This is a genomic window from Enterobacter nematophilus, from assembly GCF_026344075.1.
GTDB lineage: Bacteria > Pseudomonadota > Gammaproteobacteria > Enterobacterales > Enterobacteriaceae > Enterobacter > Enterobacter nematophilus.
On record NZ_JAPKNE010000003.1, the window covers coordinates 339,932 to 397,602 of the forward strand.

The 57,671-nt window shown below is 56.6% G+C and carries 49 protein-coding genes and 1 other RNA gene (2 of these 50 running past the window's edge); 31 read left to right on the forward strand and 19 right to left on the reverse strand.

Annotated features, from left to right (window positions below):
* The 6 genes from gshB to metK form a co-directional block, all read right to left on the reverse strand.
* A protein-coding gene (gshB, locus tag OSH03_RS11345) for a glutathione synthase (RefSeq protein ID WP_266179080.1) crosses the window boundary here: on the reverse strand, positions 1–484 show its 5' portion. The gene continues 464 nt to the left of window position 1, outside the view; 484 of the gene's 948 nt are visible here — the first part of the coding sequence; the start codon lies at positions 482–484; its stop codon lies beyond the left edge, outside the window.
* A 19-nt stretch (positions 485–503) separates the two neighbouring features.
* On the reverse strand, positions 504–1,235 hold the full coding sequence (gene rsmE, locus OSH03_RS11350) for a 16S rRNA (uracil(1498)-N(3))-methyltransferase (protein ID WP_266179081.1): 732 nt from the start codon (positions 1,233–1,235) through the stop codon (positions 504–506).
* 51 nt (positions 1,236–1,286) lie between these two features.
* Positions 1,287–1,994, reverse strand: a complete 708-nt coding sequence (gene endA, locus OSH03_RS11355; protein ID WP_061097109.1) for a deoxyribonuclease I — start codon at positions 1,992–1,994, stop codon at positions 1,287–1,289.
* Positions 1,995–2,088: 94 nt separating this feature from the next.
* Positions 2,089–2,586, reverse strand: coding sequence for a SprT family zinc-dependent metalloprotease (locus tag OSH03_RS11360; protein WP_061097110.1), 498 nt, complete (start codon positions 2,584–2,586; stop codon positions 2,089–2,091).
* Positions 2,587–2,644: 58 nt separating this feature from the next.
* Positions 2,645–4,042: a galactose/proton symporter gene (gene galP / locus OSH03_RS11365; protein ID WP_041908328.1), complete on the reverse strand. Its 1,398-nt coding sequence runs from the start codon at positions 4,040–4,042 to the stop codon at positions 2,645–2,647.
* A 358-nt stretch (positions 4,043–4,400) separates the two neighbouring features.
* Positions 4,401–5,555, reverse strand: a complete 1,155-nt coding sequence (metK, locus tag OSH03_RS11370) for a methionine adenosyltransferase (protein ID WP_061097111.1) — start codon at positions 5,553–5,555, stop codon at positions 4,401–4,403.
* A 138-nt stretch (positions 5,556–5,693) separates the two neighbouring features.
* On the opposite strand from metK, the gene OSH03_RS11375 reads away from it, so the two are divergent.
* The 4 genes from OSH03_RS11375 (at position 5,694) to speA (ending at position 8,335) form a co-directional block, all read left to right on the forward strand.
* Positions 5,694–5,912, forward strand: a complete 219-nt coding sequence (locus OSH03_RS11375; RefSeq protein WP_266179082.1) for a hypothetical protein — start codon at positions 5,694–5,696, stop codon at positions 5,910–5,912.
* Between the two features lie 68 nt (positions 5,913–5,980).
* Positions 5,981–6,124 (forward strand): hypothetical protein, encoded by a 144-nt coding sequence (locus tag OSH03_RS22190; RefSeq protein WP_420909757.1) that lies wholly within the window; start codon positions 5,981–5,983, stop codon positions 6,122–6,124.
* 94 nt (positions 6,125–6,218) lie between these two features.
* Positions 6,219–6,350 carry an acid stress response protein YqgB gene (gene yqgB / locus OSH03_RS11380; RefSeq protein WP_127312443.1) on the forward strand — a complete coding sequence of 44 codons (132 nt, stop codon included), beginning with the start codon at positions 6,219–6,221 and terminating at the stop codon, positions 6,348–6,350.
* A gap of 8 nt (positions 6,351–6,358) precedes the next feature.
* Positions 6,359–8,335 carry a biosynthetic arginine decarboxylase gene (gene speA, locus OSH03_RS11385; RefSeq protein ID WP_253543270.1) on the forward strand — a complete coding sequence of 659 codons (1,977 nt, stop codon included), beginning with the start codon at positions 6,359–6,361 and terminating at the stop codon, positions 8,333–8,335.
* A gap of 54 nt (positions 8,336–8,389) precedes the next feature.
* Here speA and OSH03_RS11390 read toward each other — a convergent pair whose 3' ends face one another.
* The 6 genes from OSH03_RS11390 to OSH03_RS11415 all read right to left on the reverse strand — a co-directional run bounded on the left by OSH03_RS11390 (position 8,390) and on the right by OSH03_RS11415 (position 23,265).
* On the reverse strand, positions 8,390–16,510 hold the full coding sequence (locus OSH03_RS11390) for a two-partner secretion domain-containing protein (RefSeq protein ID WP_266179083.1): 8,121 nt from the start codon (positions 16,508–16,510) through the stop codon (positions 8,390–8,392).
* A gap of 14 nt (positions 16,511–16,524) precedes the next feature.
* On the reverse strand, positions 16,525–18,258 hold the full coding sequence (locus tag OSH03_RS11395; protein ID WP_266179084.1) for a ShlB/FhaC/HecB family hemolysin secretion/activation protein: 1,734 nt from the start codon (positions 18,256–18,258) through the stop codon (positions 16,525–16,527).
* A 17-nt stretch (positions 18,259–18,275) separates the two neighbouring features.
* Positions 18,276–19,286 carry a fimbrial protein gene (locus OSH03_RS11400; protein ID WP_266179085.1) on the reverse strand — a complete coding sequence of 337 codons (1,011 nt, stop codon included), beginning with the start codon at positions 19,284–19,286 and terminating at the stop codon, positions 18,276–18,278.
* A gap of 6 nt (positions 19,287–19,292) precedes the next feature.
* Entirely contained in the window at positions 19,293–21,875 is a 2,583-nt protein-coding gene (locus tag OSH03_RS11405; protein ID WP_266179086.1) for a fimbria/pilus outer membrane usher protein, read from the reverse strand.
* A gap of 32 nt (positions 21,876–21,907) precedes the next feature.
* Positions 21,908–22,612, reverse strand: coding sequence for a fimbrial biogenesis chaperone (locus OSH03_RS11410; RefSeq protein WP_266179087.1), 705 nt, complete (start codon positions 22,610–22,612; stop codon positions 21,908–21,910).
* 92 nt (positions 22,613–22,704) lie between these two features.
* Positions 22,705–23,265, reverse strand: a complete 561-nt coding sequence (locus tag OSH03_RS11415) for a fimbrial protein (protein WP_151412630.1) — start codon at positions 23,263–23,265, stop codon at positions 22,705–22,707.
* Positions 23,266–23,704: 439 nt separating this feature from the next.
* On the opposite strand from OSH03_RS11415, the gene speB reads away from it, so the two are divergent.
* A complete protein-coding gene (speB, locus tag OSH03_RS11420; RefSeq protein WP_006811917.1) occupies positions 23,705–24,625 on the forward strand; it encodes an agmatinase in 921 nt (306 codons plus the stop codon).
* Between the two features lie 3 nt (positions 24,626–24,628).
* Here speB and OSH03_RS11425 read toward each other — a convergent pair whose 3' ends face one another.
* Positions 24,629–25,840, reverse strand: coding sequence for an MFS transporter (locus OSH03_RS11425; protein ID WP_266179088.1), 1,212 nt, complete (start codon positions 25,838–25,840; stop codon positions 24,629–24,631).
* 414 nt (positions 25,841–26,254) lie between these two features.
* Between OSH03_RS11425 and OSH03_RS11430 the strand changes: the two genes are divergently transcribed.
* The 14 genes from OSH03_RS11430 to OSH03_RS11495 all read left to right on the forward strand — a co-directional run bounded on the left by OSH03_RS11430 (position 26,255) and on the right by OSH03_RS11495 (position 38,945).
* Positions 26,255–26,578 carry a Rieske (2Fe-2S) protein gene (locus OSH03_RS11430; RefSeq protein ID WP_061097121.1) on the forward strand — a complete coding sequence of 108 codons (324 nt, stop codon included), beginning with the start codon at positions 26,255–26,257 and terminating at the stop codon, positions 26,576–26,578.
* A complete protein-coding gene (locus OSH03_RS11435) occupies positions 26,575–26,883 on the forward strand; it encodes a recombinase-like helix-turn-helix domain-containing protein (RefSeq protein ID WP_061097122.1) in 309 nt (102 codons plus the stop codon). The genes OSH03_RS11430 and OSH03_RS11435 overlap by 4 nt, the downstream gene beginning before the upstream one ends.
* 10 nt (positions 26,884–26,893) lie before the next feature.
* Complete coding sequence (locus OSH03_RS11440; RefSeq protein ID WP_061097123.1) at positions 26,894–27,916, forward strand: aromatic ring-hydroxylating oxygenase subunit alpha; 1,023 nt, start codon at positions 26,894–26,896, stop codon at positions 27,914–27,916.
* Positions 27,916–28,665: an SDR family oxidoreductase gene (locus OSH03_RS11445; protein ID WP_266179089.1), complete on the forward strand. Its 750-nt coding sequence runs from the start codon at positions 27,916–27,918 to the stop codon at positions 28,663–28,665. The genes OSH03_RS11440 and OSH03_RS11445 overlap by 1 nt, the downstream gene beginning before the upstream one ends.
* Before the next feature lie 12 nt (positions 28,666–28,677).
* Positions 28,678–29,466, forward strand: coding sequence for an IclR family transcriptional regulator (locus OSH03_RS11450; protein ID WP_151412657.1), 789 nt, complete (start codon positions 28,678–28,680; stop codon positions 29,464–29,466).
* 78 nt (positions 29,467–29,544) lie between these two features.
* Complete coding sequence (locus OSH03_RS11455; protein WP_266179090.1) at positions 29,545–30,471, forward strand: VOC family protein; 927 nt, start codon at positions 29,545–29,547, stop codon at positions 30,469–30,471.
* A complete protein-coding gene (locus OSH03_RS11460) occupies positions 30,468–31,655 on the forward strand; it encodes an NAD(P)/FAD-dependent oxidoreductase (protein ID WP_266179091.1) in 1,188 nt (395 codons plus the stop codon). The genes OSH03_RS11455 and OSH03_RS11460 overlap by 4 nt, the downstream gene beginning before the upstream one ends.
* A gap of 21 nt (positions 31,656–31,676) precedes the next feature.
* Entirely contained in the window at positions 31,677–32,933 is a 1,257-nt protein-coding gene (locus OSH03_RS11465) for an MFS transporter (protein WP_266179092.1), read from the forward strand.
* Positions 32,934–32,943: 10 nt separating this feature from the next.
* The gene (locus OSH03_RS11470) at positions 32,944–33,474 is read left to right on the forward strand and encodes a cupin domain-containing protein (RefSeq protein WP_266179093.1); all 531 of its coding nucleotides are present in this window, start codon (positions 32,944–32,946) and stop codon (positions 33,472–33,474) included.
* 9 nt (positions 33,475–33,483) lie between these two features.
* Positions 33,484–34,254 carry an alpha/beta fold hydrolase gene (locus tag OSH03_RS11475; RefSeq protein ID WP_266179094.1) on the forward strand — a complete coding sequence of 257 codons (771 nt, stop codon included), beginning with the start codon at positions 33,484–33,486 and terminating at the stop codon, positions 34,252–34,254.
* Positions 34,238–35,032 (forward strand): SDR family oxidoreductase, encoded by a 795-nt coding sequence (locus tag OSH03_RS11480; RefSeq protein ID WP_266179095.1) that lies wholly within the window; start codon positions 34,238–34,240, stop codon positions 35,030–35,032. The genes OSH03_RS11475 and OSH03_RS11480 overlap by 17 nt, the downstream gene beginning before the upstream one ends.
* A gap of 9 nt (positions 35,033–35,041) precedes the next feature.
* Positions 35,042–35,812, forward strand: coding sequence for an aspartate dehydrogenase (locus OSH03_RS11485; protein WP_266179096.1), 771 nt, complete (start codon positions 35,042–35,044; stop codon positions 35,810–35,812).
* A 9-nt stretch (positions 35,813–35,821) separates the two neighbouring features.
* Positions 35,822–37,291 (forward strand): aldehyde dehydrogenase, encoded by a 1,470-nt coding sequence (locus tag OSH03_RS11490; RefSeq protein WP_266179097.1) that lies wholly within the window; start codon positions 35,822–35,824, stop codon positions 37,289–37,291.
* 13 nt (positions 37,292–37,304) lie between these two features.
* A complete protein-coding gene (locus OSH03_RS11495) occupies positions 37,305–38,945 on the forward strand; it encodes a thiamine pyrophosphate-binding protein (protein ID WP_266179098.1) in 1,641 nt (546 codons plus the stop codon).
* Positions 38,946–39,045: 100 nt separating this feature from the next.
* On the opposite strand, the gene OSH03_RS11500 is transcribed toward OSH03_RS11495, so the two are convergent.
* The gene (locus OSH03_RS11500; protein ID WP_266179099.1) at positions 39,046–40,314 is read right to left on the reverse strand and encodes an OprD family outer membrane porin; all 1,269 of its coding nucleotides are present in this window, start codon (positions 40,312–40,314) and stop codon (positions 39,046–39,048) included.
* Between the two features lie 210 nt (positions 40,315–40,524).
* Positions 40,525–41,283, reverse strand: a complete 759-nt coding sequence (loiP, locus tag OSH03_RS11505) for a metalloprotease LoiP (RefSeq protein ID WP_028014340.1) — start codon at positions 41,281–41,283, stop codon at positions 40,525–40,527.
* A 271-nt stretch (positions 41,284–41,554) separates the two neighbouring features.
* On the opposite strand from loiP, the gene tkt reads away from it, so the two are divergent.
* From tkt to OSH03_RS11540, 7 genes are all read left to right on the forward strand, one after another.
* Positions 41,555–43,546, forward strand: coding sequence for a transketolase (gene tkt / locus OSH03_RS11510; protein ID WP_266179100.1), 1,992 nt, complete (start codon positions 41,555–41,557; stop codon positions 43,544–43,546).
* 337 nt (positions 43,547–43,883) lie between these two features.
* Positions 43,884–44,903 (forward strand): erythrose-4-phosphate dehydrogenase, encoded by a 1,020-nt coding sequence (gene epd / locus OSH03_RS11515; RefSeq protein WP_061097136.1) that lies wholly within the window; start codon positions 43,884–43,886, stop codon positions 44,901–44,903.
* A 49-nt stretch (positions 44,904–44,952) separates the two neighbouring features.
* Positions 44,953–46,116 carry a phosphoglycerate kinase gene (gene pgk / locus OSH03_RS11520; RefSeq protein WP_048957304.1) on the forward strand — a complete coding sequence of 388 codons (1,164 nt, stop codon included), beginning with the start codon at positions 44,953–44,955 and terminating at the stop codon, positions 46,114–46,116.
* Positions 46,117–46,208: 92 nt separating this feature from the next.
* The gene (gene fbaA / locus OSH03_RS11525) at positions 46,209–47,288 is read left to right on the forward strand and encodes a class II fructose-bisphosphate aldolase (RefSeq protein WP_061097137.1); all 1,080 of its coding nucleotides are present in this window, start codon (positions 46,209–46,211) and stop codon (positions 47,286–47,288) included.
* A 187-nt stretch (positions 47,289–47,475) separates the two neighbouring features.
* Entirely contained in the window at positions 47,476–48,330 is an 855-nt protein-coding gene (mscS, locus tag OSH03_RS11530) for a small-conductance mechanosensitive channel MscS (RefSeq protein ID WP_266179101.1), read from the forward strand.
* A gap of 145 nt (positions 48,331–48,475) precedes the next feature.
* Positions 48,476–49,111, forward strand: coding sequence for an arginine exporter ArgO (gene argO / locus OSH03_RS11535; protein ID WP_151412620.1), 636 nt, complete (start codon positions 48,476–48,478; stop codon positions 49,109–49,111).
* A 92-nt stretch (positions 49,112–49,203) separates the two neighbouring features.
* Positions 49,204–49,944: an oxidative stress defense protein gene (locus OSH03_RS11540; protein WP_061097140.1), complete on the forward strand. Its 741-nt coding sequence runs from the start codon at positions 49,204–49,206 to the stop codon at positions 49,942–49,944.
* A gap of 48 nt (positions 49,945–49,992) precedes the next feature.
* Here OSH03_RS11540 and argP read toward each other — a convergent pair whose 3' ends face one another.
* Positions 49,993–50,886 (reverse strand): DNA-binding transcriptional regulator ArgP, encoded by an 894-nt coding sequence (argP, locus tag OSH03_RS11545; protein WP_003860089.1) that lies wholly within the window; start codon positions 50,884–50,886, stop codon positions 49,993–49,995.
* Positions 50,887–51,013: 127 nt separating this feature from the next.
* Between argP and rpiA the strand changes: the two genes are divergently transcribed.
* Positions 51,014–51,673: a ribose-5-phosphate isomerase RpiA gene (gene rpiA, locus OSH03_RS11550; protein ID WP_022649322.1), complete on the forward strand. Its 660-nt coding sequence runs from the start codon at positions 51,014–51,016 to the stop codon at positions 51,671–51,673.
* Between the two features lie 266 nt (positions 51,674–51,939).
* Positions 51,940–53,172: a phosphoglycerate dehydrogenase gene (serA, locus tag OSH03_RS11555; RefSeq protein WP_041908347.1), complete on the forward strand. Its 1,233-nt coding sequence runs from the start codon at positions 51,940–51,942 to the stop codon at positions 53,170–53,172.
* Between the two features lie 97 nt (positions 53,173–53,269).
* On the opposite strand, the gene OSH03_RS11560 is transcribed toward serA, so the two are convergent.
* The 3 genes from OSH03_RS11560 to zapA form a co-directional block, all read right to left on the reverse strand.
* Positions 53,270–53,866 carry a 5-formyltetrahydrofolate cyclo-ligase gene (locus tag OSH03_RS11560; protein WP_061097141.1) on the reverse strand — a complete coding sequence of 199 codons (597 nt, stop codon included), beginning with the start codon at positions 53,864–53,866 and terminating at the stop codon, positions 53,270–53,272.
* Positions 53,867–53,890: 24 nt separating this feature from the next.
* A non-coding RNA gene (ssrS, locus tag OSH03_RS11565) (6S RNA) lies at positions 53,891–54,074 on the reverse strand.
* Positions 54,075–54,115: 41 nt separating this feature from the next.
* Positions 54,116–54,445: a cell division protein ZapA gene (zapA, locus tag OSH03_RS11570; RefSeq protein WP_006811891.1), complete on the reverse strand. Its 330-nt coding sequence runs from the start codon at positions 54,443–54,445 to the stop codon at positions 54,116–54,118.
* Positions 54,446–54,612: 167 nt separating this feature from the next.
* On the opposite strand from zapA, the gene OSH03_RS11575 reads away from it, so the two are divergent.
* The 3 genes in view from OSH03_RS11575 to ubiH are tightly spaced (at most 31 nt apart) and all read left to right on the forward strand, a layout consistent with a single transcriptional unit that may run on beyond the window.
* Positions 54,613–55,191 (forward strand): YecA/YgfB family protein, encoded by a 579-nt coding sequence (locus OSH03_RS11575; RefSeq protein ID WP_028014333.1) that lies wholly within the window; start codon positions 54,613–54,615, stop codon positions 55,189–55,191.
* Between the two features lie 31 nt (positions 55,192–55,222).
* On the forward strand, positions 55,223–56,536 hold the full coding sequence (gene pepP, locus OSH03_RS11580; protein WP_151412656.1) for a Xaa-Pro aminopeptidase: 1,314 nt from the start codon (positions 55,223–55,225) through the stop codon (positions 56,534–56,536).
* Positions 56,533–57,671 carry the 5' portion of a 2-octaprenyl-6-methoxyphenyl hydroxylase gene (gene ubiH, locus OSH03_RS11585; protein ID WP_266179102.1) on the forward strand. It continues 40 nt past the right edge of the window, so the window shows 1,139 of its 1,179 coding nt (coding positions 1–1,139); the start codon lies at positions 56,533–56,535; its stop codon lies off the right edge, out of view. Before pepP ends, ubiH begins: the two co-directional genes overlap by 4 nt.

Sequence of the window (57,671 nt, forward strand, 5' to 3'; positions counted from 1 at the left end):
GCGGCTTCATGATGATGTCGCCATGCTTCTGCCAGAACTCCTTCAGCTGCGCTTTGCTGCGGGTCACCAGCGTTTCCGGCGTCAGGTCAGAGAACCAGGCGGTGTAAAGCTTCTCGTTGCAGTCGCGCAGGCTCTGCGGCTTGTTGACGATCAGCGTCCCTTTCTCTTCGGCACGCTCAAGGATGTAGGTGCTATAGATATATTCGGTGTCGAACGGCGGGTCTTTACGCATCAGGATAACGTTGAGGTCGGCCAGGGCAATGTCCTGCTCGGTGCCGAATTCGTACCATTTGTCGTAGTTCTGCTCGACGTTAACGATGCGGGTGCACGCGCGGGCTTCACCGTTGATCAGATAAAGATCGTTCATCTCCATATAATGGAGTTCATAGCCGCGACGCTGCGCTTCCAGCAGCATAGCGAAGCTGGAATCTTTCTTGATGTTAATGTTTGCGATGGGATCCATCACGATGCCGAGCTTTATCATGTTCTTCTCCGTTAATACTTCAACCCAGATCGCCAAACCGCACCTGTAGCGCGGTTATGGCCGTGAGTGCCGTTGTCTCAGTGCGCAGAACGCGAGGTCCCAACAGAATATCAGTAAACTGGTAGCGCGCCGTCATCGCAATTTCGTCCGCCGACAGGCCGCCTTCGGGGCCAATCAGCAGGCGTACGCGCTCGACGGGCAGCGGCAGCGTATTGATGCTGGCGCTGGCGCGCGGATGAAGATTGAGCTTCAGCCCGCTATCCTCTTCCGCACACCAGTCCTCCAGATCCATCGCCGGGCGGATCTCCGGAATACGGTTGCGGCCGCTCTGTTCGCAGGCAGCAATGGCGATTTTCTGCCACTGCTGGATCTTTTTGTTCAGACGTTCAGCATCCAGTTTAACGCCACAGCGCTCGGAAAAAAGTGGCGTAATGAGGCTTACACCCAGCTCAATGGATTTTTGAATAGTGAACTCCATCTTTTCCCCGCGCGACATCACCTGCCCAAGGTGGATGTGCAGCGGCGATTCACGGTCGTCCACTTCGCCGCGCAGCACATTAACATGCACGCTTTTTTTATCCGCCCGCGTGATTTCCGCGTCGAAAACCTGATTAGAGCCGTCGAACAGCTGTATTGCCTGGCCAGCTCCCATGCGCAGCACGCGGCCAACGTGGTTAGCTGCGTCGTCAGACAGGGCGATCTCACGGCCTGTGGTAATCAGTTCAGGGTGGTAAATGCGGGGAATGCGCATAGTCAAAAATTCCATATGTCATGCGGTATAAGCGAATTGCCGTAGTGTAGGTTAGCTCTTTTGCGCCTGGCAAGCCCGCTGGACGTACGGGTTATGATTCCCCTGGACTCTGGCAATGCGTTCGTCGCGCTGGCACTCCCATTCCGTCACCGGATACTGCTTATCCCAGGCATTGAACAGCTGCGTCTGCTGGCGCGAAAGGTTGAGGTCATAACGGTCACGCATGTAGAAGTAGGTGCGGGCGATGCTGCCTCGCGCGCGGGCAGGGGGCTCGGCGACTTTCTCCTTAAAATCCACCTTCATGCCGCACTGGCCGTACTGGCCTTCGCCACCGTTCCACTGGCTGTACATGAAATTGCCGCGGTCGCCGTTCACTTCACCAACCGCAGGCTGCAGGTTGTGCATATCGCTTTCCATCTGGCGATATACCGGATCTTTGGCGCAGTTTTTACGTCCGCCGTCCTGCCAGCACTGGCGCTGGTGGCCAAACTGCCAGGCCGGAACGACATGCTCCCATTCGATGCGGCTGGCGCGGTTTTCGTTTTTACGCACCTTATAGCCGCAGGATTCGAGGTCAACGACCCCTTTTTTGCCCTGCCAGTTAATTTTGCAGCCGCAGTAGAAATCGCCCGGCACATCGGCGTTCACCTTCACGCCTGCTGCCTTGGCCTGGGAAAAACTGTTGATACCGTCGGCCAGGGCCTGGCCGGAAAGCGCCGTCGTCAGAAAAGCGACCGCGAGAGAGAAATTACGGGACATCTTACACTCCGTGTCAAAACGAGCCCGCAACGTAACGAATGTTGTTCCCGTATGCAATCAGTGAGATCAGGAAAGTTCCTGAAAGTTCAGGATATTACTCGGCGACCAGCGGTTCGCCGCATTTGACGCAGCGGTAGGTTGCCTCGCCGCGCACCACGCGGTTATGGCGGCGGACGGTAAGCTGGTGCTGCTGGCACCGGCAGCGGTAGGGGAAGGTATTGCGGCGCACCGATTCCAGCTCGAACTGATGGGTGCGGCGCGCCGGAACGCCGAGCACCGCCTCCATCATCCACTTCCACTCTTTTCCGTGCGGCGCGACGCGGCCAAAGTGCTTCCACACCAGCAGATGCGCCAGCTCGTGCGGCACCACTTCTTCAATAAACGCCTGCTGGTTTTCCATCATCAGCACCGGATTAAGGCGGATCTCGTATGATTCCAGCCAGGCGGTGCCGGCCGCGGTGCCGCGCTGCTGATAGACCAGCTTCGGTTCAGGGTAGTTGCGGCCGAGCTTCAGGTTGGCCTGGGCGAGTTTTTCCCGCAGGCTGCGCATAACGGCTTGCTGAATGGCAATGGGGAGACGGGGAGCTTTCATAGGGGCAGAGCATAAAGCGGGAAGCGGGGAGGCGCAAGAGGCGCCTCCCGCAAGAGGATTAGTCGTGTGCGCCGATTTCGCGCAGCGGACGACCTTTCATCAGGTTACGTTCAATGTGTTCCAGTGAAACGTGTTTGGTTTCTGGAACCAGCCAGACGGTCAGCACAATAAAGAAGATATTCAGACCGGCGTAGACCCAGAAGGTGTTGGCATTGCCCAGGGTGTTGAGCATGGTCAGGAACGTTGCGCCGACGATCATGTTGGCAATCCAGTTGGTTGCGGTAGAGCAGGTGATACCAAAATCACGCCCTTTCAGCGGCTGGATCTCAGAGCACAGTACCCAAATCAGCGGGCCGGCGCTCATCGCAAACCCGACGATAAACATCAGCAGCATGCCCACCGCGAAGTACTGGGCGGTTGGGGAGTGGATGCCCACATGCATCATCGTACCGAGAACGCCCATACCCGTCGCCATCACCAGGAAGCCCAGCGTCAGGGTTGGCTTACGTCCCCAGCGGTCCACCAGGCCGATGGCGATAAAGGTCGCCAGCACGTTGGTCAGGCCCACGATAACGGTGCCCCACATCTGCTCGGTGGTGTTGGTGTAGCCCGCCAGCTCAAAGATTTTTGGCGCGTAGTACATGATGACGTTCATCCCCGTGAACTGCTGCATCACCTGCAGCAGCACGCCGAGGAACACCGCCCGACGGAAGTTGCTGTTCTCTTTAAACAGCGCCCAGCCGGACTGCTTTACCTTCAGGCTTTCGCGGATCTCTTCCAGCTCGTTTTTCGCCTCGGCGCTGGTATCGCGCAGGCGAAGCAGCACGCGTTCGGCATCAACGAAGCGGCGCTTTGCGGCAAACCAGCGCGGGCTGTCCGGCAGGAAGAAGACGCCAATCAGCAGGAGAATGGCCGGGATAATGATCACGCCGAGCATCCAGCGCCATGCGCCGCTGTAGCTGAACGCGGTATCGGACAGGTAAGCGCCGAGAATACCGATGGTGATCATCAGCTGGTACATTGAAATCATGCTGCCGCGGATTTTCTCCGGTGCAATTTCAGAGAGGTACAGCGGAGCGGTATAAGACGCCACGCCCACCGCAAGGCCCAGCAGCACGCGGGAGAGGATCAGCACTTCAACGTTAGGGGCGGCAGCGGAGAAGAGGGAACCGGCGACGAAGAGGATCGCACCGATCATCAGGCTCTTTTTGCGTCCGAGCTTGAAGGAGAGCCAGCCGCTGCCGACGGCCCCAACGGCCGCACCGAACATCATGGAGCTGACCACCCATTCCTGGGTGTGCGCGTTAATCTGGAATTCGTCTGCGATGAAGGGAAGAGCGCCGGCAATGACGCCGATATCCAGGCCAAAGAGTAATCCTGCCAGGGCGGCGAGGAAGCAGACGAAGAAAGTCATCGCCTTGTTGGACGTACGCCCCTGTTTTTTATTGTCAGGCATTATGCCCTCCAGTTGGGTTATCAGTTTTATTGATGTTAAGGGTAGGTGAGCGACCCATAAAAATATGTGAGATTAATCACAATGGTGTAATCGGTTACACTAGCGTATAACCGTAAAAAATATTAAAGCTTTGAAAATATAGAGGTAAACGAGGTGATGTGCATCGCGTTTGTCTGAATTTCAGACTTAACTGAAAGGAAATGTAACAGCAGAAGAAAGGCGATCATGCAAAGAGAATATTCTGAAAGCGGGATATATCCGGTGCGGTGTAATCGCTTCCAGTTGTGCGGCTTTTTGGCCGCCACCCGGCACAAAAAAGGCCAGCACAAAGGCTGGCCTGTTTAGCGCGGTCAGTCGATTACTTCAGACCGGCAGCCTCACGCAGCAGGGCGGCTTTGTCGGTTTTTTCCCATGGGAAATGTTCACGACCAAAGTGACCGTATGCAGCGGTTTCCTGGTAGATTGGGTGCAGCAGATCCAGCATCTGAATCAGGCCGTATGGACGCAGGTCGAAGAACTCGCGCACCAGCAGGGTCAGCTGTTCTGAAGGCACTTTCTCGGTACCGAAGGTTTCCACCATGATGGAGGTTGGCTCAGCCACGCCGATAGCGTAGGAAACCTGGATCTCACAGCGGTCGGCCAGGCCGGCAGCAACGATGTTTTTCGCCACATAACGTGCAGCGTACGCGGCAGAACGGTCAACTTTAGACGGATCTTTACCGGAGAACGCGCCGCCACCGTGACGCGCCATGCCGCCGTAGGTATCAACGATGATTTTACGACCGGTCAGGCCGCAGTCGCCCATTGGGCCGCCGATAACGAAGCGTCCGGTTGGGTTGATGAAGAATTTGGTCGCAGAGCTCAGCCATTCGGTCGGCAGAACCGGCTTGATGATCTCTTCCATCACTGCTTCCTGCAGGGATTTCTGATCGATATCTTCGGCATGCTGGGTAGAGAGCACCACCGCATCAATACCGACGATTTTACCGTCGTCGTACTGGAAGGTGACCTGGCTTTTCGCATCCGGGCGCAGCCACGGCAGGGTGCCGTTTTTACGCACTTCAGCCTGACGCTGCACCAGACGGTGTGCGTAGGTCACAGGCGCTGGCATCAGCACGTCGGTTTCGTTGGTTGCATAACCGAACATCAGGCCCTGGTCGCCCGCGCCCTGTTCCAGCGGATCGGCACGGTCAACGCCCTGGTTAATGTCTGGAGACTGTTTGCCAATCGCGCTCAGCACCGCGCAGGAGTTGGCATCAAAGCCCATATCAGAATGCACATAACCGATCTCACGCACCGTGTTACGGGTGATCTCTTCGATATCAACCCATGCGCTGGTGGTGATCTCACCGCCAACCAGAACCATGCCGGTTTTGACATAGGTTTCGCACGCTACGCGCGCTTTAGGATCCTGCGCCAGGATCGCATCCAGCACCGCATCGGAGATTTGGTCAGCAATTTTATCAGGATGTCCTTCTGATACGGACTCGGACGTAAACAGGTGTTTTGCCATGTTTTATTTCACCTAAGAGGAATTTGGTTAGCTCAAGCTGCTGTGTGGAATAGCCAAAGGAGATAATTCTACCAAGGCCTGCAGGTTTTTGACACTGGCAGTATGAGTGTTAATCAGTATAGATGGATTAACATCTGGATGGCTATTTTAGGTCACTTCTTCGCCCGATTTCCAGTTTTTTTTGATTCATCTCTCACTGCGTTGAAATGGCTGCTGGAAATTTTTCCTGACGCTGCTGGCAACGCGCGCATTTTTGTTTTGCTTTTTAGCCCCCTTCTCGGTATAAAACGCGGCGCGCGGCTCATACAAAAAAAGCGCTCGATGAACTCATCGTGTCGCCACTTCCAGCCGGGTTGAGCAGTGAACTTTTAGCTTTGGCTTGGGGTCCGTTTCAGCAGAGGCGGCCGTGGAGGTGATACGAGATAATGAACCATCGTTTTCCGCTAACTCAGCGCTGCCGTTCTGGCGCGCCATTGATTCCCGCAACCCGCATTTCTAGTCTGCAAACCTGCCGATGTTATACCCATCTCGGCGCTTCTCAGGATTCAAGGGCCGGTTACGCTCTGTGAAAACTGAACAAGGGCGCTCTTGTTAATACAAGAGTTTTCTCGTGGTTTCGCCGAACCTTGTCATACAGAGTTCGGATACGTGTTTTACAATGATATGAATAAGAAACCGGTCGCACGGTCTGGATTTCAGCATACTCTGCTGGGAAACGGAGCCGTTTATGGGTTGTTATCGCCGTATAACGCTGCGATAGTAGTCAACTGTTTTACACTTAATACAAAGAGTTGAGGTTCGCTATGTCTGACGACATGTCTTCTTTTTCGCCTTCGTCAGCGGGCGAACAGGGTGTACTACGTTCTATGCAGGAGGTTGCGATGAGCTCCCAGGAAGCCAGCAAGATGCTGCGCACTTACAATATTGCCTGGTGGGGCAATAACTACTACGACGTCAATGAACTGGGCCATATCAGCGTCTGCCCGGATCCGGACGTCCCTGAAGCGCGCGTGGACCTCGCCAAGCTGGTGAAAGCCCGCGAAGCACAGGGCCAGCGTTTGCCTGCACTGTTCTGCTTCCCGCAGATCCTGCAACATCGCCTGCGTTCTATTAACGCCGCGTTCAAGCGCGCGCGTGAATCCTACGGCTATAAAGGCGACTACTTCCTGGTTTACCCGATCAAGGTGAACCAGCACCGCCGCGTGATTGAATCCCTGATCCACTCCGGCGAACCGCTGGGGCTGGAAGCGGGCTCCAAAGCGGAGCTGATGGCGGTCCTGGCCCATGCGGGCATGACCCGCTCGGTGATCGTTTGTAACGGCTATAAAGACCGCGAATACATTCGTCTGGCGCTGATTGGCGAGAAGATGGGCCACAAGGTCTATCTGGTTATCGAGAAGATGACCGAAATTGCCATCGTGCTGGAAGAGGCCGAGCGTCTGAACGTCATCCCGCGCCTTGGGGTGCGTGCGCGTCTGGCGTCGCAGGGTTCCGGTAAATGGCAGTCCTCCGGCGGGGAAAAATCCAAGTTCGGCCTCGCGGCAAACCAGGTGCTGCAGCTGGTGGAGATTTTGCGCGAGCGCGGTCGTCTGGACAGCATTCAGCTGCTGCACTTCCACCTCGGCTCGCAGATGGCGAATATTCGCGACATCGCCACCGGCGTGCGTGAATCCGCGCGTTTCTACGTTGAGCTGCACAAGCTTGGCGTGAATATTCAGTGCTTCGACGTGGGCGGCGGCCTGGGCGTGGACTACGAAGGGACCCGCTCGCAGTCCGACTGCTCGGTGAACTACGGCCTGAACGAGTACGCCAACAATATCATCTGGGCGATTGGCGATGCCTGCGAAGAGCACGGCCTGCCGCACCCGACGGTGATTACCGAATCTGGCCGCGCGGTTACCGCTCACCATACGGTGCTGGTGTCTAACATCATTGGCGTTGAGCGTAGCGAAATCAGCGAAGCGACGCCTCCGCAAGATGATGCCCCTCGCTCCCTGCAAAGCATGTGGGAAACCTGGCAGGAGATGCACGAGCCGGGCACGCGCCGTTCCCTGCGCGAGTGGCTGCACGACAGCCAGATGGATCTGCACGATATTCACGTCGGCTACTCGTCAGGCACCTTCAGCCTGCAGGAGCGCGCGTGGGCGGAGCAGCTCTATCTGAACATGTGCCATGAGGTGCAGAAGCAGCTCGATCCGAGCAACCGCGCGCACCGTCCGATTATCGACGAGCTGCAGGAGCGTATGGCGGATAAGATTTACGTCAACTTCTCGCTGTTCCAGTCTATGCCGGATGCCTGGGGTATCGATCAGCTGTTCCCGGTTCTGCCGCTGGAAGGGCTGAACCACGCGCCTGAACGTCGTGCCGTGCTGCTGGACATCACCTGTGACTCCGACGGCGCCATCGACCACTACGTTGACGGCGACGGTATCGCCACCACCATGCCAATGCCGGAGTACGACCCGGAGAACCCGCCAATGCTGGGCTTCTTTATGGTCGGGGCGTATCAGGAGATCCTCGGCAACATGCATAACCTGTTCGGCGATACCGAAGCGGTTGACGTGTTCGTGTTCCCTGACGGCAGCGTGGAAGTGGAGCTGTCTGACGAAGGGGACACCGTGGCGGACATGCTGGAATACGTGCAGCTGGATCCGAAAACGCTGCTCACCCAGTTCCGCGATCAGGTGAAAAACACCGGTCTGGACGATGCGCTGCAGCAGCAGTTCCTGGAAGAGTTCGAAGCGGGTCTGTACGGATATACCTATCTGGAAGATGAATAATCCCTGGAATGGCCGCTAAAAAAAGGGTCTGACGAAAGTCAGACCCTTTTGTTTTTAGCTGTACTGCTGGTCGGTGAAGGTAATGGTCACGGATGCGTAGATGTCGATCGGCCGATCAACCTGCAGCGGTTTCCATTGCGGGCGCGCGTTCATTGCGCCCTTGCTCATATCGCCGTTCCACTTTTTGTGTTCAGGCGTTTTTGGCATATCCATGCCGGTCTGCCCGGTGGAAGAGCCCGGAGAGAGCTTAACGTCACTGCCCTTAGCATCGCTGGACGGCGCAACGCCGTTGGTCATGTCGCCATTCCACTGCTTATGTTCCGGTGTTTTAGGCATGTCTTTACCGGTTTTCGCGGTAGAGGAGCCAGGAGAGAGCACTGGATAGTGGGTATCCGGTACCGCCCATTTTTTCACCGGCGTGGTGGTTGCAGGCGTTTTCTTCGCGGCTGACGTGCTCTCTTTCGGCGTAAGCGGCTGCGCCTGGGAAGGCGTGACGGCAGGAACGGCCTCGCTGCGCACCGTGTTCGTTGCCACGCTATCTGCGCGCAAGGAAGATGATGCCGCCGTTGCGTTGATCGTCTCTGTTGTTTTCACCGTTGTTGACGTGGTCGCATGCTGCGAATTATTCGTCGTATTTTTGATGGTGGTCTGCGACGAACTGCCCGGTTTTACCGGAATGCAGGTATGCGGGCAACCGCCACCGGACGGAACCTCATCCGGAACAGAAGGCGTGTCGGTATCAATATCCGCGTCCGCTTTCTTCTTCTTACGAATGCCTGGATCGGCAAGCGTGTAGGAGATATTGTTTCCGGCCTCTTTTTCGTCGCGCGTGACCACGGACATTTCGTCTTTGTTGCTATTCACGTCGCCGTTAACGCCAGCGCTGGTGGTTTCACCCACTGCAATGGTCGATTTCTGCGTTTCGTTATAGTGAATTTCATCCACGGTATCGACATACAGGTTGGCAGACGGAATACCGGCACTTTGACCCGGTGTGCCACCAAAGCCAAGGCCGGCACCGCCGTAAATACCATCCTGTTCAACGCGATCTTCCAGCGTTTTCGCGTTGATATCACCCGCCACGGCAACCGAACCGGTACCATCCTGAGACACCAGGTTAGCACCGGTCATGTTGAGATCGCCGCCGGTTTTCACGTTCATCTCGCCGGTGGTATTGATGCCCGACTGGGTGGTGGTTTTCGCTGAGTCGTAGCTTTCGGAGCCGCCGCCACCGTTTCCTGCAACGGTAGGGACTACACCTGCACCAGAAACGGCAATACCCACAGATGCGCCCCAGTTTGTACGGCTGCTTCCCGTGTGCTCGGTATCCTGCTGAGAGACGACATTCATGTCACCCGCCACGTTAACATCAGCGGTGTGAGCAGCAACGTTCGCACCGTTCATGTTCAGATCGCCACCCGCGTTCACGTTGACATTGTCACCGTTGATGATGGTATTGCGATGAGACGTGGACGAGCTGGAGCCGTGTTCCTTATTGCCGCTGTAATCAACCGAAACGCCGCTGCTGCCGCCTGAAAGCGAGACGCCCGCGCCCACGGTGACGCCGCCCTTATGCTGAGTGCTGGAGGTGGTGGTTTCCGTGGTTGTCTTCGCTGCGTTCATTGAGACATCGCCGCCAGCATTGATCGTCGTTGTGCTGGAGTTGATGTTAACGCCGTTAAGCGTGGTGTCTTCGCTTGAGTTGATGCTGACGTTACCGGCATTAATACTGGAGATATTTTCTGCCGTTTTCGTCGTGGTCTCGGTGGTCTTTGTCGACGTACCGCCGACGGTGATGGAAGCACCTGCCAGATCGTTAAGCAGCACGTTAGAGACATCGCCCAGCACTTCCGCGGTAGTCGTACCCGCGTTGATCGCCTGACCATTTTGCGCTTTCTCGATCAGGTTGCCGGTTTTATCAATGGCGTCAGCAATGGTGCTGTGCACTTCGCCAGAAATACCGACAAATCTCTCTTTATGCGCCGTGCTGGATTTGGTTTCATCCAGACGTTTGGTGCTGGCGACATCCTGTGCATTGATGCTTAGCGTTCCACCTGCATTCAAATCAGCGCCGCCGATATCAGCCGTTTTACCCGCGCCGATCGTGCCGCTATCACCGAAGTTAACCGAAGCGTTAGCGTTCTTTTTCGTCTGGGTTGTGACGGTATCGGTCACGTCTACCATGCCGACCCGGAAGGCGGCTGTGTCGGTAACCGGTGCGCGACCCGGTTTAGCGCCTATCGCCGAGGTTTCGGAGTCGTTTCCTGCGCTGTCGTAATCGCCGGAGTTGGCTTCCTTAACCAGACCCTTGTTTTTACCGTACGAGCTTGAGGCAGTATGACCGGCTGCACTGGCTCTGGCTTCGGCAACAAACTCGCGAGACTGGGTGGTTTCCTCCGTCAGAGAGACGTTCTCCGAGGTTTTGAACTCAACGTTAGTCGCGCCGGTGATGCCCCCCGTGCTGGCCGTGTAGCTGCCGCCTTCCATCACCACATTGTTGCTGGCGTCGATGTTCATCGCCCCGCCCGCCGTGATGGTTGCGCCAACCGCTTCACCGGTTACCGTTGTTTTATCGGTTGTGGTGTAGCTGGAGAGACCGTTGATCGTTGTATCAATGGTGCGGCTGGATTCGATCTGATGCAGATCGTTGAAGGTGACGTCACCCTCGGTGGCCTTCATGTTCACATCCTGGCCTGCGGTGATATCCGCCGCATTGGAGGTGATGGTTTTGGCCTGCATGTTAACCGTGCCGCCAGCGGTTACGCCGTCGTCATGCGCATGGATAACCTGCTTGCCGTCTTCGCCGTGTCCTACGGAAGCGGTCAGGGTGATATCCCCATTTTCGGCTGCCATATCAACGTTGCCGCCGGCATTGATCGCCGCCCCGTTAGAGGCAATGTTGCCGCTGAAGGTCGTCATGCTGATATTGCCACCCGCATTGATACCGGCGTCAGTCGCGTTACTGATATTCTTGATATCGCCTTGCGCCACCAGAGACATATCTCCCTGCGTGGTCAGGGTGCCGTTGACGTTATTGATTGCTGTCGCATCAACGGAAAGCGAATTTCCGGCCGCAATGGCCGCCGTGCCTTTGGTCACATCGCCGGATTCAATCTGATGAAGCGTTTCCTGACACAGGTATACAACTGGCACCAGCACTTCTGTCCCTTTGATATTCTGGCTGACGAACCAGACGATATCCTGGGTTAAACCCTCGCGCTGTTCTTCGCTAAGCGGCTGCCCGACCACCAGATTCAGATTGCTGTCTTTGGCGGCTACACCGGCGTTATCCATCAGGTTTTGTACCAGCGCATCGCCTTCGAGCCCATCACGCACGGCGAAGATACTGCCGACGGAATGGCTGATTTCACGACGGATCAGCTCGGAGATAAAGTAGTTGTCGCCAATAACGTTAACCGGCTCCGTTGCGGTGTAATCCACCTGATCGAAATAGTAGTCAGAACCGCTGTACTGGCTCTGGTCGATCATCTCCGGACGGGTTTCGAAAATCGGGATGATGTTATTGCTCGGGCCGTGATATTCCGTGCCGTTTTTCTCTGCCGCCGACGCTTTTTTAAATTCGTTCGTGACTTCGAACATCCCTGGCAGCGAAACCAGATCTTTTATGGTTGGCAGCGGACTGATACCCATCGCCAGTTCTTCAACGGTTTTGGTGTTCATGTCAACATCATAGCCCGCAATCACCGTATCCACGCTGTAGTCACCCACGTCGATATTCTGAATGGTTGCGTTTTCCTTGATGATGCCAGCGTAGGCCAGACCGTTATCCAGCGTGCCGCCGTTATGAATAAAGTCGCGACCCGCCGTGATTTCACCTTTCTCTGCAGGCACAAAATAGATCATATTTTGTCTTAACGGATTGTATGAGCTCTCTGTGAGGCTGCGCCAGGCGGTGCTAAGCGTGCTGAATTCCTGAGCGTTCCAGGTTTCGCCAAACACTTTACTCATCACATAGCTTAGCTGGGTTGACGAATTGGAGGCGTCGAGCAGCGATTTATAGCTACGCTCACGGTTTGGGTCTTCTTTCCCGGTTTTGGTTTCAGGCTGACCGTCACCGAAGATAAAGTTAAAGTACTGATATAACGAAGTAAAGGTCAGCGTAGTGTAGTGGTCAATGGCAACTTTCCAGAAGTCCGTCAGAACAATAGGATCTTCGAGCGTGAGGTTAAGATAATCATACATAGACTCCGCGGTATATTTCGGGGAGTTCAGGAGATTGCCGGTAATGGTAATATCGCGACCAGCCTGAATCAGACCGCCAGTATTTTTGATCTCTTTCTCAGTAAAAATGCCGCGCTGGTTGATATTAATATCTTTTCCGGCGCTGATTTCACCAAGCTTATCCATGGCAATATCGGACGACAGCACTGGAATATGCAGTACCGTCGTAATGCTGGCTTTAGTCATAACATTATCAATGCCCGACCACTGACCGACGGCATCCTGGGTTTGGGTCTGGGAAATCTCACCCCCTGTCCAGGTGCTCTGGTTCTCCAGATATGCCGCATCAATATTAATATTTTGCTCGGAGCGAATGATCCCCGCGTAGTTGAGGATCGTATTGGCAATCAGGGACATGTCGCCCATGCTCATCACGTTGCCGGTATAGTCGTTCACGAACGCGCCTTCGCGGGCATCGATCTCCAGATTACCCAGCGACCAGAGCAGAGTATTACTGTTATTGGCAACGTCCTTCGCGCGGATATGCAGATCCCCGCCCGTCACCACTGACTTGTTGTTCACAAATGTGCCGTCAGCCTGCAGGTTCAGATTGCCTTTGGCTTCGGTCATAGTGTTGTTGAACAGCGAGCCTTGGGTGCTGAGCGTCATGTCATGCCCCGCGCGGATATTGCTGTTGTTATCATCAAGCGATAACGAGTCTTTTATCTTCAGGAGAAGATCGTGGCCAGCTTCAAGGATGCCGCTTGTGTTATTCAGCGAGTCGATATTCAGCGTTAAATCATTATTCGCGATCGTTGCGCCGGACTGATGGTTCGTCAAATTTCCGGCGTTGATTGTGACGTTGTTCCCTGCAATTAGCGCGTTGTTTTCGTTAGTCACATTCCCCTTCGCAACGTTCAGCGTGGTGGATTGAGCCCCGGAAAGAACGGCATTGTTGGCATTAATCACGCTACCGAACGCATCGATTGTGAGATCGTTCAGCGTTGAGACAATGGCCGCCCCATCGTTGTTGTACACATGAACGGCATCAATGTTGATGTCTCCGCCCGCCACAATAGCGGATACAGACTGTTGCCCATCTTCGTCGGTGATGTTGCCCATGTTTCGCAGGATTTCTGCGGTTATATCCAGCGATCCTTCAACGGCCTGAATAATACCCGCCGTGTGGTTGGTCAGAATACCGATGGCATTGAGCACCACATTCATATTGGCGGAGATAATCGCGCCGTTGCCGTTGGTCAGCGACTCAATGTCTTCCATTGTCAGATTGCGCAGCGCGACCAGAACGTGGTTTTCGCCTGTACTGGTGAGATCTTTGATATTGCGGATGATGAGATCCAGACCCGCCTGAACGACGCCTTCGTTTTTCAGCTCGTCAACGGTATCGATCGCGATCGTTCCGTTGCTCACCATCACGGACTGGTTGTTTAACGTCTTCACGGCGTTAATATTCAAATCGCCGGAAGAGGCGATTACCGCATCGCTGCTGTTATTGAGCGTGGTTACGGAGGCAACAGAGAGCGCCGTATCGGATTTAATCAGCGATGCGCCGCTGTTATTGAGGGTACCCACGTTTTTCAGCGTGGTATCGCCAGCGCCAAACAGGGTTGCACCCTGAGTGTTATTAACGGTTTTAATATCCGACAGCGTCAGCTTACCGTCAGAAATCACAAAACCGCCGTCGTTATTCAGCGTATTCAGACTGGAAAGCGTCAGCGTGTTGGCGGCGTACAGCGTGGCGGCATTGAGGTTATCAACGGTATCGATGCGATCCAGCATCAGGCTGCTGGCCTGAATTGTCGCGGCATCGTTGAGTACAGACGTTGCAGAAAGGGTAATGTTTTCTTTTGCCGCCAGCAGCGCGTCGTGGGTGTTGGTTACGCTGGAAAGACCGGTGGCGGTGATATTTTCGCCCTGAATTTTCCCGTTGTCATTGTTCAGCGCTAAGTCACCGCTGCCGGTTACGGTAAGCGTTTTACCGGCCAGTATGGTGCCGTTTTGGCTGTTGTGCAGCTGTTTAGTCACCTTGAGCTGCATGTCTTTGGCGGCGCTCAGCGTGCCGGCCTGGTTTTTCAGGTTGGCAGTTTCCAGGGTTAACTGCTCACCGGCGTTGATGCTGCCGCTGTTGCTGACGGTGGCGTTAGCGTTGCTCGCCCTGGCAGTCACATTCAGCCCTTCGATACGCCCCTTGTTGCTGACGGACTGACCGCCTGAAGCCAGGGTAACATCGTTTCTGTTACTGGCGATGGTGCCGTCATTGACGATGTTGCCGTCGGCATCAATAAACACCAGCGCATCGTCACCGTTCAGGGTGCCGCTGTTGCTCATATCGCCTGTGGATTTGATGCGGACTTCACCGCTACCGGCACCGATGCGGCCGCTGTTATTAAGGGCGCTGGCGGTCATGACCAGGTTATTATCGGCATACAGACGACCGGCGTTGTCGAGGCGTCCGACCGTCAGGGTCTGCGCATTGGTGGCATACAGAATGCCGTTATTCTTCATTGAACCGGAGGCAATACGAATATCGCCGGTTGCACTGATGGAGCCGTTGTTTTCGAACGCGCCGTTCAGATCGATCTGCAGGGTGCCTCTCTTCGCGAGGATCACGCCTTCGTTGTTGTTGAGGCTGCCAGCGTTGATTTTCACATCGCCGCTATTGCTCACAATTTCGGTATCAGAAACGATGCTGCTGAATGCAACCTGCTGGCCGTTTTTCATGACCACAAAGTCGCCATCTTTCAACGTCACCACGCCGCCGGAAATAACGCCGCCGCTAGCATCCAGCGCCTTGAGTTTGCCGCTCAGCGTGTACTGGCCCGCAACGTTAATCTGGATAGCCGGTACTGCCGTTGTGGCGCCGTTTTTCGCCACGATCGCCGCGCTATTTTGCAGCAGGGTAGAGGCATCAATGCGGATAGTGCCGTTCCGGGAGATCAGGTCATTATTGACCGTCAGACCAGAGAGTGCACGCAGGACGATATCCTGCTGCGCTTCAGTACTGCCCACGCCGCTGCTGTTCTTATTGAGCGCAATGTTTTTGCCGCTGACGTTGACGTTTTTATCGCTGCGCAGGCCTGTTAGGGTGACGTCGCCGTTCGCGCTGATGTCGATGTCGTCGGTGGCAATAATACTGCCCTCATGGCGCACGCCAGCGCCCGATTCGGTGCTGATAAGCTGAATTTTACCGCCGTACATGGAGCCCATTGCCCGGCCATCAATGGCGACATCCGGGACATTCCGATCGCTCGTGGCACGAACGGTATGGCTGCGGCTGGTCAGATCGTAATCGTTCTGGCCTGCGACAATTTTGATATCTGCGTTGCCGGAGATTTCCCCTTCAAGTTTGGCGCTACGGCTGACGATATCAAAATAGCTCAGCCCATCGGTGGAAATACCCTGTCCCGTCAGTGAGACATTGCCTTTTTCCACGGCGAGCTTATAGTTGCCATCTTCTTTAATTTGGACTTTACCGGTACTCAGGGTCAGGCTATTAGCGTTAATGGTGGTGGCACCATTAACGTTTATGCCGTTTTCGTTGGCAATAATTACATCCGCTTTTTTACCGAAGACTTCCATCGTCCCGTTAATATAGGATGCCTGCGCGCCTGTCACTTCACTGATAATGGCTTTCGCTTCGTGTTCCAGCTGGGCGTTCTTAACCGTATAACCCCCGATTTTCGATACGCCGTCCTGCATGCTGTTATTCAGAATCAGCCCTTTTTGATCGACGTTAAACTGGTCGAACTTATTCAGCGACACGCCTTTCGCATTGGGATCGGTAATATTAACCACCGGTGTGCCGTTAGCCGCTTGTCCCATGGTTGGGCCATTGCTTTGGTTTGTATCGGGTACTGTAGCGGCCTCTGCGTTTGCCGAAAGAATACCGGCAATCGAAATAAAAAGAGGGCAAAGATGTTTATGTAAGTTCCCGGCTGTAAGCGCGGGTTTTGATCTGTTTTTTTTACGCATGAGGTATCCTTAAATTAAAAAATTACTTCCAGCTTGTAATAAACCACCGTGTTATCGACGGTATTCTCTTCCAGTGAATCCGGTTTTTTTATGGGCCAGCCAGCCATGACATACGTTGAAAAATGGCTACCCGTCGCTTTAATACCGACCGAGCCGCCCATCATGAACTGGCTATCGCATACACTGGCACCGACAGGGCAATTATCGTTGGCGTATCCCAGGTCATAGCCGAAATAAGGAATCAACTGGTGTACTCCGCCTACACCGATGTCGAAAGGAAATTGCAGCGTGTTCGAGATCCAGCCGCCGCTATCCACCTGCAGGCTATCGTCTTTAAATCCACGCACGGTGAATTCATCGCCCAGCGTTACTTTGGCGTCGCTGACAAGCACGTCAGGGGTGTACTGGAAGCCAGCATTAAGCTCATAGACGCCGCCCAGGCGACCGGCCTGGAAAAGCGGTCGGGTCCAGCTGGCGATGCCGTTGTACTTTATGTAGTCGGTATCAAACCCGGTGAGATCGGCATCGTTTTTCCAGGCGGAACCGAACCACGGCACCGCCGCCGTCACGCCCAGATCGCCATAGAACCAGCCGTTCATGAGCGCACCAACCCAGGTCACACCGGTTGAAACCGAGGTGTAAGTTTTGGAACTCACATCAATTTGCTGGTTTTCAATATTGTTCTCGTTATTACGTCTTTCGACTTTTGCCCACCAGCTGGTTTTACCCGTCGCGTTACGGCCCAGCATGCGGCTCACGCGCAGCGAAGCGCGATCGGATTCCCCGTCTGAGGCATAATCGCTGTAGTAGCCCGCCAGGGTTTTGTCATAGCTCGACTGGTAATAAAACGCGTCGAATGACCAGTAGCCCAGCGGAACGCTATAGCTTAATGACCATGCGTCCTGATTATCCTGGCTGTTTTTGAGGTTGTACTGCGCGTAGTAGACGTTGAAAATATCATTTAGCCCGGCAATGTTTTTAGCGGTCAGGCTGCTGTAATATTGCTGCCAGCCGTCAGCCTTCACGCCGGAGTTATTAAGCCCGGCAACAACTGAAAGCGGAAATTCGGCTTCATGTAGCAGGTTAAGATCCGAATAGCCGTTTATAATGGATGGCTGAACGTCGATATTGTCTTTAGATGAAACGCGGAGCAGGTTTTCGACCATTTGGTCGATATCCTGCATATTTAATACTTTCCCTTTGGCAAACGGATAAGCGGTGAAAAGTCGCGCACTTTCCCGGAAAGACGGTTGCTGGCCGTTAACCTTAAAATCGTTAATTTTTCCCCACAGTACGCGAAGCGTAAGCGTTCCGGTTTTAATATTTCCCGGCTCAATACCGATCAGCGTGGTGGCATAGCCGCGAGAAATATAAAAGTCGGTCAGTTCCTTTACCAGCTCAAAGATTTCTGCTTTGCCGAGCGCCTTACCTTCATAGCGATCGATAATCTCCTGGCGCAGCGGGGCGTGCTCAAATCGCGTGTCGTCCAGAATCGTAATATGGTCGATTTGGAATTTCCACGTCGAGTCGCTACCGGCCAGGCTCTCCTTTTCGGCTTCCCGCTGGCTTCGCTGCTGCTGAAGTAACTGCTCGGTACGCTTGGCTTCTTCGATCAGGATCTGGCTGGTTTTTCTTTCCAGACGATCCAGTTCCTGTTTATTTTGCTGGCCAGGCAGCATGCCTGCAGCGTGAACCGCCGGAATGAGTGGCACCAAAAAAAGCGCATATTTTGATAAATGCTGAAACACTTATCTCTCCTTGATCGTTATTTTATTGCCATTGTGTATTGAATAGCGCCGACAACCCTTCCGGCGCTTAATGAATTCGCCCGATTCACGTCCGTGGGAACATATATTTGTGCCTGATAGTTTTTGGTTACGCGTGAGGTGACATCAAAAACAGATTCTTTCCCAAGCGTTACTGCGCTTGAGACATAAGGGTTCAATTTCTCGGAAACCAGAATGGCAAAGTTGTTTGCGTAGCCTTCACCGCTCTCCACGCCCAATAAACCTTGTGATGATCCAAAAGGTGAATTAAGCATCGAGACAATGGTTAAACCCACTTTTTCAACGGTGGGACAGGTCACGGTAATAGAGAAGTCTTTCTTATCGCCCTGGAAAGTCGGGTTGTTCTGGAAAGATGCCACGCTGTAGGTGCCCAAATCGACATTCGTCGTAGAGGGGTAAATAGAGCATGAGCGCGTATTGACTTTAATCGGTACTCCGAAATTAATGTTAAGAATACGCAGTTCATCTTCCGGGGCGAGTAACGGCTTAACGTTTACGTGGACGATTTCACCCGCAGGAACCTCGGTTTCCCCTTGCTCGATGGTGCTGGTTTGTACAAACTCAACCAGTACCGAGCTATTGTCGATTGAACAGCTCGGGTTACAGGTAACAGGGTTGCCTGAGTTACCCGGTAGCCAGGAATTGCTTGCATTTGCCGGCCATTTTATCCGAATGCCAATACCGGGGATCTCGGTGTTATAGACATTATCCAGCGAAGCAGCGAGGTAGCTACGGCTATATTCTGCATGCCACTGCGTTTGCGTGGAGGCGTCACAGCTGTATTTGATATTAGGTACCGTATAGGTCTTCGACCAGAGTATGGTGCCTGCGGTACCTTTATCCGCCGGGTTGAGCGTAATATTGTCGGTAATGGTTAATACTTTTACCGCGCCGTCCATTTGGCACAGCGCCGCATTCGCTTCAAATGAAAACAGGAGTGCCAGAGACAGCAATATAGTACTGAGCGAAGCCGTGATGTATTTATTCATCTTATGTCAAAGACCTTTACAGGTAATATTTATTGCATCGAGGGGAGCCACATTTTTAATATCCTGAGCAGCAGGATGCTCAGCAGCGTTATTCACGTCTGCAGTACAGGTGTTCATCACCTTATTTTTATTCCACTTAAGGGTGAGCGGATTTTTCGCGTCAGACAGCGTCACCATGGCGAGGCCGCTTTGTCCCACCATGCCAAGTGAGTTATTGCCGGCATCAGTCACCTGTGCACCAAACGGGATCTCTATACCGGAGGCATGAATAAAGCGCACAAACGTCTGCTGTTGCTGCTGCGTTTCCATCTTGATATGCACCGCCGCACCGGCTGTGGGCACAATGTGTTTACGCGTGTCCTCAACGTCGACGCTCATCGAGGTGCCTTTCGGGTCGATAAAGACTTCGTTGTACTTATACGGGGCGAGATAGCCGACAATCCCATAGCCGTTATCTTTGATGACGGCAGTGGAGTCAGGATAAACGCGAGCACCCTCAGCTCCTTTGGCTTCGATAATCCCGATGGTATCGCCTAAGGTTGGGGTCAGGTTGATCCCGCCACGATGCACCACCACGCCGCCGTTCATATTGAGTCCACCCATAAAGCTGTGCAGGGACTGGCTAAACGCGACGCCGCCGGAGGCGCTATCCCCAACGTACGAGAGGTTGGTGCCGAAGTTCGTTTCAGGTCGGCTGGATTCACTGAAGTAGCCGCTGAAACCATACTGCGAGCGCTCACCGGCAGAACCGCTTAACGAGGTACGGAAGGTGGCTTCATCGCTGTTGTAACTGAAGTTTGCTCCCAATCGGGCCTGCTTTTCATAGCGGTGGCCCAGCGGCATTGAAACGCTCAGATAGATCGTATCATCGTGACCGCCGTCCTCGCTGTTGGTACGACCGAGGGAAATCCCCCAGGTGGAGCTGCCGAACTGGTTGTTATATCCCACCGCATAGTTGGATTTTTCTGTACGACTCAGCCGATCGTTCCAGACGTTACCGACAAAGCCACTGACGTAAAAACTCCCCCAGCCAGGCGGCAGCATCTGGTTAATATTTGCTTCCAGACGTTCGCGGTAGCGTTCCGGTAGATAGTTATCGTTGCCGTGTTCTATCGCCTGTTTCACGCTGACGGCATCCGAGAGGGAATAGTAATTTTTGCTGGAGTAGCGATAGCCAACCAGGCTGAAGTTCGTACCGGTTTCCGAGAGGTTTTTAGCAAGGCTGATGCGCAAAGACATATTGCACAGCGAGCCGCAATCGTCGTTTTCGATGCCCGACGAAAAGTTCGTGTAGGAGCGGGTTACGTCAATGCCTAACGCGCCCAATGATGTGTTAATCGCCACGCCGCCCAGCAGGGCGTTGTAATCCCCGTCGAATGCGGTTTGTGCGCCAACGTAGCCCGTCAGATTATTAAACAGACCGTACTGCAGCGTGCCTTCCGTCATCCAGGGATCGTCGGCGAGAAACGTATTTCGGATTTCCCCGGCAGAGAGCGAATAGCGGAAATAGCCTTCACGCAGCAGCTGCGGAACGCTGGAGTAGGGGACCGTAAAGGTGTGAAGCGTGCCGTCAGTTTCTTTGACGGTAACTTCAAAATCGCCGTTATAACCCGTTGCGTAGAGATCGCTGATGGCAAACTCGCCCGGCGGCACCACCTTTTCATACAGCGTATTGCCAGATTGTTTGATGGTGACCGTAGCGTTGCTGTTAGCAAATCCACGCACGACGGGCGCATAGCTGCGAACGGAATCTGGCAGCATACGATCGTCCGTCGCGATCCTCGCTCCGCGAATGGCCGTGGTATCAAACATATCGCCGGTGGTACTCAGATCGCCCAGCACCACTTCGGATTGCCAGGAGGCGATCCCCCGGGTGGCAAACGCCTGCAGGTGATCAACACCTTCATCGGTAATGTCGTTGCCCATATTCAGCGTGTCGTAAGTGACGAAACGCCAGGCGCCGAGCGTCATGGCCGTCTGTAAATTGCCGAAAAGATAGTTGCTGGTCTCCCCCAGCTCGCGGTTGCGCGTGCTGGAGCCGCTCAGCGCATACGAGGCCATGAGCGCGGGTTCGCCGTTATCCCACAGTTCCGGGCTGATGTAGCCCTCTGGCGTGTTGAGCAGCATCGCCTGAGGAACGGTTACCTCCAGGCGCTCATCCTCCTGGTTGTAGACGACGCGGGAGCCCGGGACCAGCTCTTCAAGCACCAGACAGCTGCCCGTTTTCCAGTTTTCAGGCAGTTTGCGGGTGTCTATATCAAAGCGGATAACCATTTCCGGCGTCAGGCACGCATTTACGCCCTGTTGGTTTTTTGCCGGGATGAACGTGACGGGCCAGGTGCCTCTGTTTTTGCTGTTGCTTATCACATCCAGTTTATAATCACCGGGCTGGATCTTTTCGACCCCATCGAATTGCGTCAGATCCAACCCGCTGTTATAGAAATTCATAAAGCCGCGAGAAAAATTGACCGGCTTTTTCTCGCTTTCGGCGTACACCTGGCCTGAAACGCAGAATGCCAGAAGTAAAATCTGGCTAAAGTGATTTTTTGCGTTGTTGCGACGCTTGTATTTTTTATAAAGTGCGGACATTCAGCTATCCCAAAAATGAGGCTTAAATGATGTTAAAAGTTATAAGTGCGCTTAATATATGCACCCAGATCGGTAATATAGTTATATTTAAATATGCCGCGTCCGCTCACCGCGCTGACCTGAGGGAAGTGATAAACAAGCGTGCCGTAGGGCACAATCATCTCTCCCGGTATTTCAATATCTTTATTTTCCGCATTCATCAGCCATACGCTGGTCATATTCACATGGAACGGAGAGTTATTGGTTCCAACCACGTCGTAACCCTTCGTCGTTTTGCGTAATTCCCATTTAAGATCGTCAGCTGCCTGCATCGGGTTACCTTTCAGGCCCGCGGGGCGATAGAAGAATTTAATCAGCGTGCGGAAGGCCATTTTGAGTTTGTTCTTATCAGCGTCTTCCGGCATTTCAGGTGGAATATCCAGCACGTTTAACCAAAGCAGGCTTTCGCGATCTTTGGGATATTTATTTATGGCTTCGGCAGTCTGGAAAATATGGAATACTTTACCTTTTTGGCCGTTAATACGCGCTGCGGGCGGGTTAATGAAGAAAGGCAGGTTTTCTTTTTCAACACCGTCTGTTTTATCTGTGCTTGAAAGCCAGACCTGAACCAGTTCAGGCGTTTTCCCCAGATTATTAATACGTACGGTCTGCTCATTTTCATTACCGTTGAAAACGACGCGCGTGGTTAAAATCTGAATGGTGGCATGGGCGCAAGGCAGCCCGAACAATGCCATCATTAACATCGCTTTTAATATATTACTCACCATCGAAATTGGTTCCCTGAATATGTCAAAAAAACAGTGGGACAACGCCCACTGCTTAAATAGGCTTACTGATATTTGATGGAGTACACCACGTCAGTGGTTACTTTACCTGCCGATGCAGCGCCACCGGTCGCAACGTACTGTGCCCAGTAATCGAAACGAGCGGTATTACCGGTAATGGTTGCAGTTTTAGCGTTATTATTCGCCGTAGTCAGGTTCAGTGCTGCTTTAGCTGAATCGGAAAGACCAATTTCAACATTTGTGGCACCGCCAGTCGTCTCGGTGTTTTTCAGGTTACCGGTAGCGGTATTGATATTGGTGCTCTGTGCCAGTTCGAAGAACACGCTGGCGATTTTATTATTTGTGCAGTTTGTACCGCTCAGTTTAATGAAGAATGGTGTATCCCCCGCACGCTGGCCCGCAGTTGCCAGCGCTGTGGTGCTGACGGTCGGCAGATGCACGGTGAAATCAGGAGAGGTGGATTCACCCTGCGCATCGCCACCGGTAATAGTACAAGTCGCATCGCTGATGGTACCGTCAAAAGTAATTGTGCCATCTTCCGCTGCCGCCGCAGAACCTGCTCCCGCCAGAATGGTAAAAAGACATGCTTTTAAGTATTTGTTCATAGAAAATTCCATTTTGAAATAAATTGTAATAAAGCGCGGGGATTGTAATGAGAGGGATATCTAAAAACTACTGGTCGGACCTAAATAAATTCCTAATTCATACCTTCGCATTCTTATTATTTATGGATATGTATGATAAAGGAGCGTCAAAGCGGAAATAATGGCTTGTTTTTAAAAAAACATCCGCTACTTATTATTGAGATTAATGATTTAGTTGCTGGCGATTTTATATTTTAATCATTCAATATTTGTTTTGAGAATGGTTGGTATTTGAATTATGTGAGCATGTTATGAATGACTTGAAATTAAACATCCCAGACGCTATTCTTTCTTCCATGCAGCTTTACTTATCTATCGATCCCTTCCTCGTCGGGCTTAACGACGCGGAAGGGATTTTTTTTACACTTTACAACCCAACGACTTTCAATGAGGTCAGGACATGAGCACTTTAGGTCATCAGTACGATAACTCTCTGGTATCTAACGCGTTTGGTTTTTTACGTCTTCCGATGAACTTCCAGCCGTACGACAGCGACGCGGACTGGGTGATCACCGGCGTGCCGTTCGATATGGCAACGTCCGGCCGCGCGGGCGGTCGTCACGGTCCGGCGGCGATCCGTCAGGTGTCTACCAACCTGGCCTGGGAGCATAACCGCTTCCCGTGGAACTTCGACATGCGCGAGCGCCTGAACGTGGTGGACTGCGGTGACCTGGTGTACGCCTTTGGCGACGCGCGTGAAATGAGCGAAAAGCTGCAGGCCCATGCCGAAAAGCTGCTGGCTGCCGGCAAGCGCATGCTCTCCTTCGGCGGTGACCACTTTGTAACCCTGCCGCTGCTGCGCGCCCACGCGAAGCACTTCGGCAAAATGGCGCTGGTACACTTTGATGCGCATACCGACACCTACGCGAACGGCTGCGAGTTTGACCACGGCACCATGTTCTACACCGCGCCGAACGAAGGCCTGATCGATCCGAACCACTCCGTGCAGATCGGTATCCGTACCGAGTTCGACAAAGATAACGGCTTCACCGTGCTGGACGCCGGCCAGGTCAACGATCGCGGCGTGGACGATATTCTGGCTCAGGTTAAGCAGATCGTCGGCGATATGCCGGTGTATCTGACTTTCGATATCGACTGCCTGGATCCGGCCTTTGCGCCAGGCACCGGTACGCCGGTCATCGGCGGCCTGACTTCAGACCGCGCCATTAAGCTGGTGCGCGGCCTGAAGGATCTGAACATCGTCGGGATGGACGTGGTGGAAGTGGCGCCTGCCTATGACCAGTCCGAGATCACCGCGCTGGCCGCGGCGACCCTGGCGCTGGAAATGCTCTACATCCAGGCGGCGAAAAAAGGCGAATAAGCCTTACGCGCTGATTGCTGCTGCGCGACGCATGCGCAGCAGCAACATACCCCCGGCCAGCAGGGTGATAACCTGCGAAACGACCAAAACCGAAAAGCCTGAGCTTACCGACCCGACCGTTTTCATCACCATCCCCATCAGCAGCGGAATAAACGCCGCGCAGATATTCCCTATGCCATTAACGATCCCATATGCGCTCCCCACCGCTTCCCGCGCGGCGTGATGCTGGATAACCGCAGGAATGGCCGCCCCCTGAAGCCCCCAGAAGACGTTGGCGGACAGCATAAACAGCGCCAGCCATGTGGGCTGATGGCTGAGCATCAGCCCGACCACGGACAGCGCCGTCAGCGCTCCACCCGCCACAAACAGCATCGGTGCCTGCTCCGGACGCATTTTGTCGAGCAGCACGCCGCCGAGAAATTTAGAGCCCAGGCTCAGCAGGAAGGGAATGGCCGCAAGCATGCCGGTGGCGTGCAGCGAGAAGTGGTGTTCATCGCGCAGCCATGCGGGCAGCCAGGCGCTGCTCCCCCAGAGATAGCTCAGCGTGGCGATTTCAACCAGTAAGATCCAGCCCAGCAGCGGCGTTTGCCACGCCAGCGTAAAGGTCTGGGCAAACCCCGGTTTTTTTGTCTTCGGGATGCCGCGCGGCGCGGGAAGGTAGCGCCAGATGAGCCCGCCGCCGAGAGCAAGATTCAGTATCGCCAGCGCGTAAAACGATCCGGCCCAGCCCAGATGGGCCATCAGCCAGGTCACCAGCGGAAAGCCCACGGCCAGCCCGAGCGAGACGCCCAGCGCGGTTACGGCGTTGGGTTTGCCGATCTCATCCGCGCTAAAGTTATCGCTGATAAAGCGCGTCTTCAGCGAAAAGAGCGGTCCTTCCGCTATCCCCAGAATCACGCGCGCGATGAGCATTCCCATCAGCGAGCCGAGCAGGGGAGAGACCGCACAGACCGCGGCCCAAATCACAATGCTGCCTAATAACCCCTGCCGATAATTAAATTTGCTTTCAATAACTGGTGTTAATAATAAAGCCGAAAAACCATAACCCAGAAGAAAGCAGGTCATTAGCATTCCCTGTAACATTCTGTTTTCATTTAACTGAAAGTGCCGGGCAAATTCCGGGTTTAATATCATTACTGAAATATTTACCCGGTCGACGTAGGAGATAATAATGAGTAATAACAGTGCAATTGTTCCTTGCCATCTTGCCGTCATGATGCCTGCCTTATGCGTGCGCATAGTGATATTTTTATCAGCGTGATTGTCACGGACATAAAATGGTTAACCTGTGAAACTCTTTGTTTTTAAAAGATAAAGTAAAAAATCGTTTCACAGGTGAAACGCAAGGTTCTTCCGCTCTTTTATTTTTACGAAGCAAAAACAAAGGAAGTCAATATCTGAATATTGAAATTTAAAGCCATTGAAAAAACGTATTCATTCACGCCGCAATAATGAAAATTTCATATCGCTGCATTTTTTCGTGATCCTTTCCACACTTAGTTAATTAATTAGCTTTCGCTTAACAAATTCTTCACATTGCCGCTTGACGAAACATTCATCGCTTTTATATTGACCGTATTAAATAAGAAACAGAGTTTCATATATGAAACAAAAGCCTGGAGGATCGTGATGAGCTGGATAGGCGTATGTGACGCAGAACAAGTACAGGAAGATTTCCCTTTTAGCGGCAGCGTCGAGGGTAAAGAGATCGGCGTTTATTTGATTGACGGCGAGTATTACGCGCTGGAAGACGTATGCCCGCACGCTTATGCCCTGCTGAGCCAGGGTTTCGTCGAAGACGGCAAGGTGGAGTGCCCGCTGCACGAGGCGGTATTCGATGTCAAAACCGGCCAGTGCCTGCACGGCCCCGGCGGTCGCAACCTTAACCGCTACCCGGTTCGGGTCTTTGAAAACCAAATCCAGATTACCTTCGTCGAGGAGACCGTGGCATGAGCGACACCCTGAACTACAATCCGGCGCTGCCGGAAAGCCGCCAGTTTACCCCACCTGCCGAAGGCGGTAACGGTGCCATTCATAAGCCGGGCGATTACCAGAATCTCATCTGGCAAACCCGCAGCCGCGAGCCGGAAAACTGGGAGGTGAACCTGATTGCGACGCTGGAAGATCTCTTCGAACAGGGCGTTGAAACCCTACCGGAACTGGTGAACGGGCTGAACGCGGTGCGCATGCACGACCAGCAGGGCGAGCCGTGGAGCAACGCCAGCTTCCAGGCTTTCTTACAGGTTAACGGCTACTGAGGACAACGCGATGACGACTACCGTACAACATTATCTTGATAAAGGTCTGCGCGGCCTCTGGTATCCGGTGCTGGCAAGCTGGGAAGTGCAGTCTGCTCCCGTGGGCATCACCCGCCTGGGCGAGCAGATTGTGGTCTGGCGTAACAAGGACGGCCAGGTCCAGGCGCTGGAAGACCGCTGTCCGCACCGCGGCGCGCGCCTGTCGATGGGCTGGAACCTCGGCGACCGTATCGCCTGCTGGTATCACGGCGTAGAAGTAGCGGGCAACGGCGAGGTGAAAGACGTGCCCGCCGTGGATAAATGCCCGCTGGTTGGCCAGCAGTGCGTGCGCAGCTACAACGTGCAGGAGGCGCACGGCGCCATCTTCCTGTGGTTTGGCGTGACCGCCGACCAGCAGCCGGACGAGCTGATCTTCCCGGATGAGCTCGCCGACACGGAAAATTTCAGCAACTTCCTCTGCACCGCCGCGTGGAAGTGCAACTACCAGTACGCGCTGGAAAACGTGATGGACCCGATGCACGGCACCTATCTGCATTCGTCCTCGCACTCGATGGCGGAGGGGGATCGCAAGGCCGACATGGTGCTTCAGCCGACCAAAACCGGCTTCATCTTCGAGAAAAAAGGGCAGAGCGGCGTCAACTTTGACTGGGTGGAGCTGGGCAACAGCGGCACCTGCTGGATGCGTCTCTCCATTCCGTATAAGAAGCGCTTCGGACCGGGCGGCCACTTCTTTATCGTCGGCATGGTGGTGCCGGAAGATAACGACAACTGCCGCGTCTTCTTCTGGCGCATTCGCCGCGTGCAGGGCTGGCAGCGCGATATGTGGCGCTTCATGTACCGCAACCGTCTGGAAAAGCTGCACTGGGAGGTGCTGGAGCAGGACCGCGTGGTGCTGGAGAGCCTGGCCCCGAACGCCCGCGACCATGAATACCTTTATCAGCACGACGTCGGCCTCTCCCGCCTGCGCCGCATGATGCAGAAGGCCGCCAAAGAGCAGCTGGCGATGCGCGAAGCGCAGCAGGGAGCCGCCTGATGAACGGACTGCTGGGCGGAAAGCGCATCGTCGTGACCGGTGCCGCGCGCGGGCTGGGCTACCACTTTGCCAAATCCTGCGCGGAGCAGGGCGCGGCGGTGGTGATGTGCGACATCCTCAATGGCGAGCTGGCCGAGAGCGCCCACGGGCTGAGCAAGCAGGGCTTTGCGATCGAATCACACGTCATCGATCTGGCCGATCCGCACTCCATTGAGCAGGTGTTTTGCGCCATTGGCGAGCAGGGTCAGATTGACGGTCTGGTGAACAACGCGGCGATGGCGACCGGCGTGGGCGGTAAAAACATGCTCGATTACGACCCGGACCTGTGGGACCGCGTGATGAGCGTGAACGTCAAAGGTACCTGGATGGTGACGCGCGCCGCCGTACCGCTGCTGCGCGAAGGGACGGCAATCGTGAACGTGGCGTCCGATACCGCCCTGTGGGGCGCGCCGCGCCTGATGGCCTACGTCGCCAGCAAGGGGGCAGTGATCGCCATGACCCGCTCGATGGCGCGCGAGCTGGGCGAAAAGCGCATTCGCATCAACGCTATCGCGCCGGGGCTGACCCGCGTTGAGGCAACCGAATATGTGCCCGCCGAACGGCATCAGCTCTACGAAAACGGCCGGGCGTTAACGGGCGCGCAGCAGCCGGAAGATGTGACCGGCAGCGTGGTCTGGCTGTTAAGCGATCTGTCGCGGTTTGTCACCGGACAGCTGATCCCGGTCAACGGCGGTTTTGTCTTTAACTGAGGTATGGCGATTATGGCAAACGATCGGGAAGTGAAGTATCTGGTGCCGGGGCTGGAGCGCGGCCTGCAGCTGCTGTTGGCCTTCGGCGAGCAGCACCGCGAACTGACCTTTGCCGAGCTGCACCGGCTGGTGGATATGCCGAAGGCGACCGCCTACCGCGTGGTGCAGACCCTGGAGTTCATGGGGTTTCTGGAGCGCAACGCGCGAGCCAATACCTTTTCGCTCGGCATGAACGTGCTGCGCCTGGGCTTTGAGTACATCGCCTCGCTGGACGTGGCGCAGGTCGGCCAGCCGGTGATCGAACAGCTGCGCGACGTCAGCCAGTGCAGCAGCCATCTGGCGATCCGCGACGGGCGCGACATTATCTACATCGCCCGCGTCAGCGCCGCCGGGTCGCGCATCAATCAGGTCAGCATTGGCACCCGTCTGCCGGTGCACTGCACCTCGCTCGGCCGCATGCTGCTGACCGATATTTCCCGCGCCGATTTTGAACAATTGTTCCCGCACGAGCGCCTGCCGGGCAACACGCCGGGGCAGCTTCACGACCGCGAGGCCCTGTGGCAGATGGTGCAGCAGGACAAAGCCCGCGGGTTTGTCATCGGCGAATCTTTCTTCCGCCACGGCATCTCCTCCATCGTCTACCCGGTGTACGACCGAAGCGGACGCGTGGCGGCGGTGGTGAGCATTCTGGTGCCGTCGGAGGAGATCCCGCAGACCGACCGCGAGCGCCTGCAAAACGAGGTTCGCCTCGCGGCGGATAAAATTTCTGGCTTTTTAGGGTATTTGTCACAGGCCAGTTAAATCAGTGAGTTAACGTCAGGCGCTTAACTGCGTCGGGCATGGTTTACGCCCAATTTGGGCCAGATGAGGCAACGAACGATGAGTGTAACCGGAATTGAAAAGCTGGAATTTGGCGTGGAAGACCTGACGCACTGCGCCAAATTTATGCGTGATTTTGGCCTGACGGGCGATGCCAGCGGCCAGCGTTTTACCACCCTGAGCGGCGCGCGCGTGGAGCTAAACCCGATCGACAGCCCCGACCTGCCGCCGGCGTTTGAGGCGGGCAACACCCTGCGCCGCATGACCTGGGCGGTTGCCGCGCAGTCCGATCTTGACGCGCTGCGCCCGAAGCTTGCGCAGCAGCCCGGCTTCCGCGAGGTGGGCGACGCGCTGGAGTGCCTCGACCCGAACGGCATGACCCTGCGCGTGCAGGTGACCCAGCAGACCGAGGTGGAGCTGAACGTCGAGGCGATTAACCAGTGGGGCGACGCCCGCCGGATCGACACCCCGAGCCCGGTTTACGATCGCGCCCAGCCCATCAACGTTGGGCACGTGGTGTTCTTCGTGGAAGAGCTGGCGGCGGTGGAAAAATTCTACCGCGAGGTGCTCGGCTTCCAGGTCTCTGACCGCTACATCAACCGGGCCGTGTTCCTGCGCTGCGGCGCGCGCGGCGGCCATCACAACCTGTTCCTGCTGCAGCTGCCGAACCGCAGGCGCGGTCTCAACCACGTGGCCTTCACGGTACGTGATATTCATGAGGTGATCGGCGGCGGGATTGCGATGAATAAACACGACTGGAGCACCTTTATCGGGCCGGGCCGCCATCCGGTGTCGTCGGCCTATTTCTGGTACGTCAACAGCCCGACCGGCGGCGCGTTTGAGTATTACACCAACGACGACTACCTGACCGAAAACTGGCAGCCGCGCGAGCTGGAGCACTCGCTGGTCTCCTTTACCGAATGGGCGGTGGAAGGCGGGATCGACCACGACACGCGGCGCCAGCAGAAAAAGCCGGAGGCGGTATGACGTCGCGCATTGTCATTATCGGCGGCGGCCAGGCGGGCGGCTGGGCGGCGAAAACACTGCGCGACGAGGGCTTCGGCGGCGAGATTTGCGTAGTGGCGGAAGAGGAGTGGGATTTCTACGAACGTCCGCCGCTGTCGAAAGCGTCCCTGCTGGAGCCGGACGCGGCACTCCCACGGCTGTTTAGTGAAGAAGCACAGCAGGCGCTGAACCTGACATGGCACCGCCCGCTGCGTGCGGAGCAGATCGACCGAGCGGCGAAAACGGTGCGGTTAAGCAACGGCGAGTATCTTAGTTACAACATTCTTTTGATTGCCACCGGAGGGCGGGCGCGTCTGCCGGGTGAGGCGTGGGCTTCCCATCCGCAGGTCTACACCCTGCGCCACTGGCAGGACGCGCAGCGCCTGAAGGGTCGGCTGGCGGAAAGCGAAAAGCTGGCGATTATCGGCGGCGGCTGGATTGGCCTGGAGATTGCCGCCTCCGCGCGCAAAAGCGGCGTGGCGGTCACCCTGTTCGAGCAGCAGCCGGCGCTGTGCATGCGCTCGGTGAGCGGCGAGGTGTCGCAGCGCCTGGAAGCCCTCCACCGCGAGCAGGGGGTGGATATCCGTACCGGCTGCGGCGCGCTGGAGCTGGAGGACGATAGCGGCCTGCCGGTTATCCACTGCGACGGCCTGCGCGATACCTTTGACGCGGTGGTGGTGGGGATCGGCGTCGATCTTAATCTGGAGCTGGCGCGCGACGCGGGGCTGCGCACCGAACGGGGGATCGTCGTGGACGCTCAGGGACGCACGTCGGATCCGTCCATTTTTGCCGCCGGAGATGTGGCCCAGCATCATCATTACGGCCTGTGCATTCAGTCCTGGGCGTTTGCGCAGAATCAGGCGGTGGCGACGGCAAAAGCGATGCTCAACCCCGATGCGCCAGGCTACGACGACGCGCCGTGGCTGTGGTCGGATCAATATCAGCACAACATTCAAATCCTCGGTATTCCGCAGCCGGGGAGCACAACGATAGCGCGTGAAGATTCGCTGTACTTCTCGCTGGACGAGAGCGGGCGGCTGACGCAGCTGGTGGCGTTTAACGATGCGCGCACCGTCAAGCTGGCGAAGCGCTGGATGGCGGCAGGGCGGGATTTATCGGACGTGCCGCTCGCCGACCCGACCTTTTCACTGATGTCACTGCGATAACCCGCACCCGTAGGGGGAGACATGACCACATTAGAGACCAACACCGCGCCCGTTGAGGCGAGCGGTGAGGGAGCCCGCACGCCTGAAAAAGCGGTGCGCTGGGCCATCCCGCTGTCGCTGCTGGCCTGCGTGCTGCTGGCGTTTTTCGACAAAATCAGCATTGCGGCGCTGTTTTCTGACGGCCATTTCCAGCAGGCAATGGGCATTGATTTCGACACCACGCGCCTCGGCATTTTGATGAGCGCCTTTCTGCTGAGCTACGGCTTTTCGTCAGTCTTTTTAAGCGGCTTAGGCGACAAAATCGCCCCGCTGCGCCTGCTCACCGGAATGATGGTCGTCTGGTGCGTGCTGATGGTGGCGATGGGCTTTACCCATAACTACACGCTGATGATCGTGCTGCGCATCCTGCTGGGCGTGGCGGAAGGGCCGCTGTTCCCGCTCGCCTTCGCCATCGTGCGCCACAACTTCCCGCAGCATCTGCAGGCGCGCGCCACCATGCTGTGGCTGCTTGGCACGCCGGTGGGCGCGGCGATTGGCTTCCCGCTCTCCCTCTGGCTGCTGAACGCCTTCGGCTGGCAGAGCACCTTTTTCGTGATGGCGATGCTCACCGTGCCGGTGCTGATATTCGTGCGCGTCGGGCTGCGCGGGATCCGTCTGGAGGCAAAACCCGGCACCTCGCAGGCATCTCAGGACGAGCGCCGCGCCGCGCGCCGCGAGCTGTTTGTCAGCCCGCACTTCTGGATCATCTGCATCTTTAACATTGCCTTCCTGACCTACCTTTGGGGCATCAACGGCTGGCTGCCGGGCTATCTCATCAAGGGCAAAGGTATTCATCTGGAACACGCGGGCTGGCTGTCGTCGATGCCGTTCATCGCCATGCTGGCGGGCGAGGTGATTGGCGCGTGGCTTTCGGACCGGGTCGATAAGCGCGCGGCGGCCTGCTTTATCTCCATGGCCGGGGCGGCGGCAGGTCTCGCGGCGGTGATGCATCTCGACACCCCGCTGACCATCATCGCGGCGATGAGCTTCAGCACCTTCATGTGGGGCACCGGCGCACCCAACATTTTCGCCCTGCTGGCGAAGGCCACCCATCCACGGGTGAGCGCCACGGCGGGCGGCATTTTCAACGGGCTGGGAAACTTTGCGGGCGCGCTGTCGCCGGCGGTGATGGGCGCGCTTATCGCCTTCACCCACAGCATGGATTCCGGGCTGATTTTTCTGGCGGTGATGGCGGCGGTGGGCTGCGTCCTGTTACTGCCGCTGCTGAGACGTTACTGAGGAGAGTGTCATGACTGATTCAACCGTAACCAACACATCAGGCATCAAACCTGACCACCTGACAATGGAAGAGTGGGTCGAGTCGCGCATCGCGCGCTTCGAAGGCCGTAAATATGACTGGAACGCGCTGAAGTTCCAGGCCGATTTTGACCCGAAATACCGCCGGGCGCAGATGCGCTACATCGGCACCGGCGCAACCGGCGTGGCGAACGACACCAACACCGTGCAGGCGGACCATTTCACCTTCTCCACCATGGTGCTGCCGTCGAAGTGCGAAGGGCCGCTGCACCTGCACGACGACGTGGAAGAGGTGTTCTTCATGCTTAAAGGGCAGATCACGCTGATGATCCAGGACGGCAGCAACTACACCGAAACCGTGCTGCGCGAGCGCGATCTGATCTCCGTTCCGCCGGGGATCTATCGCGGCCTGTTTAACCACGGGGAAGAAGAGGCGCTGATGTGCGTCATGCTGGGAACCAACAAGCCGGAAATCCCGACCTATCCCTCCGATCATCCGCTCTCAAAAGTGAAGCGGAACTAAGGGGGCGCCATGACGGGTTTTCGTGAACAGGGAAGCGGCATTCCGCTGATGCTGCTGCACGGCATCAGCTCCGGCGCGGCCTCCTGGCACAAGCAGATGGCGCTGGAGGGCTTTCGCGTGCTGGCGTGGGACATGCCCGGCTATGGCGAAAGCCCGCTGCTGGCGGTTGAGCGTGCGAACGCGGGGGATTACGCCGACGCGCTGGCGGCGATGCTCGACCGCGCGGGCGTCTGGCGGACGGTGCTGGTGGGCCATTCGCTGGGAGCGCTGGTGGCCAGCGCCTTTGCGGCGAAGTATCCGCAGCGCGTGCTGCACCTGGTGCTGGCGGACGCCGCGCAGGGCTACGGCAATGCAGTCCCGGAACAGCGGGAGCAGGTCTGGCGCAGCCGCGAGCAGCAGATGGCGCTCGGCGGTGAAATCCTCGCGCAGACCCGCGCCGCGAAGCTGCTGCGCCCCGGCGCGCGCGCGGAAGATATCGCTACCGTCGCGGCGGGCATGCGCGCGCTGCGTTCCGAGGGCTACCTTGCCGCCGCGTGGATGCTGGCGCACGACGACATTCACGGCTGGCTTAAAGATTACCCAGGCGCGTTTGAAGTCTGGTGCGGCGAGCAGGACGCGATCACGCAGCCCGAGCTGGTGCAGGGGCTGGCGCTGCGCTACCGCATGCCGTTTATCTCTATTCCGCAGGCCGGACACGCCAGCTATCTCGACAACGACGCGTTTTTTAACCAACAGCTTTTACGCATTAACGAAGAGGTGCGCGATGAATGCACAAATTGACGGCCGCGTAGCGGTAGTCACAGGCGGTTCTTCCGGCATTGGCTTTGAAACGCTGCGCCTGCTGCTGGGCGAGGGGGCAAAAGTGGCCTTCTGCGGCCGCGACCCGGACCGGCTCGCCAGCGCCCACGCGACGCTGCAAAACGAATACCCGGACGGGGAGATTTTCTCTTACCGCTGCGACGTGCTGAACGCCGACGAGGTGCAGGCCTTCGCGGATGCCGTTCAGGCTCGCTTCGGCGCGGCGGATATGCTGATCAACAACGCCGGGCAGGGCTACGTGGCGCACTTCCACGACACCCCGCGCGAGGCGTGGCTGCACGAAGCCGAACTCAAACTGTTCGGGGTGATCAACCCGGTTCAGGCGTTTCAGCCTCTGCTGGAGCGGTCCGACATCGCCTCCATCACCTGCGTCAACTCCTTGCTGGCGCTGCAGCCGGAGGAGCACATGATCGCCACCTCCGCCGCCCGCGCCGCGCTGCTGAATATGACGCTCACGCTCTCGAAAGAGCTGGTAGGTAAAGGCATTCGCGTCAACTCCATTTTGCTCGGCATGGTGGAGTCCGGCCAGTGGCAGCGCCGCTTTGAAAACCGGGCGGATAAAAGCCAGAGCTGGCCGGAGTGGACGGCGGATATCGCGCGCAGGCGCGGCATCCCGATGGCGCGTCTCGGCAAGCCTCAGGAGCCCGCGCAGGCGCTGCTGTTTCTCGCCTCGCCGCTGGCATCGTTTACCACCGGCGCCGCGCTGGACGTTTCCGGCGGCTTCTGCCGCCATCTGTAAGGACGCATCATGAAAAAGGTAATGTTAATTGGGTTTGGCGCCATGGCGCAGGCGGTGATTGAACGTTTACCCGCCGGCGTGGCTATCGGTTGGATCGTGGCGCGTGAAGCCCACCATGCGGCTATTCGCGCGCAGCTTGGTGATGCGGTAATCGCGCTGACCTCGCCGGTAGACTGCGCGGAAACGCCCGACCTGGTGCTGGAGTGCGCCAGCCAGCAGGCGGTGGCGCAGTATGGCGAAGCGATCCTGCGCCGCGGCTGGCATCTGGCCGTTATTTCAACCGGCGCGCTGGCGGACAGCGCGCTGGAACAGTGCCTGCTCGCGGCGGGCGGCAGGCTGACGCTGCTCTCCGGGGCGGTTGCGGGCATTGACGGGCTGGCGGCGGCGAAAGAGGGCGGGCTTGAGCGCGTCACCTATCAGTCGCGCAAAAGCCCGGCCAGCTGGCGCGGCAGCTATGCCGAGCAGCTTATCGATCTTAACGCGGTCTCAGAGGCGCAGGTCTTCTTTGAAGGCAGCGCCCGCGAGGCGGCGCGCCTGTTCCCGGCGAACGCCAACGTGGCGGCAACCGTGGCGCTCGGCGGCGTGGGGATGGACGACACCCGCGTGCAGCTTATGGTCGACCCGGCAACGAAGCGCAATACCCACACGCTGCACGTCGAAGGATTGTTCGGCGAGTTCCATCTGGAGCTGAGCGGGCTGCCGCTGGCGTCTAATCCTAAAACCTCCACCCTTGCGGTACTGAGCGCGGTGCGCGCCTGCCGCGAACTGGCCCTGAGCTGAGGAGTGACGATGGACGATCTGAAGATTTTTATCGGCGGCCAGTGGCGACGCGGCGGCGGTAACCCGATGCAGAGCCGCTTCCCGGCTGACGGGTCGATCAATGCGACGCTGAATGCGGCAAGTCTGGACGACCTGCAGGACGCGATCGAGGCCGGCGAGCGGGCGTGGCGCGATCCCGCGTGGCGCAACTGCCTGCCGCATATGCGGGCGAAGATCCTGCACAAGGTTGCGGATCTCATTGAATCCCGCGTGGATGAACTGGCGCAGATGCAGAGCCGCGACAACGGCAAGCCGCTGGCGGAAGCGCGCGGGCTGGTGATGAGCGCGGCGGGCACGGCGCGCTACTTTGCCGCCGCCTGCGAGCTGCTGGAAGGCGAGCTCCCGACGCCGCGCCAGCCGGATTTGCTAACCCTGAGCCGCTATGAGCCGCTCGGCGTGGTGGCCGCCATTACGCCGTGGAACTCGCCTATTGCCAGCGAGATGCAGAAGGTCGCGCCGGCGATTGCCGCGGGTAACGCAGCGATCCTCAAGCCTGCCGAAGCCACGCCGCTGATGGCGCTGGAGCTGGCGCGGATTTTTGAACAGGCCGGGCTACCTGCCGGGCTGCTGAGCGTCCTGCCGGGCAAAGGCTCGGTGATTGGCGATGCGCTGGCGCGTCACCCTAAGGTGCGGAAAATTTCATTTACGGGCGGCACCACCACCGGCCGCCATCTGGCGCACGTGGCGGCGGAAAAGCTGATCCCAGCCTCGCTGGAGCTGGGCGGAAAATCCCCGACCATCGTGCTGGAGGATGCAGATGTTGAGCAGGCCGCGCGCGGGATTTGCTACGGCATTTTCAGCTCGGCAGGGCAGGCGTGCATCGCCGGGTCGCGGCTGTTTATTCACGAAAGCATCTACGCGCCGCTGATGGCGCGGCTGCTGGAATTAACTCGCGGGCTGCGCGTGGGGCACCCCTTCACCGACGGCGTCCACGTTGGGCCGCTGATCAATGAGAAACATCGCCAGAGCGTGCAGGAATACGTCGAGCTGGCGAAGCGCGAAGGGGGGCGCGTGCTGTGCGGCGGGGAGATTCCGGCGGATCCAGACCTGGCAAACGGCAGCTTCTTCCAGCCGACCATTATCGAAGGGCTGACGAACAGCGCCCGCGCGTGTCAGGAGGAGATTTTCGGCCCGGTGCTGGTGGCGATGCCGTTTCGCGATGAAGCCACGCTTATCCGCGAGGCGAACGACTCGGTTTACGGCCTGGCGGCAGGGATTTGGACCCGCGACACCGGGCGCGCGCTGCGCCTGAGCGAGCAGCTGGAGGCGGGCACGGTGTGGATCAACACCTACAAAGTTTTTGCGATTTCGACCCCGTTCGGGGGCTTTAAAGAGAGCGGTCTGGGCCGTGAAAAGGGCATTCAGGGGCTGAAAGCCTGGATGCAGCAAAAGAGCATTTATCTGGCGACGGGTAATAGCGTCAACCACTGGTGCGACTGAGAAAGGGTGAGCAATGAGCGAAATGATAACCGTCGGCGACGCCATCGCCAGAACGCTGGAGCAGTATCAGGTTGAGGCCATCTACGGCGTCATCTCCATTCACAACCTGCCGATCGCGGACGCGGTGGGGCAGCGCGGCAACATTCGCTTCGTGCCCGCGCGCGGCGAGGCGGGGTCCGTCACCATGGCCGACGCCCACGGGCGTTTTTCCGGCCTCGGCGTGGCGCTGACCAGCACCGGCGCGGGGGCGGGCAACGCGGTCGGCGCGCTGGTGGAGGCGATGAATGCCTGCACGCCGCTGCTGCATTTAACCGGACAGGTGGAGAAAGCGTGGCTGGATGCCGACACCGGGTTTATCCACGAAACCCGCGACCAGCTGACCTTCCTGAAGGCCAGCTCAAAGCGGGCTTATCGGATCGGCAACGCCAGCCAGGCGATAGCGATTCTGCATAAAGCGATTCAGGAGGCGCAGACGCCGCCGTGCGGGCCGGTATCAGTGGAGATCCCGATTGATATTCAGGGGGCCAAAATACCCCTGTCTCTGGTGACCGCACCGGTGAAACCGGCTTCGGCTGCAGCCGTGGATCCCGCGATGGTGGATGCGTTGTGGACGCAGCTCAGGCAGGCGAAACGGCCGCTGCTGTGGCTGGGCGGCGGGGCGCTGGGAAGCGCTGACGCCGTTAAAACGCTGGCGGATGCGGGCGTGACGGTGATCTCCAGCACCCACGCGCGCGGCGTGCTGCCGGACAGCCATCGCGCCAGCCTGCGGGCGTTCCACAACTCGCCGTCGGTGGAGGCGCTTATCGCGCAGTGTGACTTTACGCTGGTTGCCGGTTCACGCCTGCGCAGCAACGAAACCCGCTCCTGGACGCTGGCGCTGCCCTCTCCGCGCGTCCAGATTGATATCGACCCGGCGGCGGCGAGCCGCAATTACCTGATGGATAACACGCTGATAGCCGACTGCTCCGCGTTGCTTCCCGCGCTTGCCGACAAAGCTCAGGGCCGGGAATGGGGGGACGCGCAGTGGGATACGCAGGTGCAGCAGGCGGTGGCTGAAGCAGAGCAGGGGCTGCGCGAACAGTGCGGCGCCTATGCGAAGCTTAACGACGCCATCGAGAAAGCCCTGCCGCAGGACGGCCTGCTGGTGCGCGATATCACCGTTTCCGGCAGCCTGTGGGGCAGTCGTCTGTTCCGCGCTAACGGTCCGCTGATGAACATTCACTCTCTCGCCGGGGCGATTGGCATGGGGCTGCCAATGGCGATTGGTACCGCGATTGCCAACCCGCAGCGTAAGGTGGTGGGGCTGGTGGGCGATGGTGGCCTGAGCCTGAATTTAGGCGAGCTGGCGACGCTGGCGCAGGAGAAAGCCAACGTGACGCTGCTGATCATGAACGACGGCGGCTACGGCGTGATGCGCGGCATTCAGGATAAGTACTTCGGCGGGCGTCAGTATTATAACGAACTGCATACGCCGGACTTTACCCTGCTGGCACAGGCAATTGGCCTGCAGGCGTGGAGCGTTGAGCGGGCAGAGGATTTTGAAGCCGTGATGACGGAAGCGCTTGCAATGCCGGGGCCGTCGGTGGTGGAAGTGAGGATGGGCCAGATTGGCGAGCTGAAGTTTGCCGGGCCGCCGCAGAAGACGCTTTACTGAGGTGTGAGGTTTCCCCTCACCCCAGCCCTCTCCCCAAAGGGGAGAGGGTGCATTCAATCCCCTCCCCCCTTTGGGGAGAGGGTTAGGGTGAGGGGGCAAATCAGAACACGTTAAACGGGTATTCCACGTAAGCGCGGATCTCGTCTCCGCCCACGTTGTACTCGCTGGCGTTGCTGGAGACGCGCAGCACGGAGTAGCGCAGCTTCAGCTTCAGATCTTTCGCCGGGCCGTCCTGCACCTGGTACTGGATCTGGTTAAACCATTCATGCTCTTTGCCGTTGCTGGTTTCAGACGTCTTAATGTTGTCGCCGCGCACGTAGGCGGTGGTCCAGCTCAGGCCCGGCAGGCCGAGTCCGCCGAAGTCCAGGCCGTACGACGCCTGCCATGAGCGCTCGTCTTCACCGTTAAAATCAGACCAGTAGGAGTTCGCCAGCCAGATGGTGTTGCCGCCGTCACCTACGCCGCCCTGATCGCGATAGCCGCCGTAGTTGTAGCCGGTGCTGCCGCTGCTCTGCTGGTACGCCACTTTAAAGGTATGAATATCCCAGATGTAGCTCGCCGCCAGGCTCCAGATGGAGTTGCTGCGGCCGGTGTCGAGGCTGTCCGCGTAGCTCTGATCCAGACGCGAGTTATAGCCGTTAAAGTCGAGCACCAGCTGCTGCCCGGTGCTGAACGGCTGTTTGAAATTCAGCCCCAGGTACTGTTTGTTCATCACCTCTTCGTTATGAGAGGCGTACAGCGTGCCGCTGAACTGGTCGTTGAACTGGTAGCTTGCGCCACCGAAGGTCAGGCTTTTCAGGCCGCTGTCGTGGCGGTCGTCGCTTTTACGCTGCTCGTCGGTGAAGTAACCTGCGTTCACTTCCAGGCCGTCGATCTCTTTCGAGGTCAGCATGGCACCGGTGTAGCTTTCAAACAGCAGTCGGGAGCTGTCGGCATTAACAATAGGCAGTTCAGGACGCTGGTTACCGTAGCTCAGCACGGTATTCGAGATCCGCATTTTGGCGGTAGCGCCAAATTTCGCTAAATCGGATTTGGCCCGGCCATCGTCTTCCTGTTTAAAGAAGTCGATACCGCCCGCGCCGCTCTTGCCGCGACCGCCGTCCAGGCGCACGCCGTACTGCGCGATGCCGTCCACGCCAAAGCCCACCAGCCCTTCGGTATAGCCGGATTCAAAGGTGGCGATGATGCCCTGGCCCCATTCGGCTTTATCCTGCTGGCCCTGATGGTAGTCGCGGCTGATATACGCATTGCGTAAAAACAGGTCTAAATGGCTGTCGTCGATAAAACCCTTGCTGTCAGATTGCTGGCTTGCAGCGGCGGGTAATGCGGCGAATAAACTTAAAGCAATTAACGATAATTCTTTTTTCACGGAGGGAACGTCTCTGTCTTAATATATTAAATTGAATTACTGCGCGTTTGATAATTACCGGAAAGGTTAACGATTGCAATCAATATGTGACCAGACGTTTCAGCCGGAAAGGGTAGGTTTGACGCGGCTTTCAGAGGTGTTACCGATACGTGCGATTTAGTTAGCAATTCATGCGAAATAAAAAGGAGGCATAAATGCCTCCTGCCAAAATTATTTAATTCCGTCTGCGGCCATTCGGTCGCGAATATGTTGCGCGCGGGCTTCTGAAGCCGGGTGATCGTCAAACATGGAGCTCTGGCGACCCGCTTCCAGTTTTGCCAGCTTTTCGAAGCTGGTGGCTAAACCGGATGGATTAATACCGCGTTTGCGCAACAGATCGTAGGAGTAGTCGTCCGCTTCGGACTCCTGACGCTGCGAGAACTGGGAGTTAACCAGCTTTTCGCCTACGTCACCAAGCTGCGACTGTGACAGGCTGCCAACGATGCCGCCCGCAGAGGCCGCCGCCGCACGAATGGCGTTGGTGCCTAAGGCAACCTGCATCCCTTTTTTCACGTGGCCGAGCGCAACGTGGCCCATTTCATGGCCGATCACCGCTTCCACTTCATTGTCGGTCATCATGTCCATCAGCCCGCTGTAGACGCGGATGCAGCCGTTGGCCATCGCGAAGGCGTTGACGTCTTTCGCCATGTAAACCTTGTAGTTCACCGGCTGGCCGTTGATGTTATCCCCGAGCGCGGAAGCAATCTTATTCAGACGCTGTGTGTAGGTACTGTCAGCCGGCGCAAGCGTGGCTTTTCCGTCCATATCTTTACAGGCCTGATCGCTCAGCGCTTTAACCTGCGCGTCGCTCAGGGAGTAGGCCTGAAAGGCTTCTGCGCCTGAGGTCATCAGACCGTTAGAGTCCATATTCTGACAGCCGCTCAGCACGAGCGTTGTACCCAGGGCCAGCACTATTGCACGCATTTTCATGAGGTTGCTTCCGTACTCGTTAATCTGAATAAAATCCGAAAAGTGCACCCGCAACGAAGCCGGGGCGGGATAAGTATAAGGAATATCTACAGGCGCGGGCGAGCAGATTGCGCAACATGCGAGCATGATCCAGAGATTTCTTAAGCTGCAAAAGAATGGTCCATGTACATGCCCTGCGGCTTGGGTTACATTGTTGGCACTTTTTTCCGGCGTAGCCCAAAACGCGCTGTCGTCAAGGGCATGGCCTTTAACAGTCCGATCTGGAGTTAAAATGTCCTCACGTAAAGAGCTTGCTAATGCTATTCGTGCGCTGAGCATGGACGCAGTACAGAAAGCCAAATCCGGCCACCCGGGTGCCCCTATGGGTATGGCTGATATCGCCGAAGTCCTGTGGCGTGATTTCCTTAACCACAACCCGCAGAACCCGTCATGGGCTGACCGCGACCGTTTCGTGCTGTCTAACGGCCACGGCTCTATGCTGATCTACAGCCTGCTGCACCTCACCGGCTACGATCTGCCTATCGAAGAGCTGAAAAACTTCCGTCAGCTGCACTCCAAAACTCCAGGTCACCCGGAAGTGGGCTACACCGCTGGCGTAGAAACCACCACCGGCCCGCTGGGTCAGGGTATTGCTAACGCTGTGGGTATGGCGATTGCCGAGAAGACCCTGGCGGCGCAGTTCAACCGTCCTGGCCACGACATCGTTGACCACTTCACCTACGCGTTCCTGGGCGACGGCTGCATGATGGAAGGCATTTCTCACGAAGTGTGCTCCCTGGCCGGTACCCTGAAGCTGGGCAAACTGGTTGCGTTCTATGACGACAACGGTATCTCCATCGACGGTCACGTTGAAGGCTGGTTCACTGACGACACCGCCGCGCGTTTCGAAGCCTACGGCTGGCACGTTGTGCGTGGCGTTGATGGCCACGATGCTGACTCGATTAAACGTGCTGTAGAAGAAGCGCGCGCAGTGACCGACAAACCGTCCCTGCTGATGTGCAAAACCATCATCGGCTTCGGTTCTCCGAACAAAGCGGGCACCCATGACTCCCACGGCGCACCGCTGGGCGACGCGGAAATCGCGCTGACTCGCGAAGCGCTGGGCTGGAAATACCCTGCCTTCGAAATCCCGTCTGAAATCTACGCTCAGTGGGATGCAAAAGAAGTGGGCCAGGCGAAAGAAGCGGCCTGGAACGAGAAGTTCGCTGCCTATGCGAAAGCGTTCCCACAGGAAGCGGCTGAATTCACTCGTCGTATGAAAGGCGATATGCCGTCTGACTTCGACGCGAAAGCGAGCGAGTTCATCGCGAAGCTGCAGGCGAACCCGTCTAAAATCGCCAGCCGTAAAGCGTCTCAGAATGCGATCGAAGCGTTCGGCCCGCTGCTGCCAGAATTCCTGGGCGGCTCCGCTGACCTGGCACCATCTAACCTGACCCTGTGGTCTGGTTCTAAGCCAATCAACGAAGACACTGCCGGTAACTACATCCATTACGGTGTACGTGAGTTCGGTATGACCGCTATCGCGAACGGTATCTCCCTGCACGGTGGTTTCCTGCCGTACACCTCTACCTTCCTGATGTTCGTAGAGTATGCGCGTAACGCCGTGCGTATGGCTGCGCTGATGAAACAGCGTCAGGTGATGGTCTACACCCACGACTCCATCGGTCTGGGCGAAGATGGTCCAACTCACCAGCCGGTAGAGCAGGTGGCTTCCCTACGCGTGACCCCGAACATGAGCACGTGGCGTCCATGTGACCAGGTTGAATCCGCAGTGGCGTGGAAATACGGCGTTGAGCGTCAGGACGGCCCGACCGCGCTGATCCTCTCCCGTCAGAACCTGGCGCAGCAGGAGCGTACCCCAGAGCAGCTGGCTAACATCGCGCGCGGTGGTTACGTGCTGAAAGATTGCGCGGGCCAGCCTGAGCTGATCTTCATCGCGACCGGTTCTGAAGTTGAACTGGCCGTAGCAGCATGGGAAAAACTGACTGCCGAAGGCGTGAAGGCGCGCGTGGTCTCCATGCCGTCTACCGATGCGTTCGACAAGCAGGATGCGGCTTACCGCGAATCCGTACTGCCTAAAGCGGTTTCCGCTCGCGTGGCGGTGGAAGCGGGTATCGCTGACTACTGGTTCAAATACGTGGGTCTGAACGGCGCTATCGTCGGTATGACCACCTTCGGTGAGTCTGCTCCGGCAGAACAGCTGTTCGAAGAGTTCGGCTTCACCGTTGAGAACGTTGTCGCTAAGGCGAAAGAACTGCTGTAATTGTTTGTCCGGTGCGGGCTGATGCCCTCACACCGGCCCTCTCCCATGGGGAGAGGGCGTATAAAGCAGGCCGGGTAAGCGCTAGCGCGCCACCCGGCTTTTTTGTAGGCATTATTCCACCCAAAATGTGACGCAAGTCATATAGCTCGCTTATTCATCTGGACAGACATTCCTTTTATTCCTCGATTCGCTTATTCTTGCTGAAGCGTTTCAGTCGATTAAATGTTCGACAATTGACCAATCAATCGCAGTTTGTGATAGCAAAGATTCCCCTTCGGGCGTAGCTGGATTACTCTTTCAGCCACCTCAAACTCAGGGATAGCTTTGCAGGAGATCTATGACCGTACGCGTAGCGATTAATGGCTTCGGTCGCATCGGGCGCAACGTGGTTCGTGCTTTATATGAATCCGGGCGTCGTGCGGAAATCACCGTGGTGGCAATCAATGAACTGGCGGATGCTGCGGGCATGGCGCATTTGTTGAAATATGATACCAGCCACGGCCGCTTTGCCTGGGACGTTCGTCAGGAAAGAGAGCAGCTGTTTGTCGGTGACGATGCGATTCGCGTGCTGCATGAGAGCAGTATTGCAGGGCTGCCCTGGCGTGAACTGGGCGTGGATGTGGTGCTCGACTGCACCGGTGTTTACGGTAACCGCGAACACGGCGAAGCGCATCTGGCAGCTGGCGCAAAAAAAGTCCTGTTTTCTCATCCCGGCAGTAACGATCTCGACGCGACCGTCGTGTTTGGCGTCAACCAGCATGAGCTGAAGGCTGAGCACCTCATCGTTTCCAACGCCTCCTGCACCACCAACTGCATTATTCCGGTCATCAAACTGTTAGACGATGCGTACGGCATTGAATCCGGCACCGTGACCACGATTCACTCCGCCATGCACGATCAGCAGGTTATCGACGCCTACCACCCGGATTTACGACGCACTCGCGCGGCGAGCCAGTCAATCATCCCGGTGGACACAAAGCTGGCTGCGGGGATCACCCGAATTTTCCCGCAGTTTAATGACCGTTTTGAAGCGATTGCCGTGCGTGTCCCGACAATTAACGTGACGGCAATCGACCTCAGCGTGACGGTGAAAAAACCGGTAAAAGCCTGTGAAGTCAACCTGTTGCTGCAAAAAGCGGCACAGGGAGCATTTCATGGTATAGTTGACTATACGGAATTACCGTTGGTCTCAGTAGATTTTAACCACGACCCGCACAGCGCCATCGTCGATGGCACGCAGACGCGAGTCAGTGGCGCACACCTTATCAAGACGCTGGTCTGGTGTGATAACGAATGGGGCTTTGCTAACCGAATGCTCGACACCACGTTAGCAATGGCCGCTCAAGGTTTCAGGTAAGACGCATCGTGCGTCTGCAAAACTTTAAGAATCAACGAGAGGATTCACCATGTCTGTAATTAAGATGACCGATCTGGATCTGGCTGGTAAACGCGTTTTCATCCGTGCCGATCTGAACGTACCGGTTAAAGATGGCAAAGTGACCAGCGACGCGCGTATCCGTGCATCTCTGCCAACCATCGAGCTGGCTCTGAAGCAGGGCGCTAAAGTGATGGTCACCTCCCACCTGGGCCGTCCAACCGAAGGCGAGTACAACGAAGAGTTCTCTCTGCTGCCAGTTGTTAATTACCTGAAAGACAAACTGTCCAATCCGGTTCGCCTGGTGAAAGATTACCTGGACGGCGTTGAAGTTGCCGAAGGTGAGCTGGTGGTTCTGGAAAACGTTCGCTTCAACAAAGGCGAGAAGAAAGACGACGAAACCCTGTCCAAAAAATACGCTGCTCTGTGCGACGTATTCGTAATGGACGCATTCGGTACTGCGCACCGTGCGCAGGCGTCTACTCACGGTATCGGTAAATTTGCAGACGTCGCGTGTGCGGGTCCTCTGCTGGCTGACGAACTGGAAGCACTGGGTAAAGCGCTGAAAGAACCTGCTCGCCCAATGGTTGCTATCGTTGGTGGCTCTAAAGTGTCTACCAAACTGACCGTTCTGGATTCCCTGTCTAAAATCGCTGACCAGCTGATCGTCGGTGGTGGTATCGCGAACACCTTCGTTGCCGCTCAGGGCCACAACGTGGGTAAATCCCTGTACGAAGCAGACCTGGTTGACGAAGCCAAACGCCTGCTGGGCACCTGTGATATCCCGGTTCCAACTGACGTTCGCGTGGCGACCGAGTTCTCCGAAACCGCTACCGCGACCCTGAAATCTGTTAACGACATCAAAGATGAAGAGCAGATCCTGGACCTGGGTGACGTTTCTGCACAGAAACTGGCTGAAATCCTGAAAAACGCAAAAACTATCCTGTGGAACGGACCTGTCGGCGTGTTCGAATTCCCGAACTTCCGCAAAGGGACTGAAATCGTTGCTAACGCTATCGCAGACAGCGAAGCGTTCTCTATCGCAGGCGGTGGTGACACCCTGGCAGCAATCGACCTGTTCGGTATTGCTGACAAGATCTCCTACATCTCCACTGGTGGCGGCGCATTCCTCGAGTTCGTGGAAGGCAAAGTACTGCCAGCAGTAGCAATGCTCGAAGAGCGCGCTAAGAAGTAAGCCATTCAAGGGCAGGGAAACCTGCCCAATTTTCAGCGCGCTTTTAAAAGCTCGCACCTTTTCTAACGGCCGAAGATACAGGACTAAGCAACATGTCTAAAATTTTTGATTTCGTAAAACCTGGCGTGATCACTGGTGATGACGTACAGAAAGTGTTCCAGGTAGCTAAAGAAAACAACTTCGCTCTGCCAGCAGTTAACTGCGTAGGTACCGACTCCATCAACGCCGTACTGGAAACTGCTGCTAAAGTTAAAGCGCCAGTTATCGTTCAGTTCTCTAACGGCGGCGCTGCGTTCATCGCAGGTAAAGGCGTGAAAACTGACATTCCTCAGGGTGCTGCAATCCTGGGCGCTATCTCTGGTGCGCACCACGTTCACCAGATGGCTGAGCACTACGGTGTTCCGGTTATCCTGCACACTGACCACTGCGCGAAGAAACTGCTGCCGTGGATCGACGGTTTGCTGGACGCGGGTGAAAAACACTTCGCGGCTACCGGTAAGCCACTGTTCTCTTCTCACATGATTGACCTGTCTGAAGAGTCACTGCACGAAAACATCGAAATCTGCTCTAAATACCTGGCGCGCATGGCCAAAATGGACATGACCCTGGAAATTGAACTGGGCTGCACCGGCGGTGAAGAAGACGGCGTGGACAACAGCCACATGGACGCTTCTGCCCTGTACACCCAGCCAGAAGACGTTGATTACGCTTACACCGAGCTAAGCAAAATCAGCCCACGCTTCACCATCGCAGCGTCCTTCGGTAACGTACACGGCGTTTACAAACCAGGTAACGTGGTTCTGACGCCAACTATCCTGCGTGATTCTCAGGAATACGTGTCTAAGAAACACAACCTGCCGCACAACAGCCTGAACTTCGTCTTCCACGGCGGTTCCGGTTCTTCTGCTCAGGAAATCAAAGACTCCGTAAGCTACGGCGTAGTGAAAATGAACATCGATACCGACACCCAGTGGGCAACCTGGGACGGTATCCTGCAGTACTACAAAACCAACGAAGCTTACCTGCAGGGCCAACTGGGCAACCCGAAAGGCGAAGACCAGCCGAACAAGAAATACTACGATCCACGCGTATGGCTGCGCGCAGCGCAGACGTCCATGGTGACCCGTCTGGAGCAGGCATTCAAAGAACTGAACGCGATCGACGTTCTGTAATTTGAGCTGCTAACAGCATCAGAAGGCCCGCAAATGCGGGCCTTTTTTTTATGCGTTTTCAACATGCTGCAACATCTGCTTTTGTGATCTGTTTGGCAAAACTTGCGCTTTTTGTTTACCCTTTACTGACCTGCCTGTCTCCCTGAGGGATAGATTTAGTGTTTTGGTTTAACAAAAGGAAGAATAAATGGAACAACTCGATGTTGTAGACAGCATCAATCACGCCGGTAACTGGCTGGTGCGTAACCAGGCGCTGCTCCTGAGCTATGCGGTGAACATCGTTGCGGCAATTGCCATCATCATCGTGGGTATGATCGTGGCGCGCATCGTGTCGAACGCCGTCAACCGTGTGATGGTCGCGCGACACATCGACGCCACGGTGGCTGATTTTCTCTCCGCACTGGTACGTTACGGCATCATTGCCTTTACGCTGATTGCGGCGCTGGGTCGTGTGGGCGTACAGACGGCATCCGTTATTGCCGTACTTGGTGCTGCGGGTCTGGCTATTGGTCTGGCATTGCAGGGCTCGCTTTCAAACCTGGCGGCAGGCGTGCTGCTGGTGACCTTCCGTCCGTTCCGCTCCGGTGAATATGTTGACCTTGGCGGCATCGCCGGTACCGTGCTGCAGGTGCAGATTTTCTCTACCACCCTTCGCACCGTCGACGGCCGCATCGTGGTGGTGCCGAACGGGAAAATCATCGCGGGCAACATCATTAACTTCTCCCGCGAGCCGGTGCGCCGTAACGAGCTCATCATCAGCGTGGCGTATGATTCTGATATCGATCGGGTGAAGTCGCTGATCGCGAATATCATCGCCTCTGACGATCGCATTCTGAAAGACAAAGAGCAGACGGTTCGCCTGAACGAACTGGGCGCTTCCTCTATTAACTTCGTGGTGCGTATCTGGAGCAAGAGCAGCGATCTGCAAAACGTATACTGGGACGTGCTGGAGCGCATCAAGCGCGACTTCGACGCCAACGGCATCAGCTTCCCGTACCCGCAGATGGACGTAAACGTCAAAAAGGTCAAAGAAGCAGAGTAACTTTACCTGTAGGCCCGGTAAGCGCTAGCGCCACCGGGCTTTTTGGTTATTAGGCATGCTAATCCCCAATTAATATTATCCATTTCCTCTAATGTGATTCGCGCAGTATAGTCAACTTCCAGAACAATACTGTGAGAATTTCGTCATGTTATCGTATTACTTTCAAGGGCTTGCCTTAGGTGCGGCCATGATCCTCCCTCTCGGCCCGCAAAATGCGTTCGTCATGAATCAGGGCATTCGCCGCCAGTATCATCTGATGATTGCCCTGCTGTGCGCGGTGAGCGATCTGCTGCTGATTTGCGCCGGGATCTTTGGCGGCAGCGCGCTGCTGATGCAGTCACCCTGGCTGCTGGCGCTGGTGACCTGGGGCGGCGTGGCGTTTCTGCTGTGGTACGGATTCGGTGCCCTGAAAACGGCGATGAGCAGCAACGTTGAGCTGGCAAGCGCTGAAGTGATGAAGCAGGGCCGTTGGAAGATTATCGTCACCATGCTGGCGGTCACCTGGCTAAATCCGCACGTTTACCTCGATACCTTCGTGGTGCTGGGCAGCCTGGGCGGACAGCTGGACGTTGAGCCAAAACGCTGGTTTGCGCTCGGCACGGTCAGCGCCTCTTTCCTCTGGTTCTTCGGACTGGCGATCCTGGCGGCGTGGCTGGCTCCGCGGCTGCGTACCGCCAAAGCTCAGCGCATCATCAATACGCTGGTCGGTCTGGTGATGTGGTTTATCGCTTTCCAGCTGGCGAAAGAGGGCATTCATCATGTACAGGGATTGCTCAACTAAGCGTTGTCTTATGGACAACTGAACAAGACCCGCTAAGCTTGCTGGCATGCGCCCTGTTGTTGGGGCACTCTTCGCAACATGGAGGAATGACAGTGAAGTTTAAAGTGATGGCCCTGGCGGCATTAGTAAGTTTCGGTGCGGTGTCGGTGCAGGCAAGTGAACTGCCGGATGGCCCGCACATCGTCACGTCAGGCACCGCAAGCGTCGATGCGGTACCGGATGTTGCAACCCTGGCGATTGAAGTGAACGTGGCGGCGAAAGATGCTGCTTCCGCCAAGAAACAGGCGGACGATCGTGTTGCGCAATACCTCTCTTTCCTGGAGCAGAACGGTGTCGCTAAAAAAGACATCAGCTCTGCTAACCTTCGTACCCAGCCGGATTACGACTACCAGAACGGCAAAAGCATCCTTAAAGGCTATCGCGCGGTGCGCGCCGTGGAAGTGACCGTGCGTCAGCTGGACAAGCTGAATTCCCTGCTGGACGGCGCGCTGAAGGCCGGCCTGAACGAAATCCGTTCGGTATCGCTGGGCGTTGCGCAACCGGAGAAATACAAAGACGAAGCGCGTAAAGCGGCGATTAATGATGCCATTCATCAGGCGGAACAGCTGGCGTCTGGCTTTAAGAGCAAGCTTGGCCCGGTATACAGCGTGCGTTACCACGTCTCTAACTACCAACCAAGCCCGATGGTTCGGATGATGAAGGCTGACGCCGCGCCGGTTTCTGCTCAGGAAACCTACGAGCAGCCGACCATTCAGTTCGACGATCAGGTGGATGTGGTGTTCCAGCTGGAGCCAACTCAAACTCAGCAAACTGAGGCGGCTAAGGCGCAGTAATTTGCCCTCACCCTAACCCTCTCCCACAGGGAGAGGGAATTCAAGCGATTAATCCTGTCTCAACACCTTATGCCCAAACGCCAGCAGCGCATCCGTGACGTTGCGCATCATGCGGCTTTCCGGCGCAAAGCGGTGCCAGTAAAGCATCCGGCGCTGATAGAGCCCCGGCGTTAGGTCAATCAGCTCACCGCTTTTCAACTCTTTCTCAATTTGCAGGTGCGGGATCATGCAGCAGGTGGTGCCCTGACGCGCAAGCTGAACGAAGGCTTCTGACGAGTTGACGATATGACACGGCACGCTGCCCGGCGGCAGGTCAAAGTTTTGCTGTAAAAACGCCTGGTGCATATCGTCCAGATGGTCGAACGCCACGGCAGGCGCTTTCAGCAGCGCGGCGCGGGTGACGCCATTCGGAAAGTAGCGCTCCGCAAAGGCTTTTGAACCGACAAACAGGTAGTCGAGCGCGCCCAGCTGATCGACAAGACAGCTTGGCAGCGCCTGAGGCTGGATACTGACCGCCCCAACCACTTCGCCGCGACGCAGGCGCTCCTGGGTGCGGGTTTCATCTTCAACCTGCAGATTCAGGCGGATAGGGGAGTCGGCCAGCACTGGCGCAAGGGCCGGCAGCAGCCAGGTCGCCAGACTGTCGGCGTTGACCGCCAGCGAGAGCAGCAGCGGCGTGGAACCCGTTTGTTCGTCACCCAGCCACTCGTCTTCCAGCAGCTCAACCTGACGCAGCAGGGCGAGAAGTTTTTGCCCTTGCTCCGTTGGGCGCGGCGGCACGGTACGCACCAGCAGCGGCTGCCCGAACATGTTTTCAAGCTGTTTGATACGCTGTGATACGGCGGACTGGGTGATACACAGCTTTTGCGCTGCGCGCTCAAAGCCGCGTTCACGAATAACTGCATCAAGTGCCTGTAGTGTTCTGTAGTCCGGACGTTTCATTGCTCTGGCTGGCTCCTAAATTTTGCTTAATCTGCACTATGACACAATTTTCCCTTCCTGGCAGACGAAATCCATTCGACGTGTTCTATAATGCGCCCTGAGTTTTCACACCACAGGCAAAACGATCATGACGCAGGATGAACTGAAAAAAGCAGTAGGATGGGCCGCTCTCCAGTACGTACAGCCAGGGACCATTGTCGGTGTTGGTACGGGGTCAACGGCGGCGCACTTTATCGATGCACTGGGCACGATGAAGGGGCAGATCGAGGGCGCGGTTTCCAGCTCCGATGCGTCCACGGAAAAGCTGAAAAGCCTCGGCATTACCGTTTTCGATCTCAACGAAGTGGATCGTCTGGGCATTTACGTTGATGGCGCGGATGAAATCAACGGCCATATGCAGATGATCAAAGGCGGCGGCGCGGCGCTGACCCGCGAAAAGATCATCGCCTCCGTGGCGGACAAGTTCATCTGCATCGCGGATGCCTCCAAGCAGGTCGACATTCTGGGTAGTTTCCCGCTGCCGGTTGAAGTGATCCCAATGGCGCGCAGTGCGGTTGCCCGTCAGCTGGTGAAGCTAGGCGGCCGTCCGGAATACCGTCAGGGCGTGGTCACCGACAACGGTAACGTCATCCTCGACGTTCACGGTCTGGAGATTCTCGACGCGATTGCCCTGGAAAACGCTATCAACGGCATTCCTGGCGTCGTCACCGTAGGGTTATTTGCCAACCGCGGCGCGGACGTGGCGCTGATCGGTACGGCTGACGGTGTGAAAACCATCGTAAAATGATCTGACGGGGGGAGTGCTCCCCCCGCTAAAAAATTTTTGAAAAGCTAAATTTGGTGACTTGTGTCACGCTTTTCCGCCTCTTTTGCCGATCCTGCCACGTTTGTAAATTTCCTCAGCATTTTACTCTGTCATTTTGCCCTGTATGACTTTTCTTCAGAGTGCCGACGCAAACGTTCATATTGCTGCAATAGTTTTTTTTGATATGTTGGCTACAGCGGATTTCAATCCAGCACAACATCAGTTCAGATAAAAACAGGGTCGGGGAAATGGCAAAGGTATCACTGGAGAAAGACAAGATTAAATTCCTGCTGGTCGAGGGCGTGCACCAGAAAGCGCTTGATAGCCTTCGTGCGGCGGGTTACACCAACATCGAATTTCACAAAGGCGCGCTGGACACGGAAGAGCTGAAAGCCGCCATCCGTGATGCCCACTTCATTGGCCTGCGATCCCGTACCCACCTGACTGAAGACGTGATTGCCGCGGCAGAAAAGCTGGTTGCTATTGGCTGCTTCTGCATCGGCACCAACCAGGTCGACCTGAACGCTGCCGCAAAACGCGGTATCCCGGTCTTTAACGCCCCGTTCTCCAACACCCGTTCCGTGGCGGAGCTGGTAATTGGCGAACTGCTGCTGCTGCTGCGCGGTATCCCGGAAGCTAACGCCAAAGCGCACCGCGGCGTGTGGAACAAACTGGCCGCGGGCTCATACGAAGCCCGTGGTAAAAAGCTGGGCATCATCGGCTACGGCCACATTGGTACCCAGCTGGGGATCCTCGCGGAGTCGCTGGGGATGCACGTCTACTTTTACGATATCGAAAGCAAGCTGCCGCTGGGTAACGCGACGCAGGTACAGCATCTTTCTGACCTGCTGAACATGAGCGACGTAGTCAGCCTGCACGTGCCGGAAAACGCCTCCACCAAAAACATGATGGGCGCGGAAGAGCTGGCGCTGATGAAGCCGGGCTCTCTGCTGATCAACGCCGCGCGCGGTACGGTGGTCGATATCCCTGCGCTGTGCGATGCCCTGAAGCGTAAGCATCTGGCGGGGGCGGCCATCGACGTGTTCCCGACGGAACCGGCCACCAACAGCGATCCGTTTAACTCTCCGCTGTGCGAATTCGACAACGTGATCCTGACGCCGCACATCGGCGGTTCTACTCAGGAAGCGCAGGAGAATATCGGCCTGGAAGTGGCGGGTAAGCTGAGCAAATATTCCGACAACGGTTCAACGCTCTCTGCGGTGAACTTCCCGGAAGTCTCTCTGCCGCTGCACGGCGGTCGTCGTCTGCTGCACATCCACGAAAACCGTCCTGGCGTGCTGACCGCCATCAACCAGATCTTTGCCGAGCAGAGCGTGAACATTGCTGCCCAGTACCTGCAAACCAACTCGCAGATGGGTTATGTGGTTATTGATATTGAAGCCGATGAAGATGTTGCCGAGAAAGCGCTGCAGAGCATGAAGGCCATACCGGGGACAATTCGCGCGCGTCTGCTGTACTGATACGTGCGGTCTGTGGTGTCGGGTGGCGGCTGCGCCTTACCCGACCTACGTTGAGGTTTTGTAAGCCGGGTAAGCGTAAGCGCCACCCGGCTTTGTTCTACCAGACCCAGATTTTGCCGGGCGTCACCACCGCCGGCAGCGGCACATCCCACTTCTCCACCGGCAAGGCTTCTACAGCCTGGCAATCATGCGCATAGCCGACCGGCTGCAGCCCGTACTGCTGCCAGTTTTGCAGGGTTCTGTCATAGAATCCCCCGCCCATGCCTAAACGCTGACCCTGTTCATCAAACGCCACCAGCGGCGTAATCAGCACGTCCAGCTCGGACAGCGGTAATACGTCGCGCACGTCGAGTTTCGGCTCGGTAATTTTCAGACGATTTACCACCAGCTCGCTGTGCGGGTGGTAGTGCAGAAACAGCAAATTACCCTGGCTAAACGGATGCAGTACCGGCAGGTAAACCTTTTTTCCGGCGCGCCAGAGCTGGTCGATAAGCGGTTGGGTATCCAGCTCGCCATCAAACGACAGGAACAGAGCGACCGTGTTGGCCATCACCACAGGCGGATACGCCATCATGCGGGCGGCGGCCTGCTGCGCAAAGTGTGCTTGTTGTTCGGACGTAAGTGCGCGACGACGCTGGCGAATGAGCTGACGAATATCCTGGCGTGAGGCAGAAACTTCAGGGAATTGAGTCATGGTAGTAGGTAGAAGAAGAAAGAGGGAATCTCCGAGATGCCGCCGCAGGCTGTAACCCTTGAACCCTTGGTTCAAGGTGAATGTGTCGTCATAGTTTTAAGGCTTCTCGGACGAACCGAGCATGCTCACCAACCATGGAGCGCCACATTCTTGTGGTATGAAATATCGGCTCAGGGGACTGGCCCGCTTGCGAACATCTCAGAGAAATTTTGTCTTCACAGTTACTCTACCATAGTCAACTGAGAAGTGTTATTCAAACTTTGGTCCCGGTCTTTCGGGATTGCGACCTTGATCAAGCAACGCCTGTTCAATGGTCTGCTGGAGCATTTTAATGCGCTGCTCCATGCTAGCCGCGTAGTCGCGGGTCTTCGCTTTTTCCTGAGTCAGTTCATAGCTGATGTTCAACGCGGCGATGAAAACCAGCTGCTCAGTATTTGTGACTCTAGTGCGTTCTTTTAGATCTTGCAACCGCTGATTCAAATCGTCCGCAGCCTGATTCAAAGCATCCCTTTGTTCAGGCGGACAATTCACTCGCAGTGAACGGCCAAAAATCTGGAGATCGACGGGTTGTGCAGACATGCCACCTTCCTGCTGATTGACTGCGCTGCCTTCGCTTACTGCCCCGGGGGCTGCGAAGGGGCGACACTATAGCTACCCTGATGTGAAGATACAAGCCCTTTTCTGGTATCACCAGGGTCCAAAGTGGTAGCATATCATGAATATCCTCCCTTTGATGACGAATGCGTATGTCTATACAGAACGAAATGCCTGGTTACAAGGATTTAAACCAGTTACTGAACCAGCAGGGAGTCGGTCTTACCCCTGCCGAAATGCACGGTCTGATCAGCGGCATACTGTGTGGCGGAAACAGCGACAGCTCATGGCAGCCGCTGATTCACGACCTCACGAACGAAGGGCTGGCGTTTGGCCACGAACTGGCGGAAGCGCTGCGAAAAATGCACGCGGCAACCAGCGATTCGCTGGAAGACGATGGCTTCCTTTTTCAGCTTTATCTGCCTGAAGGCGACGATGTCAGCGTCTTCGATCGCGCCGATGCGCTCGCGGGGTGGGTAAACCACTATCTGCTTGGCCTGGGCGTCACCCAGCCTAAGCTTGATAAGGTCACCGGCGAAGCGGGTGAAGCGATTGACGATCTGCGCAACATCGCCCAGCTTGGCTACGATGAAGAAGAAGATCAGGAAGAGCTGGAGATGTCTCTCGAAGAGATCATCGAGTACGTGCGCGTGGCGGCGCTGCTGTGCCACGACAATTTCACGCGCTCGCAGCCGACCGCGCCGGAAGTTCGCAAGCCAACCTTACATTAAGAAAAATAACGCACAGGAGGGTGTCATGGTTATCTCGCAACAAGAGTATTTGCGCCGTCGTCAGGCGCTGCTGGCAAAGATGCAGCCGGGCAGCGCGGCGCTGATTTTTGCCGCGCCCGAAGTGACGCGCAGCGCCGACAGCGAATACCCCTATCGCCAGAGCAGCGATTTCTGGTACTTCACCGGCTTTAACGAGCCGGAAGCGGTGCTGGTGCTGATTAAGAGCAATGACACCCACAACCACAGCGTGATTTTTAACCGCGTACGAGACTTAACCGCTGAAATCTGGTTTGGCCGCCGCTTAGGGCAAGAGGCCGCCCCGGAAAAGCTGGGCGTTGACCGCGCGCTGGCGTTTAGCGAAATCAACCAGCAGCTCTATCAGCTGCTTAATGGCCTCGACGTGCTCTACCACGCGCAGGGCGAATACGCCTACGCCGATGAGATTGTTTTTAACGCGCTGGAAAAGCTGCGTAAAGGCTCGCGGCAGAATCTGTCCGCGCCCGCGACCCTCACGGACTGGCGTCCAGTGGTGCACGAGATGCGTCTGTTCAAATCGGAAGAAGAGCTGAACGTGATGCGCCGCGCGGGCGAAATCAGCGCCCTGGCGCACACCCGCGCGATGGAAAAATGTCGTCCCGGAATGTTCGAATACCAGCTGGAAGGCGAAATTCACCACGAATTTAACCGTCACGGCGCGCGCTTCCCGTCCTACAACACCATCGTTGGCGGCGGGGAAAACGGCTGCATTCTGCACTACACCGAAAACGAAAGCGCGCTGCGCGACGGCGATCTGGTGCTGATTGACGCCGGTTGCGAATATCAGGGCTACGCGGGCGACATCACCCGTACCTTCCCGGTGAACGGCAAATTTTCGCCGGCGCAGCGGGCGATTTATGACATTGTTCTCGAATCGCTTGAGACGGCTCTCACGCTGTATCGCCCTGGCACCTCCATTCAGGAGGTGACCGGTGAGGTGGTGCGCATCATGATTACCGGGCTGGTTAAGCTTGGGATCCTCAAAGGGGATGTCGACACCCTGATTACCGAGAATGCTCACCGTCCGTACTTTATGCACGGCCTGAGCCACTGGCTGGGGCTGGACGTGCACGACGTGGGCGCGTACGGCCCTGAACGCTCGCGCGTGCTTGAGCCGGGCATGGTGCTGACCGTCGAGCCGGGTCTGTACATCGCGCCGGATGCCGACGTGCCAGAGGAATACCGCGGAATTGGCATTCGTATTGAAGACGACATCGTCATTACCGAAACCGGCAACGAAAACCTGACCGCGAGCGTGGTGAAAAAAGCGGACGATATCGAGGCGCTGATGGCAGCGGCGCGCGTATGAGCGTGATTATCGTTGGCGGCGGCATGACCGGCGCCACGCTGGCGCTGGCCATTTCGCATTTGACGAAGGGCCAGCTTCCGGTGCATCTGGTTGAAGCCGTCGCGCCGCAGGCGAAGAATCACCCTGGGTTTGATTCCCGCGCCATTGCCCTGGCGCAAGGAACCTGCCAGCAGCTGTCGCGCATTGGCATCTGGCAGGCCATCGCCGACTGCGCCACCGCCATTAATACCGTGCACGTGAGCGATCGCGGCCATGCCGGGTTTGTGACGCTGGATGCCCACGATTACCGTATTGACGCGCTGGGTCAGGTCGTTGAACTGCACGATATTGGCCTGCGCCTGTTCCGCCTGCTGCAGGACGCGCCGGGCGTTACGCTGCACTGCCCGGCACGCGTTGCCAGCTTTACCCGCAGTGAAGACGCGGTCAGCGTAACGCTGGACAATGGCACCGTGCTTGACGGACAGCTTTTGGTTGCGGCTGACGGGTCGCGCTCGGCGCTCGGCACCCAGTGCGGCGTAGAGTGGCGGCAGCAGCCTTACGGGCAGGTCGCGGTCATTGCGAACGTCTCGACCGCAGCAGAACACAACGGCCGGGCGTTCGAGCGCTTCACCCGGCACGGCCCGCTGGCGATGCTGCCGATGACGGACGGGCGCTGCTCGCTGGTCTGGTGCCACCCGCAGGATAAGGCCGAAGAGGTTAAGTCCTGGTCCGACGAACGTTTTTGTACCGAGCTGCAGAAAGCCTTTGGCTGGCGGCTGGGGCGTATTACCCATGCCGGAAAACGTGCGGTCTATCCGCTGTCGTTAACCACGGCATCACAGTCTGTTTCTCACCGCGTGGCGCTGGTTGGCAACGCGGCGCAAACCCTCCACCCCATTGCCGGTCAGGGCTTTAACCTCGGCCTGCGGGATGTGATGAGCCTGGCAGAAACGCTTTCGCAGGCGTGGAGCGAACAAAAAGACTGCGGTGCATATTCGGTGCTAAGCCATTACCAGACGCGACGCCAGGCCGATAAAGAGGCGACAATTGGCGTCACCGATGGTTTAGTCCATCTCTTTGCCAATCGCTGGGCGCCGCTGGTTGCCGGTCGCAACCTCGGGCTGATGGCGATGGAACTGTTCATTCCGGCACGTGA

Bases quoted from the DNA above. Each gene is read 5' to 3' on its own strand.
- OSH03_RS11390 (WP_266179083.1), bottom strand. From the start codon at position 16,510: ATGCGTAAAAAAAACAGATCAAAACCCGCGCTTACAGCCGGGAACTTA.
- rsmE (WP_266179081.1), bottom strand. From the start codon at position 1,235: ATGCGCATTCCCCGCATTTACCACCCTGAACTGATTACCACAGGCCGT.
- pgk (WP_048957304.1), top strand. From the start codon at position 44,953: ATGTCTGTAATTAAGATGACCGATCTGGATCTGGCTGGTAAACGCGTT.
- zapA (WP_006811891.1), bottom strand. From the start codon at position 54,445: ATGTCTGCACAACCCGTCGATCTCCAGATTTTTGGCCGTTCACTGCGA.
- speB (WP_006811917.1), top strand. From the start codon at position 23,705: ATGAGCACTTTAGGTCATCAGTACGATAACTCTCTGGTATCTAACGCG.
- epd (WP_061097136.1), top strand. From the start codon at position 43,884: ATGACCGTACGCGTAGCGATTAATGGCTTCGGTCGCATCGGGCGCAAC.
- speA (WP_253543270.1), top strand. From the start codon at position 6,359: ATGTCTGACGACATGTCTTCTTTTTCGCCTTCGTCAGCGGGCGAACAG.
- OSH03_RS11435 (WP_061097122.1), top strand. From the start codon at position 26,575: ATGAGCGACACCCTGAACTACAATCCGGCGCTGCCGGAAAGCCGCCAG.
- OSH03_RS11495 (WP_266179098.1), top strand. From the start codon at position 37,305: ATGAGCGAAATGATAACCGTCGGCGACGCCATCGCCAGAACGCTGGAG.
- OSH03_RS11475 (WP_266179094.1), top strand. From the start codon at position 33,484: ATGACGGGTTTTCGTGAACAGGGAAGCGGCATTCCGCTGATGCTGCTG.
- OSH03_RS11455 (WP_266179090.1), top strand. From the start codon at position 29,545: ATGAGTGTAACCGGAATTGAAAAGCTGGAATTTGGCGTGGAAGACCTG.
- OSH03_RS11460 (WP_266179091.1), top strand. From the start codon at position 30,468: ATGACGTCGCGCATTGTCATTATCGGCGGCGGCCAGGCGGGCGGCTGG.
- mscS (WP_266179101.1), top strand. From the start codon at position 47,476: ATGGAACAACTCGATGTTGTAGACAGCATCAATCACGCCGGTAACTGG.
- metK (WP_061097111.1), bottom strand. From the start codon at position 5,555: ATGGCAAAACACCTGTTTACGTCCGAGTCCGTATCAGAAGGACATCCT.
- OSH03_RS11445 (WP_266179089.1), top strand. From the start codon at position 27,916: ATGAACGGACTGCTGGGCGGAAAGCGCATCGTCGTGACCGGTGCCGCG.
- tkt (WP_266179100.1), top strand. From the start codon at position 41,555: ATGTCCTCACGTAAAGAGCTTGCTAATGCTATTCGTGCGCTGAGCATG.
- OSH03_RS11360 (WP_061097110.1), bottom strand. From the start codon at position 2,586: ATGAAAGCTCCCCGTCTCCCCATTGCCATTCAGCAAGCCGTTATGCGC.
- yqgB (WP_127312443.1), top strand. From the start codon at position 6,219: ATGAATAAGAAACCGGTCGCACGGTCTGGATTTCAGCATACTCTGCTG.
- OSH03_RS11480 (WP_266179095.1), top strand. From the start codon at position 34,238: ATGAATGCACAAATTGACGGCCGCGTAGCGGTAGTCACAGGCGGTTCT.
- rpiA (WP_022649322.1), top strand. From the start codon at position 51,014: ATGACGCAGGATGAACTGAAAAAAGCAGTAGGATGGGCCGCTCTCCAG.
- OSH03_RS11410 (WP_266179087.1), bottom strand. From the start codon at position 22,612: ATGATGGCATTGTTCGGGCTGCCTTGCGCCCATGCCACCATTCAGATT.
- fbaA (WP_061097137.1), top strand. From the start codon at position 46,209: ATGTCTAAAATTTTTGATTTCGTAAAACCTGGCGTGATCACTGGTGAT.
- argO (WP_151412620.1), top strand. From the start codon at position 48,476: ATGTTATCGTATTACTTTCAAGGGCTTGCCTTAGGTGCGGCCATGATC.
- OSH03_RS11485 (WP_266179096.1), top strand. From the start codon at position 35,042: ATGAAAAAGGTAATGTTAATTGGGTTTGGCGCCATGGCGCAGGCGGTG.
- OSH03_RS11440 (WP_061097123.1), top strand. From the start codon at position 26,894: ATGACGACTACCGTACAACATTATCTTGATAAAGGTCTGCGCGGCCTC.
- serA (WP_041908347.1), top strand. From the start codon at position 51,940: ATGGCAAAGGTATCACTGGAGAAAGACAAGATTAAATTCCTGCTGGTC.
- argP (WP_003860089.1), bottom strand. From the start codon at position 50,886: ATGAAACGTCCGGACTACAGAACACTACAGGCACTTGATGCAGTTATT.
- endA (WP_061097109.1), bottom strand. From the start codon at position 1,994: ATGTCCCGTAATTTCTCTCTCGCGGTCGCTTTTCTGACGACGGCGCTT.
- galP (WP_041908328.1), bottom strand. From the start codon at position 4,042: ATGCCTGACAATAAAAAACAGGGGCGTACGTCCAACAAGGCGATGACT.
- OSH03_RS11405 (WP_266179086.1), bottom strand. From the start codon at position 21,875: ATGTCCGCACTTTATAAAAAATACAAGCGTCGCAACAACGCAAAAAAT.
- OSH03_RS11450 (WP_151412657.1), top strand. From the start codon at position 28,678: ATGGCAAACGATCGGGAAGTGAAGTATCTGGTGCCGGGGCTGGAGCGC.
- OSH03_RS22190 (WP_420909757.1), top strand. From the start codon at position 5,981: ATGAACCATCGTTTTCCGCTAACTCAGCGCTGCCGTTCTGGCGCGCCA.
- OSH03_RS11560 (WP_061097141.1), bottom strand. From the start codon at position 53,866: ATGACTCAATTCCCTGAAGTTTCTGCCTCACGCCAGGATATTCGTCAG.
- loiP (WP_028014340.1), bottom strand. From the start codon at position 41,283: ATGAAAATGCGTGCAATAGTGCTGGCCCTGGGTACAACGCTCGTGCTG.
- OSH03_RS11425 (WP_266179088.1), bottom strand. From the start codon at position 25,840: ATGACGGCAAGATGGCAAGGAACAATTGCACTGTTATTACTCATTATT.
- OSH03_RS11465 (WP_266179092.1), top strand. From the start codon at position 31,677: ATGACCACATTAGAGACCAACACCGCGCCCGTTGAGGCGAGCGGTGAG.
- OSH03_RS11400 (WP_266179085.1), bottom strand. From the start codon at position 19,286: ATGAATAAATACATCACGGCTTCGCTCAGTACTATATTGCTGTCTCTG.
- OSH03_RS11375 (WP_266179082.1), top strand. From the start codon at position 5,694: ATGGCTATTTTAGGTCACTTCTTCGCCCGATTTCCAGTTTTTTTTGAT.
- OSH03_RS11490 (WP_266179097.1), top strand. From the start codon at position 35,822: ATGGACGATCTGAAGATTTTTATCGGCGGCCAGTGGCGACGCGGCGGC.
- OSH03_RS11470 (WP_266179093.1), top strand. From the start codon at position 32,944: ATGACTGATTCAACCGTAACCAACACATCAGGCATCAAACCTGACCAC.
- OSH03_RS11415 (WP_151412630.1), bottom strand. From the start codon at position 23,265: ATGAACAAATACTTAAAAGCATGTCTTTTTACCATTCTGGCGGGAGCA.
- OSH03_RS11575 (WP_028014333.1), top strand. From the start codon at position 54,613: ATGTCTATACAGAACGAAATGCCTGGTTACAAGGATTTAAACCAGTTA.
- OSH03_RS11430 (WP_061097121.1), top strand. From the start codon at position 26,255: ATGAGCTGGATAGGCGTATGTGACGCAGAACAAGTACAGGAAGATTTC.